The 54,670-nt window shown below is 64.4% G+C and carries 52 protein-coding genes (2 of these 52 cut by a window edge); 22 read left to right on the top strand and 30 right to left on the bottom strand.

Annotated features, from left to right (window positions below; translation table 11 throughout):
• Positions 1-465 carry the 3' portion of a hypothetical protein gene (locus HMPREF2743_RS03875; RefSeq protein ID WP_070818203.1) on the top strand. 366 nt of this gene lie to the left of the window's left edge, so the window shows 465 of its 831 coding nt (coding positions 367-831); its start codon lies off the left edge, out of view; its stop codon occupies positions 463-465.
• Between the two features lie 85 nt (positions 466-550).
• Here HMPREF2743_RS03875 and HMPREF2743_RS03870 read toward each other — a convergent pair whose 3' ends face one another.
• Positions 551-925 carry a DUF5319 domain-containing protein gene (locus HMPREF2743_RS03870; RefSeq protein ID WP_010189463.1) on the bottom strand — a complete coding sequence of 125 codons (375 nt, stop codon included), beginning with the start codon at positions 923-925 and terminating at the stop codon, positions 551-553.
• A 149-nt stretch (positions 926-1,074) separates the two neighbouring features.
• On the opposite strand from HMPREF2743_RS03870, the gene guaB reads away from it, so the two are divergent.
• Entirely contained in the window at positions 1,075-2,589 is a 1,515-nt protein-coding gene (gene guaB / locus HMPREF2743_RS03865; RefSeq protein WP_070818202.1) for an IMP dehydrogenase, read from the top strand.
• Between the two features lie 9 nt (positions 2,590-2,598).
• The gene (locus tag HMPREF2743_RS03860) at positions 2,599-3,795 is read left to right on the top strand and encodes a GuaB3 family IMP dehydrogenase-related protein (protein WP_070818201.1); all 1,197 of its coding nucleotides are present in this window, start codon (positions 2,599-2,601) and stop codon (positions 3,793-3,795) included.
• A 47-nt stretch (positions 3,796-3,842) separates the two neighbouring features.
• Here the strand turns inward: HMPREF2743_RS03860 and HMPREF2743_RS03855 are convergent, their stop codons facing one another.
• The gene (locus HMPREF2743_RS03855; RefSeq protein ID WP_246824459.1) at positions 3,843-4,784 is read right to left on the bottom strand and encodes an EamA family transporter; all 942 of its coding nucleotides are present in this window, start codon (positions 4,782-4,784) and stop codon (positions 3,843-3,845) included.
• Between the two features lie 112 nt (positions 4,785-4,896).
• Here HMPREF2743_RS03855 and HMPREF2743_RS03850 point away from each other — a divergent pair, with 112 nt between their 5' ends.
• Positions 4,897-5,799 carry a LysR family transcriptional regulator gene (locus HMPREF2743_RS03850; protein ID WP_070818200.1) on the top strand — a complete coding sequence of 301 codons (903 nt, stop codon included), beginning with the start codon at positions 4,897-4,899 and terminating at the stop codon, positions 5,797-5,799.
• A gap of 24 nt (positions 5,800-5,823) precedes the next feature.
• A complete protein-coding gene (gene guaA, locus HMPREF2743_RS03845; protein WP_070745572.1) occupies positions 5,824-7,392 on the top strand; it encodes a glutamine-hydrolyzing GMP synthase in 1,569 nt (522 codons plus the stop codon).
• Between the two features lie 516 nt (positions 7,393-7,908).
• On the opposite strand, the gene HMPREF2743_RS03840 is transcribed toward guaA, so the two are convergent.
• Genes HMPREF2743_RS03840 through HMPREF2743_RS03830 form a run of 3 tightly spaced genes read right to left on the bottom strand, consistent with a single transcriptional unit; the run spans position 7,909 to position 11,339 of the window.
• Positions 7,909-9,120, bottom strand: a complete 1,212-nt coding sequence (locus HMPREF2743_RS03840; protein ID WP_070818199.1) for an HNH endonuclease signature motif containing protein — start codon at positions 9,118-9,120, stop codon at positions 7,909-7,911.
• A 33-nt stretch (positions 9,121-9,153) separates the two neighbouring features.
• Positions 9,154-10,272 carry a threonine aldolase family protein gene (locus HMPREF2743_RS03835; protein WP_070818198.1) on the bottom strand — a complete coding sequence of 373 codons (1,119 nt, stop codon included), beginning with the start codon at positions 10,270-10,272 and terminating at the stop codon, positions 9,154-9,156.
• A gap of 11 nt (positions 10,273-10,283) precedes the next feature.
• Positions 10,284-11,339, bottom strand: coding sequence for a PspC domain-containing protein (locus HMPREF2743_RS03830; RefSeq protein WP_070818197.1), 1,056 nt, complete (start codon positions 11,337-11,339; stop codon positions 10,284-10,286).
• Positions 11,340-11,452: 113 nt separating this feature from the next.
• On the opposite strand from HMPREF2743_RS03830, the gene HMPREF2743_RS03825 reads away from it, so the two are divergent.
• Both HMPREF2743_RS03825 and HMPREF2743_RS03820 read left to right on the top strand, forming a co-directional pair.
• Entirely contained in the window at positions 11,453-12,601 is a 1,149-nt protein-coding gene (locus tag HMPREF2743_RS03825; protein ID WP_187357532.1) for an ATP-binding protein, read from the top strand.
• 2 nt (positions 12,602-12,603) lie between these two features.
• A complete protein-coding gene (locus HMPREF2743_RS03820) occupies positions 12,604-13,257 on the top strand; it encodes a response regulator (RefSeq protein WP_070527938.1) in 654 nt (217 codons plus the stop codon).
• A 96-nt stretch (positions 13,258-13,353) separates the two neighbouring features.
• On the opposite strand, the gene HMPREF2743_RS03815 is transcribed toward HMPREF2743_RS03820, so the two are convergent.
• Positions 13,354-13,764, bottom strand: coding sequence for a hypothetical protein (locus HMPREF2743_RS03815; RefSeq protein ID WP_070818196.1), 411 nt, complete (start codon positions 13,762-13,764; stop codon positions 13,354-13,356).
• A gap of 59 nt (positions 13,765-13,823) precedes the next feature.
• Here HMPREF2743_RS03815 and HMPREF2743_RS03810 point away from each other — a divergent pair, with 59 nt between their 5' ends.
• Together HMPREF2743_RS03810 and HMPREF2743_RS03805 are read left to right on the top strand one after the other, a co-directional pair.
• Positions 13,824-14,507: a hypothetical protein gene (locus HMPREF2743_RS03810; RefSeq protein WP_070818195.1), complete on the top strand. Its 684-nt coding sequence runs from the start codon at positions 13,824-13,826 to the stop codon at positions 14,505-14,507.
• Entirely contained in the window at positions 14,504-16,048 is a 1,545-nt protein-coding gene (locus HMPREF2743_RS03805; protein ID WP_070818194.1) for a DNA polymerase Y family protein, read from the top strand. The genes HMPREF2743_RS03810 and HMPREF2743_RS03805 overlap by 4 nt, the downstream gene beginning before the upstream one ends.
• A gap of 5 nt (positions 16,049-16,053) precedes the next feature.
• Here HMPREF2743_RS03805 and HMPREF2743_RS03800 read toward each other — a convergent pair whose 3' ends face one another.
• The gene (locus HMPREF2743_RS03800; RefSeq protein WP_070745561.1) at positions 16,054-16,707 is read right to left on the bottom strand and encodes an AMIN-like domain-containing (lipo)protein; all 654 of its coding nucleotides are present in this window, start codon (positions 16,705-16,707) and stop codon (positions 16,054-16,056) included.
• Between the two features lie 98 nt (positions 16,708-16,805).
• Between HMPREF2743_RS03800 and HMPREF2743_RS03795 the strand changes: the two genes are divergently transcribed.
• Positions 16,806-17,675, top strand: a complete 870-nt coding sequence (locus HMPREF2743_RS03795) for a sucrase ferredoxin (RefSeq protein WP_070745559.1) — start codon at positions 16,806-16,808, stop codon at positions 17,673-17,675.
• A gap of 18 nt (positions 17,676-17,693) precedes the next feature.
• On the opposite strand, the gene HMPREF2743_RS03790 is transcribed toward HMPREF2743_RS03795, so the two are convergent.
• The 4 genes from HMPREF2743_RS03790 to HMPREF2743_RS03775 form a co-directional block, all read right to left on the bottom strand.
• A complete protein-coding gene (locus HMPREF2743_RS03790; RefSeq protein ID WP_070521487.1) occupies positions 17,694-18,374 on the bottom strand; it encodes a methionine ABC transporter permease in 681 nt (226 codons plus the stop codon).
• A complete protein-coding gene (locus HMPREF2743_RS03785) occupies positions 18,371-19,414 on the bottom strand; it encodes a methionine ABC transporter ATP-binding protein (RefSeq protein ID WP_070818193.1) in 1,044 nt (347 codons plus the stop codon). The genes HMPREF2743_RS03790 and HMPREF2743_RS03785 overlap by 4 nt, the downstream gene beginning before the upstream one ends.
• 107 nt (positions 19,415-19,521) lie before the next feature.
• Positions 19,522-20,427, bottom strand: a complete 906-nt coding sequence (locus HMPREF2743_RS03780; RefSeq protein ID WP_070818192.1) for a MetQ/NlpA family ABC transporter substrate-binding protein — start codon at positions 20,425-20,427, stop codon at positions 19,522-19,524.
• A 39-nt stretch (positions 20,428-20,466) separates the two neighbouring features.
• Complete coding sequence (locus HMPREF2743_RS03775; RefSeq protein ID WP_010189433.1) at positions 20,467-21,366, bottom strand: MetQ/NlpA family ABC transporter substrate-binding protein; 900 nt, start codon at positions 21,364-21,366, stop codon at positions 20,467-20,469.
• A 164-nt stretch (positions 21,367-21,530) separates the two neighbouring features.
• Here HMPREF2743_RS03775 and HMPREF2743_RS03770 point away from each other — a divergent pair, with 164 nt between their 5' ends.
• Positions 21,531-24,668 (top strand): error-prone DNA polymerase, encoded by a 3,138-nt coding sequence (locus HMPREF2743_RS03770; protein WP_070818191.1) that lies wholly within the window; start codon positions 21,531-21,533, stop codon positions 24,666-24,668.
• On the opposite strand, the gene HMPREF2743_RS03765 is transcribed toward HMPREF2743_RS03770, so the two are convergent.
• From HMPREF2743_RS03765 to HMPREF2743_RS03750, 4 genes are all read right to left on the bottom strand, one after another.
• Positions 24,665-24,892: a helix-turn-helix domain-containing protein gene (locus HMPREF2743_RS03765; RefSeq protein ID WP_046648395.1), complete on the bottom strand. Its 228-nt coding sequence runs from the start codon at positions 24,890-24,892 to the stop codon at positions 24,665-24,667. The genes HMPREF2743_RS03770 and HMPREF2743_RS03765 overlap by 4 nt on opposite strands.
• Positions 24,879-25,427 carry a DUF2975 domain-containing protein gene (locus tag HMPREF2743_RS03760; protein WP_083316540.1) on the bottom strand — a complete coding sequence of 183 codons (549 nt, stop codon included), beginning with the start codon at positions 25,425-25,427 and terminating at the stop codon, positions 24,879-24,881. The genes HMPREF2743_RS03765 and HMPREF2743_RS03760 overlap by 14 nt, the downstream gene beginning before the upstream one ends.
• Before the next feature lie 91 nt (positions 25,428-25,518).
• Complete coding sequence (locus HMPREF2743_RS03755; protein WP_070527973.1) at positions 25,519-25,992, bottom strand: hypothetical protein; 474 nt, start codon at positions 25,990-25,992, stop codon at positions 25,519-25,521.
• Positions 25,993-25,999: 7 nt separating this feature from the next.
• Positions 26,000-26,260, bottom strand: coding sequence for a helix-turn-helix transcriptional regulator (locus HMPREF2743_RS03750; protein WP_070818190.1), 261 nt, complete (start codon positions 26,258-26,260; stop codon positions 26,000-26,002).
• A 58-nt stretch (positions 26,261-26,318) separates the two neighbouring features.
• On the opposite strand from HMPREF2743_RS03750, the gene HMPREF2743_RS03745 reads away from it, so the two are divergent.
• Together HMPREF2743_RS03745 and HMPREF2743_RS03740 are read left to right on the top strand one after the other, a co-directional pair.
• Entirely contained in the window at positions 26,319-26,768 is a 450-nt protein-coding gene (locus tag HMPREF2743_RS03745; RefSeq protein WP_070818189.1) for a PH domain-containing protein, read from the top strand.
• A complete protein-coding gene (locus tag HMPREF2743_RS03740; RefSeq protein ID WP_070818188.1) occupies positions 26,765-28,174 on the top strand; it encodes a PH domain-containing protein in 1,410 nt (469 codons plus the stop codon). Before HMPREF2743_RS03745 ends, HMPREF2743_RS03740 begins: the two co-directional genes overlap by 4 nt.
• Here HMPREF2743_RS03740 and HMPREF2743_RS03735 read toward each other — a convergent pair.
• The 5 genes from HMPREF2743_RS03735 to HMPREF2743_RS03715 all read right to left on the bottom strand — a co-directional run bounded on the left by HMPREF2743_RS03735 (position 28,152) and on the right by HMPREF2743_RS03715 (position 33,122).
• Positions 28,152-28,415: a FeoC-like transcriptional regulator gene (locus HMPREF2743_RS03735; protein ID WP_070818187.1), complete on the bottom strand. Its 264-nt coding sequence runs from the start codon at positions 28,413-28,415 to the stop codon at positions 28,152-28,154. The genes HMPREF2743_RS03740 and HMPREF2743_RS03735 overlap by 23 nt on opposite strands.
• Positions 28,415-30,349, bottom strand: coding sequence for a ferrous iron transport protein B (feoB, locus tag HMPREF2743_RS03730; RefSeq protein ID WP_070818186.1), 1,935 nt, complete (start codon positions 30,347-30,349; stop codon positions 28,415-28,417). Before feoB ends, HMPREF2743_RS03735 begins: the two co-directional genes overlap by 1 nt.
• A gap of 3 nt (positions 30,350-30,352) precedes the next feature.
• The gene (locus HMPREF2743_RS03725; RefSeq protein WP_070521454.1) at positions 30,353-30,601 is read right to left on the bottom strand and encodes a FeoA family protein; all 249 of its coding nucleotides are present in this window, start codon (positions 30,599-30,601) and stop codon (positions 30,353-30,355) included.
• A 140-nt stretch (positions 30,602-30,741) separates the two neighbouring features.
• Positions 30,742-32,604 carry a pyruvate kinase gene (locus HMPREF2743_RS03720; protein WP_070818185.1) on the bottom strand — a complete coding sequence of 621 codons (1,863 nt, stop codon included), beginning with the start codon at positions 32,602-32,604 and terminating at the stop codon, positions 30,742-30,744.
• 47 nt (positions 32,605-32,651) lie between these two features.
• The gene (locus HMPREF2743_RS03715; RefSeq protein WP_010189418.1) at positions 32,652-33,122 is read right to left on the bottom strand and encodes a tRNA (cytidine(34)-2'-O)-methyltransferase; all 471 of its coding nucleotides are present in this window, start codon (positions 33,120-33,122) and stop codon (positions 32,652-32,654) included.
• Positions 33,123-33,146: 24 nt separating this feature from the next.
• Between HMPREF2743_RS03715 and HMPREF2743_RS03710 the strand changes: the two genes are divergently transcribed.
• Both HMPREF2743_RS03710 and HMPREF2743_RS03705 read left to right on the top strand, forming a co-directional pair.
• Positions 33,147-34,001 carry a bifunctional methylenetetrahydrofolate dehydrogenase/methenyltetrahydrofolate cyclohydrolase gene (locus tag HMPREF2743_RS03710; protein WP_070745545.1) on the top strand — a complete coding sequence of 285 codons (855 nt, stop codon included), beginning with the start codon at positions 33,147-33,149 and terminating at the stop codon, positions 33,999-34,001.
• Between the two features lie 132 nt (positions 34,002-34,133).
• Positions 34,134-34,448 carry a DUF3017 domain-containing protein gene (locus HMPREF2743_RS03705; protein ID WP_083316542.1) on the top strand — a complete coding sequence of 105 codons (315 nt, stop codon included), beginning with the start codon at positions 34,134-34,136 and terminating at the stop codon, positions 34,446-34,448.
• A 33-nt stretch (positions 34,449-34,481) separates the two neighbouring features.
• Here HMPREF2743_RS03705 and HMPREF2743_RS03700 read toward each other — a convergent pair whose 3' ends face one another.
• From HMPREF2743_RS03700 to HMPREF2743_RS03685, 4 genes are all read right to left on the bottom strand, one after another.
• A complete protein-coding gene (locus tag HMPREF2743_RS03700) occupies positions 34,482-35,681 on the bottom strand; it encodes a homoserine O-acetyltransferase MetX (RefSeq protein WP_246818771.1) in 1,200 nt (399 codons plus the stop codon).
• A complete protein-coding gene (locus tag HMPREF2743_RS03695; RefSeq protein ID WP_070818184.1) occupies positions 35,629-36,948 on the bottom strand; it encodes an O-acetylhomoserine/O-acetylserine sulfhydrylase in 1,320 nt (439 codons plus the stop codon). The genes HMPREF2743_RS03700 and HMPREF2743_RS03695 overlap by 53 nt, the downstream gene beginning before the upstream one ends.
• Before the next feature lie 150 nt (positions 36,949-37,098).
• Complete coding sequence (locus HMPREF2743_RS03690; RefSeq protein WP_070528186.1) at positions 37,099-37,701, bottom strand: MBL fold metallo-hydrolase; 603 nt, start codon at positions 37,699-37,701, stop codon at positions 37,099-37,101.
• A 10-nt stretch (positions 37,702-37,711) separates the two neighbouring features.
• On the bottom strand, positions 37,712-39,292 hold the full coding sequence (locus tag HMPREF2743_RS03685; RefSeq protein WP_070528001.1) for a cytochrome c biogenesis protein CcdA: 1,581 nt from the start codon (positions 39,290-39,292) through the stop codon (positions 37,712-37,714).
• Between the two features lie 170 nt (positions 39,293-39,462).
• On the opposite strand from HMPREF2743_RS03685, the gene HMPREF2743_RS12690 reads away from it, so the two are divergent.
• The 3 genes from HMPREF2743_RS12690 to HMPREF2743_RS03675 are packed head-to-tail and all read left to right on the top strand — an operon-like array spanning position 39,463 to position 40,844.
• Entirely contained in the window at positions 39,463-39,600 is a 138-nt protein-coding gene (locus tag HMPREF2743_RS12690; RefSeq protein ID WP_168162410.1) for a hypothetical protein, read from the top strand.
• A 7-nt stretch (positions 39,601-39,607) separates the two neighbouring features.
• Positions 39,608-40,219, top strand: a complete 612-nt coding sequence (locus HMPREF2743_RS03680) for a sigma-70 family RNA polymerase sigma factor (protein ID WP_083321597.1) — start codon at positions 39,608-39,610, stop codon at positions 40,217-40,219.
• Positions 40,212-40,844, top strand: a complete 633-nt coding sequence (locus tag HMPREF2743_RS03675; protein WP_070528004.1) for an anti-sigma factor — start codon at positions 40,212-40,214, stop codon at positions 40,842-40,844. The genes HMPREF2743_RS03680 and HMPREF2743_RS03675 overlap by 8 nt, the downstream gene beginning before the upstream one ends.
• Positions 40,845-40,847: 3 nt before the next feature.
• Here the strand turns inward: HMPREF2743_RS03675 and HMPREF2743_RS03670 are convergent, their stop codons facing one another.
• Positions 40,848-42,149, bottom strand: coding sequence for a MocR-like pyridoxine biosynthesis transcription factor PdxR (locus HMPREF2743_RS03670; protein WP_070818183.1), 1,302 nt, complete (start codon positions 42,147-42,149; stop codon positions 40,848-40,850).
• 81 nt (positions 42,150-42,230) lie between these two features.
• Here HMPREF2743_RS03670 and pdxS point away from each other — a divergent pair, with 81 nt between their 5' ends.
• The 3 genes from pdxS to ppc all read left to right on the top strand — a co-directional run bounded on the left by pdxS (position 42,231) and on the right by ppc (position 46,828).
• Entirely contained in the window at positions 42,231-43,133 is a 903-nt protein-coding gene (pdxS, locus tag HMPREF2743_RS03665; protein WP_070521426.1) for a pyridoxal 5'-phosphate synthase lyase subunit PdxS, read from the top strand.
• 44 nt (positions 43,134-43,177) lie between these two features.
• Positions 43,178-43,972, top strand: a complete 795-nt coding sequence (gene pdxT / locus HMPREF2743_RS03660) for a pyridoxal 5'-phosphate synthase glutaminase subunit PdxT (protein ID WP_371441225.1) — start codon at positions 43,178-43,180, stop codon at positions 43,970-43,972.
• A gap of 108 nt (positions 43,973-44,080) precedes the next feature.
• Positions 44,081-46,828 carry a phosphoenolpyruvate carboxylase gene (gene ppc, locus HMPREF2743_RS03655; protein WP_070818181.1) on the top strand — a complete coding sequence of 916 codons (2,748 nt, stop codon included), beginning with the start codon at positions 44,081-44,083 and terminating at the stop codon, positions 46,826-46,828.
• On the opposite strand, the gene HMPREF2743_RS12685 is transcribed toward ppc, so the two are convergent.
• The 5 genes from HMPREF2743_RS12685 to HMPREF2743_RS03635 all read right to left on the bottom strand — a co-directional run bounded on the left by HMPREF2743_RS12685 (position 46,825) and on the right by HMPREF2743_RS03635 (position 54,237).
• Positions 46,825-46,992 (bottom strand): hypothetical protein, encoded by a 168-nt coding sequence (locus HMPREF2743_RS12685; protein WP_168166448.1) that lies wholly within the window; start codon positions 46,990-46,992, stop codon positions 46,825-46,827. The genes ppc and HMPREF2743_RS12685 overlap by 4 nt on opposite strands.
• A gap of 17 nt (positions 46,993-47,009) precedes the next feature.
• Complete coding sequence (locus tag HMPREF2743_RS03650) at positions 47,010-48,038, bottom strand: HNH endonuclease signature motif containing protein (protein WP_070818180.1); 1,029 nt, start codon at positions 48,036-48,038, stop codon at positions 47,010-47,012.
• 164 nt (positions 48,039-48,202) lie between these two features.
• A complete protein-coding gene (locus tag HMPREF2743_RS03645) occupies positions 48,203-50,245 on the bottom strand; it encodes a M3 family metallopeptidase (protein ID WP_070818179.1) in 2,043 nt (680 codons plus the stop codon).
• A gap of 52 nt (positions 50,246-50,297) precedes the next feature.
• Positions 50,298-51,665 carry a PepSY-associated TM helix domain-containing protein gene (locus HMPREF2743_RS03640; protein WP_070818178.1) on the bottom strand — a complete coding sequence of 456 codons (1,368 nt, stop codon included), beginning with the start codon at positions 51,663-51,665 and terminating at the stop codon, positions 50,298-50,300.
• A 388-nt stretch (positions 51,666-52,053) separates the two neighbouring features.
• Positions 52,054-54,237, bottom strand: coding sequence for an NADP-dependent isocitrate dehydrogenase (locus HMPREF2743_RS03635; RefSeq protein WP_070745530.1), 2,184 nt, complete (start codon positions 54,235-54,237; stop codon positions 52,054-52,056).
• A gap of 162 nt (positions 54,238-54,399) precedes the next feature.
• Between HMPREF2743_RS03635 and HMPREF2743_RS03630 the strand changes: the two genes are divergently transcribed.
• Positions 54,400-54,670, top strand: the 5' portion of a protein-coding gene (locus HMPREF2743_RS03630; protein WP_070745528.1) for an MFS transporter. It continues 980 nt past the right edge of the window; only the first 271 of its 1,251 coding nucleotides appear in the window; its start codon is at positions 54,400-54,402; the stop codon falls past the right edge of the window.

Raw genomic sequence — 54,670 nt, 5'->3', positions numbered from 1 at the left:
TTCGGCGCGGATGATTACGATGTGTCTGTGGTCGAGCTTGCCGGAACACTCGATGAAATGGAGAGGCGTTCCGCCGAGGGCGACATGGACGGCACCCGTCAGCTGCTTGAAGAAGCCCGGAAGATGGTGGATCAGGCCAAGCGGGAACGCGAGGCGGAGTCCCCGAGTGCGGCGAAGCAGCAGCCCCGCACTACGGTGACGCAGACGCAGACGGTGGAGAAGCCCGCCCCTGTAGAGGAGCAGAAGCCGCCGGAGCCGGAGACCGTCACGCAGACCGAGACTGCGGTCTCTACCGTCGTGGTGACCCGCACGGTATCGGCAGGCAATCCACTGGAGCCGCCGACGCAGGGCCAGCCGGAGCCGAGTCAGCCGGGTGGTGGAGAGCAGGCAACGCCGCCGCAGAATGACAACTCGGATGGCGCTGGGGATAGCGGCCAGCTCCCGCCGCCGCAGTTCCAGCAATAAAACCACGAAGAACCTCTTCCCTCCCACAGCAGGAGGAAAGAGGTTCTTTTTGTTTAACGCGCGGTAGTTTTACCGCGCAACCGCGCTAGTAGCGCGAATCCATACCGTCGAGGTAACCCACTGCATAATCCCACGGAACATAGCGCATCGGATCCGGCTCGGCGCCCGGCTCGTGCACGGGGGCGAGCTGGCCCGCCAGCGTGGCCTGCATGTTAGAGGCCATAATGTCCCACTCGTAGAAGTGGTTTTCCTCGCAGTCCTCGCAGAAAAAGAAGATGCCGTCGATGCCGCGCGGGCTCAAAACACGCGCAAACTCTTGGACCATGGCCAGATCATGAATGACGGCGAGACGGTCCTCCTCAGACAGCGGCTCGACGTGCTCATCCTCCTCGAGGAAGGAAGCTGGGTCGTTCGGGTCGTCCGCGAAAGGATCGCGGGGCATGTTGGCGAAAAAGTTCACGTCTGCGAGCCTATTGACTCCGTGCGCGCAAGGCAATTCCCTAAAGAGACTTTTTTCTATACCCACGGCTACCACTACGGGGCGTCCACGCACTACAGTGAGGGCTACCGCATACAATTATCTGGTCAGTTTAGGAGAGCCCCACCCTCATGAGCCACGTCCACACCGGCGGAGACAACCCCGACAAGATTGCACTCTACGGCCTAACTTTTGATGATGTTCTGCTGCTGCCGGCAGAATCCAACGTCGTTCCCTCCGAGGTGGATACCTCGGCGCAGTTTACCCGCAACATTCGCCTCGGCGTGCCCCTGGCTTCCGCCGCGATGGACACCGTGACCGAGGCCCGCATGGCCATCGGCATGGCACGTCAGGGCGGCATCGGCGTCCTGCACCGCAACCTTTCCGCAGAGGAGCAGGCCCAGCAGGTAGAAATCGTCAAGCGCTCCGAGTCCGGCATGGTCACCGACCCAGTCACGGCCACCCCGGACATGACCATCGATGAAGTCGACACGTTGTGCGCGCGGTACCGGATTTCGGGCCTGCCGGTCGTCGACAAGCAGGGCACCCTCGTGGGTATCTGCACCAACCGTGACATGCGCTTTGAGCCGGATTTCTCCCGCAAGGTCTCCGAGATTATGACGCCGATGCCGCTCGTCGTGGCCAAGGAGGGCGTCAGCAAGGAGGAGGCGCTGGAGCTGCTGTCCGCCAACAAGGTGGAGAAGCTGCCCATCGTCGACGATGCAAACAAACTCGTTGGCCTCATCACCGTCAAGGACTTTGTTAAGACCGAGCAATTCCCCAACGCCTCCAAGGATGCTTCTGGGCGCCTGCTCGTGGCGGCGGGCATCGGCACTGGTGAGGAGTCCTACCAGCGTGCGGGCCAGCTTGTCGACGCCGGCGTGGACGTCCTCGTCGTCGACTCCGCCCACGCCCACAACAACCGTGTGCTGGAGATGGTCTCCCGCGTACAGAAGGACTTCGGTGACCGCGTTGACGTCATCGGCGGCAACTTGGCCACCCGTGCGGCTGCCCGCGACATGATCGAGGCCGGCGCCGACGCCATCAAGGTCGGCATCGGGCCGGGTTCCATTTGCACCACGCGCGTCGTGGCGGGCGTGGGTGCCCCGCAGATCACCGCCATCATGGAGGCCGCTGCGGTGGCCGGCCCGGCGGGCGTTCCGGTTATTGGTGACGGCGGTATGCAGTACTCCGGTGACGTCGCCAAGGCCTTGGCGGCCGGCGCCGATACCGTCATGCTGGGTTCCATGCTGGCCGGCACCACGGAGGCGCCGGGCGATATCGTCGTGGTCCAAGGCAAGCAGTACAAGCGCTACCGCGGCATGGGCTCCATGGGCGCCATGCAGGGCCGTGGCCTGTCAGGGGAGAAGCGTTCCTATTCCAAGGACCGCTACTTCCAGGCTGACGTCAAGAGTGAGGACAAGCTGGTGCCGGAAGGCGTCGAGGGGCGCGTGCCGTTCCGCGGCGACATCGATGCCATCGTCCACCAGATTGTGGGCGGCCTGCGTGCCTCGATGGGCTACACCGGCTCCGCTAACTTGGCCGAGCTCAAGACCAAGCAGTTTGTCCAGATCACCGCTGCGGGCCTCAAGGAGTCTCACCCGCACCACCTTCAGCAGATCGTCGAAGCTCCGAACTACCGCTAAGGACTAATCATGCGCGATTACGTAGAAATCGGCGTCGGCCGCGAGGCCCGCCGCACCTATGACCTGAACCAGATTTTCCTGGTGCCGACTCGCCGCACCCGTTCCTCCAAGGACGTGGACACCTCGTGGCACATCGATGCGTACACCTTTGAGGTCCCGTTCGTCTCCGCTCCGACTGATGCGCTGGCTACGCCTGAGTTTGTCATTGAGATGGGCAAGCAGGGCGGCCTCGGCGTTATCAACGCGGAAGGCCTGTGGGGCCGCCACGAGGACTTGGAGGGTGCGATTGCCCGTGTGACGGAGAACTTCGGTGACTTGTCGACGCTGCAGGATCTGCACGCAGCACCCCTGAACGAGGAACTGCTGGCCGAGCGCATCGCGCAGGTCCGCGATTCCGGCGTGACCGTGGCCGTGCGCGTCTCCCCGCAGCGTGCCCGCGAGCTGGCGCCCGTGGTTATTAAGGCCGGCGCGGAGTTGCTGTTCATCCACGGCACCCTGATTTCCGCCGAGCACGTGCAGACTGGCGGCGAGCCGCTCAACTTGAAGGAGTTCATCGGCTCGCTGGATACCCCGGTGATTGCCGGCGGCGTGGCGGATTACACCACGGCGCTGCACCTCATGCGCGCGGGCGCGGCTGGCATCATCGTTGGCTCCGGCGTGAACACCAACCCGGAGACCGTGGGCATTGATATCCCCATGGCGACGACCATTGCGGATGTTGCAGCCGCACGCCGCGATTACCTGGATGAGACTGGCGGCCGCTACGTGCACGTGCTTGCCGACGGCGACATCTTCACGTCTGCAGACATCGCCAAGGCCATTGCCTGTGGCGCCGATGGTGTTGTTCTGGGCCCGGTCCTGGCCCGCGCGGCAGAAGCCGGCGGCAAGGGCTGGTACTGGCCGTCCACGGCCGGCCACCCGCGTTTCCCGCGCGGCATCATCGAGCCGGTTGGCGTGGCCGATGCCCTCTTGGGCACCGGCACTTTTGGCGCCGATGCTTCTGGTGCTGATGCGTCTGGCAACGCAACTTCTGGCGCCGCCGAGGATGCCTCAGCGGGTGCGCCTTCCTTGGAGGTCGTGCTCCATGGCCCGTCCAATGAGCCGCTGGGTGAGCTCAACCTGGTCGGTGGGCTCAAGCGTGCCATGGCCAAGTGCGGCTACACGGACCTGAAGTCCTTCCAGAAGGTAGGCCTGGCCGTCCGCTAACTCGCCCGTTGTAACGCTGCTCCGCTCAACGAAGCCCGGGGCGGAGCTTATGTCATTGCTCCAGTGGCCGTGGCGCTGGCCTCGGTGGCCGTAGCGTCCGAGTCGCTGGCGCGTGGTTTCGGGCGCCACGGCAGCCGGGGCTTCTTCAGACGGCGTGGGCGCAGTGCCACCTTGCGGAAAACCACGCGCCCTCGCGCCGGCGCCATGGTTTGTAGTACTGAGGCCACCACCACCAGCCCGATAGCCGCCAGTTTGAGCTGGGACACGTTCTGGGAGAGCAGGATCCAGCCAAAGAGTGCGGCGAAGACGGGTTCCAGGGCGATCAAGATGGAAAAGACGTTGGGGGCGAGCCTGCGCAGCGCAAGGAATTCCAACGAGTAGGGAATGAGCGAGGCCAGCACGCCCGTGCCCAGGGCAAACAGCAATAGGGTGGGGTCGCTGGCCAACGCCACCGCTCCGCGCCCACCCACTGGCAGGAGCACGAGGCCGCCGATGAGGAAAGCCATAGCCAAGCCGTCTGCACCGCTAAAGAGCGCCCCGGCCTTCTTGCTGGCCAAGATATAAGCAGCCCACATCGCGCCGGCGCATAACAAGAAGAACACACCTCGCAGGTCGAGGGGGTCTCCGTTGAAGGAATCCAGGCCCATCAGGCCCATGCCGGTTAGGGCGAGGGCGACGCAGGTGGCGTCGCGAAGCGAGCGGGAGAGACACGCCGCCAGCAGCAGCGGGCCGAGGAACTCGATGGTCACGGCAGGCCCCAGCGCAACCAGCTCGATGCCGGAATAGAAGAAACCATTCATCAGGCCCAGAGTGAGGCCGAACATGGTGGCAGAGATCCATTTTTCGCGGCTCCATGTGTGCACGCGCGGTCGCGCAATGGCGAGCAGAATCACGGCGGCGAAAAGCAGACGCAGCGAGGCGGTGCCCCACGGGCCGCCAATGGGGAAAGCTGAATGGCGAGGCTCGCGCCGAGCTGGAGTGAAATGCACGAGCCGATGACGCACAAAACTGCAAACGGATTGGTCATGCAGTCCATTGTGGGGTGGGAAGAACTGTTAGTCTATCTACAGTTTTTAACACGTACCTGTTAGAGATTCTGTCATGTTGGACCTGCACCGCCTCGGCACCGTCACTGCGGTGGCGGAATCGTTGCGCTATACGCACTCGGCAATCTCCCAGCAGCTGGCGCAGTGCGAGAAGGACGTCGGCGTGGCGCTCTATGAGAAGGTCGGCCGGCGAGTGCGGTTGACGGAGCAGGGAGAAATCCTTGCTTCCTACGCGGCGGAGCGAATGCTCGCCTTGGCGGATGAGGCCGAGTCACAGGTCATCGAGCCAACCAACGCGGTGCGCGGCACGATTAAGGTCACGACGTTTCAAACCATCATGTCCTCGCTGGTCCCGCGGGCGCTCACGGAGCTGGCCAGGGAGTACCCAGACCTGCGCGTGCAGATCATCCAGCGCGAAGCCGAAGGCGCGATGGAGCTGCTGGCGCGCCGGGAGGTGGACCTCATCCTGGGTGAAGAGTATGAGTCGGACATGCCCGCCACGGATGAGCACACCCACAGGGAGCTGCTTCTCGACGACCCCCTACGCCTCATCACCCCACTCACCGGCCCCTGGAGCGAGCTGCGCTTGGAGGATTTTGCAGCACATGACGAGGAAATCCCCTTTGCCATGGACCCGGAGGAGTTTTTATTGGGGCGCTTCGTCCACCGGCTGTGCCGCCGGCATGGTTTTAACCCCAGCGTGCTCTATGAAACCCCGGACCCCTTCCTGCACGCGCATCTGGTGCGCACGGGCCACGCGGTGGCGGTGATCTCGGATCTTTTCCTTGAGGAAATCGAAGGCGTGCGCGTGGTTGCCTTGCCCGGTAATCCCACCCGCACGCTCTACACCGCGGTGCGCGCCGGGCGCGAGGGACACCCCGCTTTGCGGGCGTTCCGGGAGGCGCTAGGCAAGGCGGCTGCCACCGCTAAAGATTTTGGGCCACTCCCTGCGGTCTAGGGTGTGGGTTCTTGCGTTAAACTGATGACCGTGACTAACCCAAATACAACCCCGCGTCCTGTCCTCGTGGTGGACTTTGGCGCCCAGTACGCGCAGCTCATCGCCCGGCGCGTGCGTGAGGCCAACATCTACTCCGAGGTTGTCCCCAATTCTGCCTCCGTGGAGGACATCAAGGCCAAGAACCCGGCCGCGCTGATCCTCTCCGGTGGCCCGTCTTCCGTATACGCGGACGGCGCCCCTGTTCTGAAGCCGGAGCTGCTCGAGCTCGGCATTCCGGTCTTTGGTATCTGCTACGGCTTCCAGTCCATGACCCAAGCCCTGGGTGGCACCGTGGCCTCCACGGGTGCCCGCGAGTACGGCCGCACGGACATGACCGTGTCCGGCGGCGTGCTGCACAAGGGTCTGGAGGACACCCACAAGGTGTGGATGTCTCACGGCGATTCGGTCACGGAAGCCCCGGAGGGCTTTGAGGTGACGGCGTCGTCGGAAGGCGCTCCCGTGGCAGCCTTCGAGTGCCTGTCCAAGCAGATGGCCGGCGTGCAGTACCACCCGGAGGTTCTCCACTCGCCGCACGGCCAGGCGGTGCTCACGCGCTTCCTGACTGAGGTAGCAGGCCTGGAGCAGAACTGGACCGCAGAGAACATCGCGGAGCAGCTCATCAACGATGTGCGCGAGCAGATCGGCGAGGAAGGTCGCGCTATCTGTGGCCTGTCCGGTGGCGTGGATTCCGCCGTGGCCGCAGCCCTCGTGCAGCGCGCTATCGGTGACCGTTTGACCTGTGTCTTCGTTGACCACGGTCTGCTGCGCGCGGGTGAGCGTGAGCAGGTGGAGAAGGACTTCGTGGCGTCGACTGGCGCCAAGCTCATCACCGCTGACGAGCGCGAGGCTTTCCTTTCCAAGCTGGCCGGCGTGACCGAGCCGGAGGCCAAGCGTAAGGCCATCGGTGCGGAGTTCATCCGCTCCTTCGAGCGTGCCGTCGACCAGGCGCTGGACGGCCAGGACGCCGCCTTCTTGGTGCAGGGCACGCTGTACCCGGACGTGGTGGAGTCCGGTGGAGGTGACGGTACCGCGAACATTAAGTCCCACCACAACGTGGGCGGCCTGCCGGACGACGTCGAGTTTGAGCTCGTCGAGCCGCTGCGCCTGCTCTTCAAGGATGAGGTGCGCGCGGTTGGCCGCGAGCTGGGCCTGCCGGAGGAAATCGTGGCGCGCCAGCCTTTCCCGGGCCCGGGCCTGGGCATCCGCATTATTGGCGAGGTCACCGAGGAGCGCCTCGAGACGCTGCGCCAGGCGGACCTCATCGCGCGTACCGAGCTGACCAACGCTGGCCTGGATGGCGAGATTTGGCAGTGCCCGGTGGTGCTGCTTGCCGACGTCCGCTCCGTCGGCGTCCAGGGCGACGGCCGCACCTATGGCCATCCGATTGTCCTGCGCCCGGTGTCCTCCGAGGACGCCATGACCGCGGACTGGACCCGCCTGCCGTACGACGTGCTGGAGAAGATCTCCACCCGCATCACCAACGAGGTTAAGGAAGTCAACCGCGTGGTGCTCGACGTGACGTCGAAGCCGCCGGGAACCATCGAGTGGGAGTAAGCACCGAAAGGCACTGGGACGCGCACTGCATCAGTGCTGTGGAGTATCTCAGTGAGATAGCGCAGTGCTAGAGAGCGTGCAGCGAAGCAAACTCCCCGACGCTGCGTAGCGCGGCCGAGCCTTGAAATAACAGGGCGCGGCCGCGCTCCTGCGTTTTCGGCCTCGTTGCACCAAGCTTGCGTGGCTGATCGCTTTGACGTCGTCACCGTCTTTGCGGCCGCGAGCTCCGCCCGAGCTGTGCTATTTGGAGCCTTGATGCTGTTCAGCTCAGCGAATTGGTGGCGAGTTCCCGCATGCCTTTATAACGCGCGCGCGAGTAGCCGCACGCCGAGCGAAAAATCTCAGCGAGCGGCTGGTTAGAGTGGCTTGTTGAAGGGGCTAGTCGCGTGCGGCTGCTGCCTACGTCTCCGTTGCTCTATTGAACCGGTGACCAGCAACTGGCGCCTTGGCTGAACCGGTGCCCCGACGACCGAAAGGTCTCGGTCGATGTTTCTGCCCTGGATGCAGGGCGAAGATTCACGGGCTAGTTGAATTTGGTGGCAGGGCCGGAGGTTTGCCGTCATGACGCGTCGGCGCACCGGGGTCGGGGCCGGAACGTGAGTCGGGAGGGCCGGATGTCGGCGGTTCCGTGGATGGCCGAGCAGCTGTACGCGTCCCAGAACTCAGGGCGGACCCCGGGGCCGCAGGAGTTGCAGGGGCCGGAGCGGAGCGCGGCGGGTGGGCCGGGCTTTCGATGGGAATCGGCGGGCCGGCCCACGGCGGCAGGTAGTGCACGCGGCCATTGATGCGGTCGAGATGTCCTCGGCCGGTGGGCTTTTCCGGATCATCGTCATTGACCGCGTTGTGATACGCACACAGCGGCACCATATTGGCCATGTTCGTCGGCCCGCCATCTTGGAAGCGGGTGAGGTGGTGGATCTGGGAGTCGTCGGCAGGCGCGTTGCACCCGGGCCAGGCGCACGTCGGGTGCTCTGCAGACAGCGCGAGGCGCTGCTTGGTGTTAGCGAAACGGCTCGCCATGTACAGATTCACGGGGCCGTGGTGGGGGTGGACGAGGGTGATGAGGCCGACGTCGGCAAGCTTTTCGCGTACGAACTCCGCACCCGTCATCGTCGCCCCATTGGTCAGCTGCAGTTCGATCTCCTCACCATCACCGTCGACGATGCGGTCGAGCTCATCCAAGCGCACGATGACGTTGGACTGCAGCTTTTGGCCCGAGCCGCCCCCGCCGCGGAACACGGTATGCGCCGCGGTGAGCAAGTCCTTGTCGGTGGTCTTCAGTACGGCCAGCAGCTTCGAGATGTTGAGCGAGGAATCCGTAATACTCAGCGTGTGGTTGCGGCCTGCGCGCCGCGTCACCCGCACGCCCGGGGCGGGGTCCTTGGGCGGGTGCCACTCTTTGAGCTTGGCCTTCGCCACCATGGGGATTTTCTCCCGCGGGGTAGCGGCCAACAGCTGGCGCAGCTCCCACGCCTTGCAGGCCTTGAGCTTGGAACAATAGCGCTCAATCTCGAGGAGCGTGAACACATCGTGGCCCGTGCGGCGGGCCTTGCGCTGCCGGGAGCGGAACATCGTGTCCCCGAAATACACCGCGTGCAGTCCTAGGAGCTTCTCCGCGAAATCCGGCCGCGCACCCATCTCAACCAGCTGCGCGCGCGTGACACCGGCGCATTGCTCGACCACGTCGAGCCCGCGCGCTAGTGCTTGAATGTAACCCCCCAGTTGCATAGCTCACAGCCTAAACCAGGTTGGGGAACCTCGCTACTTGAGCGCCGAAATTGCAGCGCAGAGCTTATCGACGTCCCCTTCTTCCGTCGACCACGCCGTACAAAAACGCACCACGCGTAGGCCTTCGTGTTCTTCGAAGAACTGGCACACGAAGTCCTGCGAGAGCTTTTCTTCTTGCTCGCGTGTCAGCAGAGCGAATTGCTGGTTGGTGGGGGAGTCGAAGAGCATGTCGATGCCTGCGGCGCGGAATGCCTCGGCTATGCGCTGTGCTTGAGCATTGGCGCGGGCGCAGATCTGCTCGTAGAGGGTCGTTGCAGCTGTGCCGGTGACCTCAATGTCTGGGGTAGTTGCGCTAGCGTTTGCGTAGGAAGCGTTGGTTCCGGGGAGCGTATCGGCGGATCCACGAGGGGCGCTGAAGAGGGCAGCGAATTGCGCGCCGAGCAACCAACCCTTGGCCAGCAGGCCGCCGTTTTGCTTCATCGCATTGCGAAAGCGCGGCGCACCCGCGGGGAAGACGATGGCTTCGCCGAAGAGGGCGCCGCATTTGGTGCCGCCGATGGTGAAGACGTCGACAAGCGCGGCCAGGTCCGGCAGCGTGATATCCGAGGCGGACAGGCCGTAGCCGAGGCGGGCGCCGTCGACAAACAGACCCAACTCGTACTCGTCGCAGACCTCGCGCAGGGCCACGAGTTCGGCGCGGGAGTAGGCGGTGCCGAACTCGGTGGGCTGCGTGATGTAGACCAGTGCGGGCTCCGGCATGTGCTCCTCCACCCCGGAGGCGCGGTACTCGTCCATGCACGCGCGAACCTGCGCGGCGGTGATCTTTCCCAGCTGGTTTGGCAGCGTGATGACCTTGTGCCCGGTGTGCTCGATAGCTCCCGTCTCATGGGTGGCGATGTGCCCGCTATCCGCCGCGATAACACCCTCCCAGGGGCGCAGTTGGTGCGCGATGATGGTGGCGTTGGCTTGCGTGCCACCGACCATGAAATGCACCTCGGCGTTCGGCGCTTGGCAGGCAGTGCGGATGCGCTCAGCAGCCGTGGCACAGAGCTCGTCGGCGCCATAACCGGCATAAGCCCCACTCGCCTCCGCAATGGCTTCGAGGACGCGGGGGTGGGCTGAGCGGTGGTAGTCGTTGCCGAAGTGAATCATGGTGGGTAAGTCTAGCCGGTGACGGTGACCTCGCCGATGCCTGCGTCGATGTGAATGTTCAGCAGCGCGTCAGGGTCTCGGCGCTCGGTGCAGTTACTCTCACCCAGGCCGTCATCACAGGTCAGCGCGACGGGGATGTCCTTCGGGAGGATGACCTCGACGGCGCCGATGCCTGCGTCGACGGTGACGTCGTGCTCGTCTTTCAGGTCGTGGAGTTGGCTGAAGTCTACCGTCGATTCGCCGATGTCCAGGTCGTAGTATTCCTCGAGCTCATCTTCATGAGTGGGCGCGATGTCTTGCTCACCGGCGTTGAAGCGGAAGCTGAAACCGGATTCGTCGTCGGCCTCGGAGACGAAGGTGACTCCAAGGAAGGCGATCGTCAGGGCGGCCCCCACAGCACCGAGCGCAATTGCGCCCTCGACCCACTGCGAACCGCGCTTCTTTGTCGGTTCTTCCCGCGGGCCCGGCTCCGGCAGGTCCCAGGCATCGGGCACCACACCGAGCGGATCCCAGGACGGCGGGGGCGTGCGCCCTGGCGGGAAGGGGTGGCCGTCTGCCGGGGTATAAGGGTTGAGGTTGACAGGTTCCTCGCGCACCGGCTGCTCGGCAGCTAGTAGCCCGCTGGGTGGTAGCGGCTCGCGTTGGTGAAGGGCGTACCACGCCAGCGCTAACAGGCCGAAGGTCAGTGCAGCGGGCGGAAGGCCGGCGAGGAATTGTCCGCTCAAGAACAGCGGGCCGGAGCCAAACGTCAGAAGGACGCCGATAATCAGCACCCAGCCGAGCTCTTGTTCCTCCTTGACGCCATCCTTGCCCAAGGCCGCATCGAGCGGGCAGTAGGGTGAGCCGAAGCGCGGCATGAGCGCCCACGCGGCGAGGTAGGCGGCGATGCCACCGCCGAAAGCCAACGCGGCGACCACGAAGGCCACGCGCACAATCGTGGGATCAAGCTGGTAGCGCACCGCGATGCCTTCGCAGACACCAGCGATGTGCGCGTCACCGCCCTGTTTCTTGGGAAGGCGGACGGGGCGGGTCGTCCACATCTGGTTGAGTGTGCTGTTCTTCGTCATGCTTTTATGGTGCCGCGTGGGGCCTCGCGGCGGTATCGGTAATCGCCCTGATTTTTCGACCTCAGGGTTGTCCCCGATGTGCCCGAGGGGTGGTGCGTGGGACTATGTCTAGTATGACTTCGCCCTATGTGCCTGCAGAAAACGCGGCGCCTTATCCCGTGATGTCGCGCCCCCAATCTGGCCGCGTGGTCGCCGGCGTGGCGGCGGGGCTGGCGCAGAATCTTGGGGTTTCGGCGCTCTCCGTGCGCATCGCTTTGACCGCGTTGACTCTGCTGGGTGGGGTGGGGGCGATGGCCTATGCGGGGCTGTGGATCTTCACGCCCGCGCTTGACGACGCCCCCTCCACCCGCCGCAGCCCCCTTTCCCTCGTGCTGGTGTTCCTGGCGCTGGCGGGTAGTGCGGTGGGGGTGTTGGGGGTTTCGGGGGCGTCGCTAAGCGTGGCGGTGCCGTTGGCAGTGGTGGCCATCGGCGCGGTGCTGGCGTGGTTGGCGTATGACCGCGGGCTGAACACGCCGGTGGGCCTGGTTGCTGTGGCGGCCGGTGCCGTCTTGGTCATCGGTGGCGTTGTGGTGGCGGCGGTGACGTGGGAGAGCGGATCGGGTTCGGCGATCCTGGCCACGGCGCTGACGCTGGTGGGCTTCGGTGCGCTGGTGGTGCCGCTGGTGTTGAAGCTCTGGCGTTCGCTATCGCAGGAGCAGGCGGCCAAGGCGGTTTCAGAGGAGCGCGCCGAGATTGCCGCCCGCCTGCACGATTCGGTGCTGCAGACGCTGGCGCTGATTCAGAAGCGGGCGGGGGATTCGCGTGAGGTGACGCGTTTGGCGCGCGCCCAAGAACGCGAGCTGCGCGCCTGGCTTTTCGACGCCCCCTCCGCCGCCCCCACTACCTGTTTTGGTGCTCTCGAAGCGGCGTGCGGGGAAGTGGAAGATCTCTTTGACATACGGGTGTCCGCGGTGACGGTGGGTGAGGACACAGAGCTGACGGAGTCCGCGAAGCTGCTTATCCAGGCCGCGCGTGAGGCGATGGTCAATGCCGGCAAGCACGCAGGCGTGGACGTGGTGGATGTCTACGCGGAGTTGTTGGCGGGCGAGCTGAGTATCTTTGTGCGTGATCGCGGGGTGGGTTTCGACGTGGAGAATATTCCTGCTGATAGGCATGGGATTCGTGACAGTATTCGCGCGCGCGTAGAGGGATCTGGTGGGCGCGTGCGGATTTCCTCGACCCCGGGGGAGGGCACCGAGGTGGAGCTCGCGGTAGCGTTATGAGCATGGTGAAGGTCTTTTTGGTTGATGATCACTCCGTCTTCCGTGCGGGCGTGCGCGCGGAGCTGGCGGCGTCCTCGGAGATTGAGATTGTGGGCGACGCCGGCACCGTTGCGGAGGCGCTGGAGGGCATTGCGCGTACCTCGCCGGACGTGGTGCTTCTCGACGTCCACATGCCCGATGGCGGCGGCCTCGCCGTTATTAACGCGACGGCTAATCAGCCGGCGCGGCCGGTGTTTTTGGCGCTGAGCGTGTCGGATGCGGCGGAGGACGTGATTGCGCTGATTCGGGCGGGCGCGCGCGGGTATGTGACGAAGAATATTTCCGGCCCGGATTTGGCGCGCGCGATCCTGCAGGTCAACAGCGGGGATGCGTATTTCTCGCCGCGCCTGGCGGGCTTTGTCCTTGATGCTTTTGCCTCCGGCTCGCCCGCGCCGGAGCCGGAGGAGGGACAGGACCCGGCGGTGGATGCGCTCACGAGGCGCGAGCTGGAGGTCTTGCGGTTGCTCGCGCGCGGCTATACGTACCGCGAGATTGGCAAGCAGCTGTTCATTTCGGTGAAGACGGTAGAAACACACGCCTCCAATATTTTGCGCAAGACCCAGCAGTCCAACCGCCATCAGCTCACGCGCTGGGCCACCTCGCGCGACCTGGCTTAGGTGGCCCGCACACACCAGGCTTGGGGAAAGGTCTAGGCGGACCGACCCAGACAGCTCGGCCCGCACGCCCCGGGCGTTGGGGGAGACGGGCTGAGCCTAGACAGGGGGTGCGTAGGCGAGCTTGCGGGAGCCGTCGACGTGGGGAAAGAGCAGGAAGGCCGCGCCCGCAACGAGCACCCACACCAGAGCGCTGCCCCAGGCAGGTAGTGCGAGGAGCGGGGAGAACATGACCATCAACCACAGCACAATGAGGGGAATAAGCTGCGCCGCATTGGGCAGCATGGTGACGTTGTGGTGCTGGGCATAATCGCGCAGGTCCGCGCGGTAGGGGTGCAGGAACACGAGCGCGCAGGCCGCGAGGAGGAAGAGCAGGCTGAGCCCTAGCGCGAGGCCGAAGTGGATGCGGCTGGCACCCACCGCCACGGCGGCACCAGCCAGCAGCGAGGCGCCGAGGCGTACCCACGGCGGAGTGGGGATCGGGGTGGTGTGCGCGTGGAGGGGATTCATGGCGCCTAACGCTACCAGCGCAATTGCGCGCGTCCGGAGAGAGGTTCATAATAGGAACCATGAATCAAACAGGTGTTCGCGTAGTGGGTGGATCGCAGGCCGAGCAAATTGCGGTCCTGCGCGCCCAGATTCAACGCCTGGAAACCCCGGATGTTGCTGCGCAGGTGCAGCCGGAGGTGGAGCTTCTCGGCGTCCCCGAAGGGCTATCTGAGCTGCTCCCGGGCGGTGGACTTCCCCGCAAGCGGGCAACCGCCTGTGCGGAATGTGCCGCGCTCGTCGTGGAGCTGGTCTCCCATGTTAGCGCGGCGGGTGGACACGTCGGGGTAGTGGGCTGGCCGGATCTCTCACTCGCACAAGTGACCGAGAGTGGTGATATCTCCCGGGTTATCACGGTGCCCGATCCAGGTGTAGAACCCTGGGCGGTGACCGGCGTGCTGTGCGAGGGGCTGGACCTCGTCGTGCACAAAGGCACAGGCGAGCTGAGCCCCACCCGGGCGCGCCCCGTGCTGGCGAAAGTGCGGGCAGGGCAGGCAGCCCTGCTCACCGTGGGAACCCGGCTGTCGGGCACAGCTGTGGAGATAGGCGCGGAAGTTGTCGCTGTGCATGGCTTGGGCCGGGGCAGCGGACGGATTCGGGGAGTTGATATAGGGGTGCGGGTGGCGTCGGCAAGCATGCGCCCGCGTCGTGGAGTGCTCACGTGTGGGCAGCGGCCGGACACTCGCCCGCGCCTGGAGGTCGTGTGAGGGTCGCGGCGCTGTGGTTCCCGGATTGGCCTATCCAGGCGCTGCAGGACGCCGACAGGGCAGCGTGCGCTATCGCCGCCCAGCACCGCGTGGCGGTGTGCAACGCGGCGGCGCGCCGGGCGGGGGTGCGTCGCGGGATGCGGGTGCGCCAAGCCCAAGCCCTCCTGCCGGAGTTGCGCGTGGAGGAGGCCAACCCGGATCGGGACGGGGTGGTCTTCGCGGAGATCGCCGCGGGGCTGGATGCGGTGGCCTCCTCGGTGGAGGTGCTGCGTCCGGGCCTGGTCATCGTGGATGCGGGCGCGGCCGGGCGTTTCCACGGCAGTGAGGCAAAGGCGGTGGAGATGCTTGTCGACGCCACCGCCAGATCCCACCTCGACGCCACCGTCGGCGTCGCCGATGAGATTGCTACCGCGCTGATTGCCGCGCGGCACCGCAACCTGGGCGCGGTAGTTCCGGCGGGGCAATCGCGCGAATTTCTGGCTCAGCAGCCGGTGGGAGTATTGGCTGCGGAGGTGGCGCTGGGGTGTGCGGCGGACGTGGTGCACGCCTTGGAGCAGTTGGGCGTGCGCACTTTAGGGGAGCTAGCGAGCCTGCCGCTGCGCCAAGTTACCACCCGTTTCGGCGAGGTCGGGCGGCGGTGCCACGCGGTGGCCGCGGCCGCACCGGATAGGCGCGTGACGCCGGAGCTTGCACGCCCTGATTTGGGTGTGGAACAGGGTTTTGAGGAGCCTCTGGAACGCGTGGATGCTGCGGCTTTTGCCGCGCGCCAGCTCGCGGCGCGGCTACACGGCGCTCTCGAGGAGGCCGGCGTGGTGTGCCTGCGGCTGCGCGTTGCCGCGGAGTTCGAGGGCGGCGAGCGCCTGGAGCGGATTTGGCGTACCCAGGAAGCGCTCAGCGAGGCCGCCACGGCGGACCGCGTGCGCTGGCAGCTCGATGGCTGGCTGAGTGCTGCGCGGGCGGGGAGTGCGCCGGGTGAGGGAGGGGGCATCGTCAAGCTGGCGTTGGAGCCAGTGGAGGTTGCCCCGCCGGGGGATGGGCTCCTGTGGGGTGCGGGCGAATCCGCCGAGCAGGCCAAGCGCGTCATCGCGCGCGTGCAATCCCAGCTGGGGGTGGACCGCGTGCTGCAGCCCCGCCCGGCGGCCGGGCGCGGGGTGGCCGAGCGCATCGAGTACGTCCCCTATGGCGAGCAGCGTGATCCGCAGCCGGAAGGCACGTGGCCGGGGCGCATCCCAGCGCCGCTCCCGGCGAGCCTGGCGCACCCGGCCGCGCGGATTCGGCTTATCGACTCCTCCTCGAAGGACATCATCGTCACCGCCGAGGCCCTCCTCTCCGGGGAGCCAGCGGGCCTGGGGTGGGGGCGCCACCGCTACCGGGTGACCGGTTGGGCCGGCCCGTGGCCCGTGGACTCTGAGTGGTGGGAAGCAGGTGCGGCGCAGCGCTGCGCGCGTCTGCAAGTCGTCGGGGAAAACGACAAAGGCCAGCGCGCCTGGCTCCTCGTGTGGGCAGGCGGGCGCTGGTCAGTGGAGGCAACCTATGCCTGAACTGCTTAGTTCAGGATGTCGATAACCAGGCGCGTCGGCGCCCTGAGCACCTGAACCGAATACGGGTGGCGCTCATTAAGCCCGATAACGAACTGCGAGCGAGCCTCGAAGGTACCGCTGCTGACCACCTGGGTCACCAGCCCGCCGGCACCCTTTACAGTGCCGATGTTTGGGTCTTCCATGTCGAGTTGGAAGGGATAAGCGGTGCCGTCGATGCTGACGTCGAGCGCGGTGGAACCTTCATAGGCAATCGGGTTGCCGGAGCCCTGCTGGGCGGGGGCATCGGTGTAATCGATGAACCAGCCCGGTGAACCGTTCCCTACGAATTCGAAGACTACGCGGTCAAAGCCCTCGTGTTTACCCACGCGGACATCGGTCACCACCAGCTCCGAGGGGGCCGGTGGGCGGAGGGTTTTCATCTCCATGTTGGCGTCGCCCAGCGGGGTCAGCCCAGCCGGTGCGGCGGGGGCGGGGGCAGTGGGAGTAACGGTAGCCGTGGAGGTGGAGGCGCCGGACAGGGTGGCGTCGAGAGTCTTCGTGGGGCCGTCGGAGCTGTCGTCCGGGGAGGAAGACGGAGCGCATCCCTGAAGCGCGAGCGCACCCGAGACAACGAGTGCGGCCACTGGGGTGGCTGTGCGCAAGAGGTTATGTTTCGGCATGACTTCGAGCGTAGTGGCACCACAGGGAATTATATGCATCGAGCTAAGCATCGTAACCACATTGTTGTGAAAGAAGTGATGCCAGTTAAGATGGCGCCATGACCTTCTGCTCCGACGTCCAGGTCGAGCCCCTGGCTGGTACCGCTAAACAAGAATCTGTGTACGTCCTTTTTGAGTGGCCCACGGCGTGGTCGCGCGACGTGCTCGATGGCCGTACCTTCGGCCCGGGCCTCACCGAGAAGCTCAAGGCCAAGCTCAAAGGCGTGGCGGGCCTGCAGCTCATTCGCCGCCCCGGGCGCGCCGGGCACGAGCGGGGGACGGGGCACTTCCGCTGTTTCGTCGTGTGGGCACGCGAGGGCTTAGTGCAGGATTACGTCCTGAACGGCCCGGAGGACATCCTCGATCTGGATCTGGAGCACCCCACCGGCACGTGCCTGCCGCTGGTGCTCGTGTGCACCCACGCCAAGCGCGATGCCTGCTGCGCAATCAAGGGCCGCCCGCTTGCTGCCTCCCTGGCATGCGAATTTGAGGAGACCGTGTGGGAAACCTCCCACACCAAGGGACACCGCTTCGCGCCGTCGGTGCTGCTGATGCCGTGGGGCTATTCCTTTGGCCGCCTCAACGTGGAGGCCGGCCGCGAGCTCGTGGGCAAGGCCCTACACGGCGAGTATTTCTACCCCGCCAACCGCGGTTCCGGCCTCACCACGCCCCGGGGTCAGGTGGCGGAGCTTGCGGTGGCACGCCAGCTTCTCGACGCCTCCGAGATCCTCCACTACGGCGACCTCACCGTCGACGCAGCGGAAAACACGGCCGCAAAGAATAACGTCGTTGTGCGCCACCGCGACGGCCGCGTATGGGACGTGGAACTGGAAGAAAAAGAGGCCTCCGGCATCGTCTCCTCCTGTGGAGACGAACCGAAGACCTCGTCCTATTTTGCCGCGCGTCGCGTCGAAAAGCGCAGCGTATAGAGCACGGGGTCGGCGCGGTTAGCGGCGCATAATCTTGGCCGAGAGCCAGTTACCGAAGAACTGCGCTGCCTGCACCAGCACAATGATGATGAGGGTAGCCACCACGGTGACCTCCCACTCGAAGGCGCGGTAGCCGTAGACGATGGCGAAGTCGCCCAGACCGCCGCCGCCGACGTAGCCGGCCATCGCGGACATATCGACGATGCCGATGAACAGGAAGGTGTAGCCCAGCACCAGCGGGCCCAGCGCTTCCGGGATGATGACCGTGGTGATGATCTTCCACGGCGAAGCACCCATCGCGCGGGCCGCCTCAATCACGCCCGGATCCAGCGCCACGAGGTTCTGCTCCACGATGCGCGCCACCGCGAAGGTAGCCGCAATGACCATGACGAACGTGGCCGGTTCACGGCCGATGGAGCTGCCCAGCACCGCCACCGTCAGTGGCTGGACAAAGGCCAGCAGGATGATGAACGGGATCGGGCGAATGAAGTTCACCAGAATGTTGATGACGAAGTGAATGGGCTTGTTCTGCAGGATGCCGCCCGGGCGCGTGGTGTAGAGCAGGATGCCCAGCACGAGGCCGATGATGCCGGCGAGCACCAGGGTGGTGGCGACCATGATGAGGGTGTCCTTGATGGCGTCGACAAGCGTGCTGCCCAGTCGGTCCCAATTGGCCTGCGCGAGGTAGGTGACGTTCATCGTTGGATCTCCTCAATGTCGGTGGTGCGTTGCATGTGGGCGTAGAAGTCTTCGATGGCGGCGTCTGGGCCGTTGAGGCGCACGGTGATCTTGCCGAAGGAATGCTTCTGCAAGGTGGTGATGCCGCCGTGGACCACGGCGATAGACACGCCCTCGTCCGCGAGCTTGCCGGCGGCGCCAAAGAAGCCCGATTTTTCCGTCAGGTTGATGGTGAACAAACGTCCTTCGTGGGCCAGTAGGTCATCGGCCTCCACGACGTCCGGGGTGTTGCGCAGCGAGGTGGCCACGAACTTCTCCGCCACCTTGGTCTGCGGATTGGAAAAGACCTCGTAGACGCTGCCGGCCTCGATGACGCGGCCGCTTTCCATGACGGCCACCTTGTCGGCGATGGAGCGAACGACGTCCATCTCGTGGGTGATGACCACGATGGTGATGCCGAGGTCGCGGTTGACTTTGCGCAGCAGGTCAAGAACCTCGTGGGTGGTGGTGGGGTCGAGCGCCGAGGTGGCCTCATCCGCCAGCAGCAGGGAGGGGTTATTAGCCAGGGCGCGGGCGATGCCGACGCGCTGCTTCTGGCCGCCGGAGAGCTGCTCCGGGTAGTTGTCGCCCTTGTCCGCCAGACCGACGAACTCCAATAGCTCCTGGACGCGCTGCTTACGCTCTTGCTTCTCGACGCCCTGCAGCTTCAGCGGGTATTCAATATTGCCCGCCGCGGTGCGCGAGGACATGAGATTGAACTGTTGGAAGATCATGCCGATGTTGCGGCGGATGCCGCGCAGCTTGGACTCGGGCAGGGGGACGACATCGGTGCCGTCGAGAAGCAGCTGCCCTGAGGTCGGCTTATCCAGGCCGTTGATCATGCGCACCAGCGTGGACTTGCCCGCGCCGGAGAAGCCGATGATGCCGATGATCTCGCCGGGCTCGACGGTCAAAGAGACATCATCAAGCGCTGTCGTGGTGGTTTTCTTGTTTTTAAAGACTTTGGTGATGTTGCGGAATTCAATCCGGGTGCCCCGGTGGGCGCCTTGTTGTTCAGTCACGTGGTTTTCCTTTGTACGTGTCCGTGTGGTGAATAAGCAGGGAGTAACGGGCAAAATCCCCCGGGTCACGCAAACGAGCGTGAGCGCGGGGGAGGAGGGAGATTCGCTTAACTGGAGGAGGCTTCCTCTTCCAGCCGCTCCAGAATCTCCTGAAGCTCTGCCTGTGGTTTATCCACAAAGATGGTGGTGCCACCCGTGGTGTCTTGTACCGCGGCCTTCACCTCATCGGAGAGGTAGAGCTCAGCCAGCTTCTTGACCTTCTCATTGTCTTTGTCTTTTTCCTGCACAGCCCACACGTTGACGTAGGGGTCGAACAGGATCTTCGGGTCGGCGTTGGGGTTCTCCGGGTCGTCGTAAAGCACGGCGTCGGCCGGGTTGATACCCGCGCGCTTGAAGAAGGAGTTGGTGATGATGGCGGGCTTGCCTTCGCCGAAGGCGGACGGGGTCTGGGAAGCATCGACCGGGGTGATGCTTACCTTGGATGCGGCCTCGTCGATGTCGGCGGGGTCCGGGGTGAGCTTGCCCTCTTCCTTGAGCTTCAGCAAACCGTTGGCTGCCAGCAGGTTGATGGCGCGGCCCTGGTTGGTGGCGTCGTTGGGGATGGCGATGTCCTGGCCCTCGATGCCGTCGATGCTGTCGTGGCCCTTCCAGAACAGCGGCATGGGGTAAACCTGCGTGGAGGCCACCGGAACGAGGTTCGTGCCGTTGCCCACGTTGTACTCAGCGAGGAACTTCAGGTGCTGGAACTTGTTGGTATCCGTGCTGCCCTCAGCCAGGGACTGGTTGGGGGTGGCATAGTCGGTGAAGCTCTTCATCTCGATCTCGATGCCTTCCTTGGCAGCGAGCTCTTTGAGTACGCCCCACTCCGGAAGCTCGGCGTCGGTGGTGCCGACGATGATGGGATCCTCGGCGGTGCCGGCGGCGAAATCGGAGCTTGCAGACGAGCAGGCGACCAAGCTGGTAGCAGCAACCAAGCTAGCGGCGGCGGCTGCTACGAGGCGGCGGATGCGCATGATTCGTCCTTTACTAGTTAGTCAGTGGTGGGATTGTGCTTAGACCTGCTCTTCGAGGCGCTCCAGGATCTCCTGGAGCTCCTCCTGGGAGCGGTCGACGGCCACGGCGGTGTCGCCGGAGGACTTCAGAACGGCGTCGGTGACCTTCTGGTCCTTCCACAGCTCGGCCAGTTCGTGGAGGGTCTCGTTATCGGCGTCGTCGGCACGCACGGCCCAGACGTTGATGTAGGGCTCGGCCTCGGTGGAGTCCGGGTCATCCTGAGCGACGGCAGACTGCGGGTCAATGCCAGCGCGCTCGAGGAAGGAGTTGTTGATGACGGCCGGCTTGCCCTCGCCGTACGCGGCCGGGGTCTGGGCGGCGTCCACCGGGGTGACCTTGACCTTGGACTTCTTTTCATCGATGTCCAGCGGGGTGGGGGTCAGCGGGCTGCCTTCCTTGAGGGTGACCAGGCCTTCCTGAACCAGCAGGCCGATGGCGCGGCCCTGGTTGGTGGAGTCATTCGGGATGGCGACTTCCTGGCCTTCGATGTCAGCGAGGTCCTTGTGGTCCTTCCAGTAGATGGCCAGCGGGTAGATTTCGGTGGCGGCCAGCGGGACGAGGTCGGTGCCGTTGCCCTTGTTGTACTCAGCCAGGAACTTCAGGTGCTGGAACTTGTTCGTCGTTAGCTTGCCCTGGTCCAGAGCCTGGTTCGGAGTGTTGTAATCGGAGAAATTCTCCAGCTTGACGTCGAAGCCAGCTTCCTTGGCCAGGTCCTGGAAGACGGCCCACTCTTCCATGTTGGCATCGGTGGTGCCGATGGTGATGGTGGAGTCCTTGGTGATGGCTTCGCCGGAGTTCTCGGACTCGGCGGAGTCCGAGGAGTCGGAGGAGCAAGCAACCAGGCCGGTTGCGGCGATGACGGCTGCCGAGGTGGCAGCAAGTACGCGACGGATGCTCATGGTGGGTTCCTAGTGTCCCTTCTTGGTTTGTGCGGCAAGTCGTGTCACCGCAGGAGTGTTCACTGCAGGAAAAACTAGCAACGATTGAACCGCTTTGTCTATCCGAGTATTTGTTCAACGAAAACCTTGACTGGAATACATGTTCGAATATAGTGTGTGAGGCTATGAGATTCAATGGGGGCGAGGCTCTGCCGTGGTCCCGGGTGGAGAGGATTCTCTCGGGCCGTCCAGGGCCCGTTCCGGTGTCGGTGGATCACCTGCCGCAGGCCACGGACGCGCCGAAGGTGGGGCATTCTGCCGTGCCTTTCGCCGAGCTGCACGCGGTGAGCTCCTATAGTTTCCTGCGCGGTGCCTCCGAGCCGGAAGAGCTCGTGGCGCGCGCCGTCGAGCTGGGACTGTGGGGGATTGCGCTGGTAGATCGGGATGGATTCTATGGCCTTATGAAGTTTGCGGAGGCCGCCGCCAAGGTGGGGCTGCCCGCCGTCTTCGGCGCGGAGCTCAGTCTTGACCCGGCCCCGCTGACGGTCTTGGCGCGCACCCCGGAGGGCTACCGGCGGCTATCCCGGCTCATCTCCCGCGCACACATGGAGGCGGGAGAGAAGGGGGTCGTGTCCTATCCTTCCCTGGCGGAGATTGGTGCGCAGTTGCAGGATGAGTGTCTCTTCCTGGTGGGCTGGGAGTGGGTGGAGCATTTCGATCTTCTGGTCGATGGAATAAAAATAGACAGCATGGTTCTGGAGTATGCATGTACCCAGCTTCCGGAGGACGCGGACCACCACCTGCTGTTGGATTCCTTGCCAGTTCCGCGCGCCATCGCCACCGCCCGCCCAGCTGCCGCGGCACGGGAACACGCGCGGTTGGCTGGAGCCAAACAGGCCTTGTCCAGACGCCTCGCGCTTGCCGACGCCTCCCCCAACTCCCACCCCATGGGCTCGTCCTGGCTGCGCTCCGGGGAACAGATGGCGCGCTTGCTGCCTGAGCGTCCCGAGCTCATTGCGGAAACCGTCCGCGTTCTCGAGGAGTGCAGCTTCACGTGGGAGGCGCTGGCCCCGAACCTGCCTGATTTTGACGTGCCGGAAGGCCATACCGAGATGTCCTGGCTGGAGCACCTCACCTTCGAGCGCGCGGCAGCGCGCTATGCCACGCGCCCCGAGGAGATTCGGCGCAGGGCGTGGGGGCAGATGCGGTACGAGCTGGGCGTCGTCAAGCAGCTGGGCTTTCCCGGCTACTTCCTCATCGTGTGCGATCTCGTGGACTTTTGTAAACGGGAGAACATCCTGTGCCAGGGGCGCGGGTCGGCGGCGAATTCGGCGGTGTGTTTCGCGCTGGGGATTACGAATGCGGAGCCGATTTCCGCGGGCCTGCTCTTTGAGCGCTTCCTCTCCCCGGACCGCGATGGCCCGCCGGATATTGACATCGATATTGAATCCGGGCGGCGTGAGGAAGTCATTCAGTACGTCTATGCCAAGCACGGTCGCGAGCGCGCCGCGCAGGTGGCCAACGTGATTACGTACCGCCGCAAAGGGGCGTTGCGGGATGCTGCCCGCGCGTTGGGCTATCCGCAGGGTTCGGCCGATGCCTGGTCGAAGGGCATTGCGCCCGCGCCTTCGGATGTTGAATCCTTAGCCGAGCAGTTTCTGGGCCAGCCGCGCCACCTGGGTATTCACTCCGGCGGCATGGTGCTCTGTGATCGACCGATTGCGGATGTCGTGCCCGTGGAATGGGCGCGCATGGAGAACCGTTCAGTGCTGCAGTGGGATAAGGATGATTGTGCCGCGGCCGGGCTGGTGAAGTTCGACCTGCTGGGCCTGGGCATGCTCGAAGCCCTGCACCACATGATGGATTTGGTGGAGGAGAGCACCGGCAGGGTGGTCAACCTGTGGGAGTTGGACCTGGCTGACGTGGAAGTCTATGACATGCTCTGCCGCGCGGATGCGGTGGGCGTGTTTCAGGTGGAATCGCGCGCGCAGCTGAGCACTCTGCCGAGGCTCAAGCCGCGGGTCTTCTTCGACCTTGTGGTGGAGGTCGCCCTCATCCGCCCGGGTCCCATCCAGGGCGGGTCGGTGCACCCCTACCTGCGCCGCCGCGATGGCAAGGAGCCGGTGGCCTATGACCATCCGGTGCTGGAGAAATCCCTGGGCAAGACGCTGGGGATTCCGCTCTTTCAGGAGCAACTGATGCAGATTGCGGTCGATGCCGCCGGTTTCAGTGGCGCGGAGGCCGATGACCTGCGGCGCGCGATGGGCTCGAAGCGCTCGCCAGCCAAGATGGCAGCGCTCAAGCAGCGCTTCTATGAGGGCTTGGAGGAAACCAACGGGATTGTCGGGGAGGTGGCGGATAAGTTGTGGGCCAAGATCGTGGCTTTCGCCGCGTATGGCTTCCCGGAGTCCCACTCGCAGTCTTTTGCCTCCTTGGTGTACTTTTCGGCGTGGTTTAAGCGCTATTACCCGGCGCAGTTTTGCGTTGGCTTGTTGCGCGCGCAGCCGATGGGCTTCTATTCGCCGCAGTCGCTTATTCAGGATGCGCGCCGCCATGGGGTGGAGGTGCTGCCGGTCAGCGTCAACGAATCGGGCCGCGAGGCGCGCGTGGTGGTGGGCGCGGACGGCCAGGCTCGCATCCGCTTAGGCCTCAACCTCATCAAAGGCCTAGGTGATAAGGCCGCCGACCGAATTGAAGCGGCCGCGCCGTTTGTCGACGTCCCCGATCTCTCCCGCCGCGCCGATCTCACCGTCGATCACGTGGAGACCCTCGCCGTGGCGGGGGCCTTGGATGTCTTTGGGATGGATCGCCGCCAAGCGCTGTGGCAGGCGGGTGTGGCCGCAACGGAGCGGGCGGGAATGCTGCCGGGGCTGTCTGCTATCGAGGCGCCGTCCTTGCCGGGGATGAGCGCTTTTGAGCTCATGGCGGCGGACGTGGCGAGCACCGGCGTGACCCACAATCAGCAGCCAATGGAGCAGGTTCGTGGGGAATTGCAGGCCCGCGGAATCCTATCGGCGGCGGACCTGCCGGGCGTGGAGGATGGCACTCGCGTGCGCATAGCCGGGGTGGTCACGCACCGCCAGCGCCCGCACACAGCGGGCGGCGTGGTCTTCTTCGGTCTGGAGGATGAGACCGGGTTGATGAACGTGATGGTCTCACCCGGCCTGTGGGCCCGGGATAAGGTCACCGCGCGAACAGCGCCCGCGCTCATCGTGCGCGGCATTGTGCAGAATGCCTCCGGGGCGGTCACCGTTGCCGCGGACCAGCTTGAGCCACTGGCCTTCGGTGAGGCTCTTTCGTGGGGCTCGCGGGATTTCCGCTAGTGCTCGACGCTGAAGAGATCGCCGGGCTGGCACTCCAGGGCCGCGCAGAGTGCGGCGAGGGTGCTAAAGCGCACGGCCTTGGCGCGATTATTCTTCAGCACTGAGAGGTTCACCGGGGTGATGCCGACTTGCTTGGCCAGGTCGGTGCCGGTGATCTGGCGCTGGGCCATCACCTCGTCGAGGTGGCAGGTCACGATAGGTTCAGTGTTGTTAGACAAGGCCATCCACATCCTCTTCGAGTGCGCTGCCACGCTTGATGGCTACGGAAAAGAGAATCAGCACGCAGACTGCGATATAAGGGATGGCCAGTTCCGCTAGGGGCGTGCCCGTCTGGTTGGCCCACCAATCAATTCCTAAGTCGTTGGCGGCCCAGTTATTGCCCATGCCCTCGATGCCGAAGCGGGCGATGGCCCACACGAAGATGCACACGGCGAGTCCGTTGAGCGAGCGCGTGGAGCGGGGGTCGAAGAGCTTGCCCTGCTGCATCGTGCGGGCAAGGGAGAAGATGAAGCCCGCGGCGGCGAAGATCGCCACGATCTTGAGGATGAGCGCGGTCATGAGCATCCAGTAGGCGCCGCCGTCCAGGTTGTGGGCGCCGAGGCCTTCCGGCACGGCCGCGCTGAGCGCGGTGTGAAACGTGCCGTCGAAGACATCCCTGGCGTAGTTGGGCAGGATGAGCGCGATGGTAAGAGCGGCGATGAAAATGGCGGCGCCGATGTCGCTGCGCTCCTTTTTGGCCTTCTTTGCGGGGTCTGTCATGGTTGTCCCTTCCGCCGATATCTTATCGACTATCGATGTTGTCGTAATTCGATAATATCGATTAGCGATAAGTATGGCAAGGGGTGCGGGGTTATTCCTTTGAGATGAGCTCGTCGCGATTCATTTTGCCGGCCAGGGAGCGCGCCACGGAGAAAGGAACCCACACCATGAGCAGCAGGATGATTTTGAGGTAGAGCTGGGAGACGAATGCGCCGTCCATGATGGGCATGGCTCGGGCACCCCAGGCAATGAGACCGGTCACCGGCAGCAGGATGACGAGTGCCGTGAGGGAGAATTTGAGACCGTCGTCGCGGGCCTCAAGGTGTTGCTGCATCTGGTACTCATCAAGTTCCGTTCCGGGTAGGTCTGCCGCGTTGATAGTGGTACGCAGGCGAGCGGTCATCAACGCGCAGAGCAGCGTGCCGAGGGCGGCAACCATGAGTGAGGTAAAGGCGCTCCAGAACTGCAGGGGGATGGAAGCGATGATGAGGGTGGTGAACAGGTCGGTCAGGGTGATGTAGCGCTTGCGGGTCTTAACGGAATCGGGAATGGTGGCGGCGGACATGGGTGGGTTAGTCCTTTCGGTAGATTTCGGAGGACATGGGGGTGAATTCGGTCCGGGAGAACACGGCTTCCACGGGCAGGTCGAAGACTTCGCAGATATTGAAGGCGAGGTCCAGGCTGGGGGAGTGGTCGCCGCGCTCGAGGGTGCCAATGGTTTGGGGGTTGACCCCGATGGCGGCGGCAAGCTGTGCGCGCGTCATGTCCCGTTCAGCGCGGAGCACGCGGACCCGGTTAAATAGTGGGCGGGTTGGCTTTTTCTTTGGGGACATGCACCACAGTGTTGTATAAACCCAACGACTTGTCAAGGGTTCGTGTTAAGGTGGCGGCATGAACCCCGTATCCCCGTCACTCACTAAAGCCCGCTACATCTCACGTTTGAGCTGGGACATTATCCTCGCCGCCCTAGCGGCCGCGGCGGCATATTTCTGGTGGGATTGGCTGTATTGGGTTGCCGGAGCGCTCGTTGCATGGGCGCTCTACGAGCTGTGGCTCATCCCCGCGCAGGTGAAAAACCTAGGCTGGCAGGAAACCGCAGACGAACTCCTGGTCACCCGCGGCAAAATCTGGCACACCTTCACCGTCGTGCCCTATGGCCGCATCCAATTCGTTGACGTCACAGCCGGCCCAATCGAGCGGGCGATGGGGCTGAAGAAGGTGAAGCTGCATACGGCGTCGCCCAGCAGCGACGCCACCATCCCCGGCCTGCCCGCCGCCGACGCCGACGCCCTGCGCGAGCGCCTCGCCGTCAAGGCCCGCGAGAGGATGAGTGGGCTGTGAAGGACCGCGCGCTTATCGACGCCGACGGCTACACCCGCGTCCACCGCCTCACCCCGCTGCTGCGTTTTTGGTCGCTGATTCTGGCCTTGGTGGCCGTTCTTGCGGTGAACGTCAACGCCTCCATGGTGTCGGACGTTCTGTCCTACGTGCAGGGCGGACACTTGGGCGAGGTCGGCCGCGGCACCTTGCTGGGCATCGGTGCCTTCGTGCTGGTGTGCGCAATGATTTGGCTGGTCTCCGGAATCTGGTGGCGCAAGCTGGGCTATAAGCTCACCGAGGATGAAATCGCGCTGCGCCACGGCGTCATCTCTACGTCCTTTCGTTCCGCGCGCTACGAGCGCATCCAGGCGGTGGACGTGGTGGAATCCATCATCGCGCGCCTGCTGGGCTTGGCAGCGGTGCGCGTGGAAACGGCCGGTGGCACGTCCTCAGTGATCAAGATTGAATACCTGCCCAAAGCGAAGGCGGAAGAACTACGCGCGGAGTTGCTGCGGCGCACGAATAAAGGTCCTACCAGTGAGCCAGCACCAGAAGCGGAGGAAGCCACCGCCCTGATCCCGGAAATTCCCATCCTGCGCACGATTGCTGCCGAAGCGCTGCGTCTGCCCACGCTCCTCGCGGCCCTTGTCATTGGCGGACTGCTCTTTATCCCCGGAATGTGGACCGCGCTGTTGCCCATCATCGTGGGTTACGTGGGAAGTGTGTGGGGTTTGGTGGATTCTTCCTGGAAATTCACCGCGCTTCACGACGCCCCCACCAACGCCCTCAACGTCTCCTACGGTCTTGCCGACCGGCGCCGCCAAACCATCCGCATCAGTCGCATCCACGGCGTGCGGGTGAGCCAGCCTTTCCTGTGGCGGCGCTTTGGCTGGTACGAAGTAAACGTGTCGGTGGCCGGCTACGGCGCTAAGGGCAGTGGCAAGCAGTCTGGTTCTACGCGCATCCTGCCGGTGGGCACTCGCGAGCAGGTGCTGGAGCTTTTAGAGCTCATCTCAGATCTAGACCGCGCGCAGATTGAGGATTTCGCACGCCCTGAAGGGCACACCCAGCCCACCTATACGTCTCCGCGCCGGGCCACTTGGGTGAGCCCCATCGACCGCAAGCAGCAGTCGGTGACGTTGGTGGATTCGCCTCAGCCCGTCACCATCGTGCATCGAGGCCGCATCAACCGCCGCGTCATGGTGATTGGCACCCCGCACATCCAGGAGCTCACACTGAAAGTCGGGCCGCTGGGGCACCTCGCGGGTGTGCGCACCGTGCGCTTCGACCTTGTGGCCGGCCCCGTGAAGATGGCTGGCCAAGACCTCACGCCTGCCGACGCCTCCGAGCTCCTCACCCGCCTGCGCTCCCGCCGCCTCCCCGCTCTTGAGTCTGCGCCTGCTCCTAGCGGCGGCGACGAAGCTTAAGCAGCACCGGCCCGCGGGTGCTGCTGGGGCCGGCACACGCCGAGGCTGCCGAACAGGACCTGCATCCGCCCGCGGGGCAGGAGCCGAGCGGCTCCATATTGAGCACCCCGCTGGCGGTGAGATGATCCAGAATCACATCGACCGTGCCGGGCTCTAGCCCGGTCTGCGCCGCGATGGCTACGCGCGAGCGCACTCCGGACTCGATGGCTTGCTGTACGGCGTGAATGGGCGAGGCGGACACTAGATAAACACCCTCAGTATCTGGAAGGCGCTCACTGCCAGCACCCACGCGGTGGCCAGCTGAATGCCGAAGCCAAAGAGCGTCCAGCGCCAGCCAATCTCGCGACGCTGCGCGGCAATCGTGGCCACGCACGGAGTGTAGGCCAGCAGGAAGAGCATGTAGGCCCACACCGCGGCGAGGGGATGGCCACCGGAGGCGCGGTCGAAATCTTGACGCACGTGGTCACTGAGCGCGCTGTGGGATTGCTCCTCTGCGGAAGCGTCGGTGACGTCGTCGACGGCGTAGGTCTGCGCCCATGTCGAAATCAGCGCCTCCTTGGCCACGAAACCCGTGACCAGCGGACCGGCCAGGGACCAGGAATTGAAACCAGCCGGAGCAAAGGCCGGGGCAATGGTGCGCGAGACCGCGCCGTAGGCGGAATCCTCCGGTGCTGGTGGCTCGCCCAAGGTAGTCTCGTGCACCGCGGCCCCAACCGGGATGGCCATGAGCAGCCACACCACGACCACCGTGCTCACGATGATGCCGCCGGCGGTCTGCAGGAAGCCTTTCAATCGCGTCCACATCACGCTCAGTGCCAGGCGCACGGTGGGCAGCTGGTACGTCGGCAAGTCAATAACCAGCGCTTCCTCAGGCACCGCGCGCCACAGCGTCTTTCGCAGCGCCAAACCCACCAGCACGAGCAGCGCGATGGAGATGACGTACATAATGAACACCACGCTGCCGGCATGCTCCGGGAAGAACGTAGCCGAGAGCATGACGAAGACAACCAAGCGCGCCGAGCACGAGGTAAACGGGATGAGCAGCGCCGTCATAATGCGATGCCGCGGGCTTCCCAGCACGCGCGTGGCCGAGATCGCCGGCACGTTGCAGCCAAAGCCCACCACAATCGGGATAAAGGCCTTGCCCGGCAGGCCGATGGCCCGCATAAGACGATCTGTGACCACCGCAGCACGCGCCATATAGCCGGAATCCTCCAACACCGCCAAACACAAAAACATCAGCGCCATGAGCGGGGCGAAGGTGAGGACCATGCCGACGCCGCCGATGAGGCCGTCGACAAGCAAGCCCGTAACGAGGGGATGACCTAAGCCGATGGCTTCAAGCCCCGCCCGCGCCCAATCGCTCAAGGGGCCGGAGATCAGGGCCTCCAAGCCATCCTGCAGGGGAGCGGCCACCGTCGTGGTGATCTGGAAGACTAGCCACATCACGGCCAGGAACAGCAGCGGCCCCACCACCGGGTGGAGGGCCATCGCGTCGAGGCGGTGGGAGAGTGGCGTGGCATGCTCGACCTCGCTCACCGAGGCCTTCGCCGCCGCATCCAGTTCCGCGAAGCGGCCCTCCAGGCCGGTGTCCTCGCGCAGCTGCACGGGCTCAGCCGCCAGAGAATCTACAACAACCTCTCGCAGCTTCTCGACGCCCTCCCTCCTGCGCCCATCGACCACGACCACGGGGATGGAGGTAGCTTCTGCGAGTGCGGCGGGATCGACCGACTGGCCCTGGTTGAGCGCCACGTCGGTCTTGGTCAGCGCGATGATGAGGCGGTAAGGCTGCTCCGCCAACTGGAGGGCCACGTTGAGGCCGCGCGCGACGGCGCTGGCATCGACGACCACGACGACGGCGTCGGGGCGCTCATCATCGGGGCAATCGATGAGCATGGCGCGGGTGAGCGCCTCATCGGGGCTGAGCGGATCGAGCGAGTAGGTGCCGGGGAAGTCGATGAGATCGGCGGTGGATTCACCCAGCTTCCACGCACCGCGGCTGACCTCAACCGTAGTTCCCGGCCAATTGCCGGTCTGCGCCTTCGCGCCGGTCAGAGCGTTAAAGAGCGTGGACTTTCCGGAATTCGGGGAGCCGACGAGCGCGATGATGGGTGCTCCGGCAGGGGCAACCGCGCCGCCCGGATCGCCGTGGCAGCTGGGTTTCGTGGTGGCCATGGTTTAGACCTCGATGGCTTGCAACGTCGCCTTATCGATGGCGTAGCGGCAGCTGCCCACCGACACAACGCGCGCGCCACCGGCCACACGCGGGCCCATGGTCAGCGTCGCACCGGGGCGGATTCCCAGCTCGCCGAGGCGCACCGCCAATGCGGCATCGCAGGTGCAGGAAATGCACTCGTTTCCCAAGGTGATGGTGCATCCCATGGGGATGGCGTCGGCGGTTTGCCGTGGGCACCCAGACAACTTCACGGTGAGCTCTCTTTCTCTAAAGCATTACCGTTATAGGTTAACCTAAGTAAATATAGGTCTATCTAGTTTTCGCCGCTTTCGGTTAGGTGATCCTCACCACGCGGCGCTCGGGGCGCCGCGTGTCCTACGTGCTGCCTGAATTAGTTGGTCCAGCTGCTCACCTGGCGCAGCTTTTGGCGGTTCTTCAGCCGCGACTGGCCCAGCTTGCGGGACATGCGGTCCAGAATCTGAATCGCCTCCGTGATGTGCGGGCCTTTGTTGAGCATGACGCACTCCGCGCGCAGCGCATAGCCCGCGTCCGTGATTTCCGCGCGGGAGGGAAGCCCCGTCTTGGCCAGGGTCTCCAGCACCTGCGTGGCCATGATGACCGGGATGTGGGCCGCCTCCGCGACCTTCATGATGCGCCCCGGCACCTGGACCATCTCCTCGAATCCCAACTCCACGGCCAAGTCGCCGCGCGCAATCATGATGCCAAACTTGGCATGCCGCATGCCTTCCAGCAGCACGCTTCCCAGCTGCTCATAGGCGGGAACCGTCTCAATCTTGAGTACGATGCCCAAGTCGCGCACGCGCTGCGCCATCTCCTCCGATTCCTGCTCGGCGGCAATCGTCTCGAGAGTGTCGTAGAGGAAAGCCACATCAGCCGGCGTGCGGATGAAAGAGACCGCCGCGATATCGCAGTGCGTGGCCACAAAACGCAGTGCCTCGATGTCTTCCTCGGTGAGGCTGGGCAGCGGGACGTCGGTATCCGGAAGATTGATTCCCTTATAGGCGGCCAGGTTGGTGCCGGTAGGCCCGGCATGCTCCACGGTGACGACGGCCTCGCGCGCCGCACCATTATCCCGCACCTCGCGGACGCGGCCGGCGATGGCGCCATCATCGAAAATCACCCGGTGTCCCACCTCGAGCGCACCGACCACCTCCGGCAGCGTGCAGCCGATGGTGGTCACCTCACCCTCGACAATCCGCGCCGGCTCCTGCGAAGTGCTGAGAACCACCTCCTCGCCGCGGTGCAGGCGAATCTTCTGCTCGAGAGCCGGCGCCCCATGCACCCGAGTGATCTCCCCGCCGTGGTTGACCACCGTCCCCTCGGCGAGGTAGCAGTTGCGCTCACCGTGTAGCACAGCCACGCCTGCGTCCACGCTTTCCACGGTGAACACACGGGAGCGTCCGCGTGCCTCCGTGAAGCGCACTTCGCTGCCGGGCTGCAGGCCAGCGACCCACTCACCATCCACCTCCAGCGCTACCGCCGGGCGCGCCGTGCTTGGCGACGCCTCCCTCGCCACCCCGTGGGCGCGGGTGGTGGAGGGGGCGTCGTGAAGCACGAGCGTTGCCGGACTCAGCAGCTCGCCTGCAGCGGTGCGCTCGCCGCGCACGCGGATGACCTGCGGGCCCGGCTCGATGGTGCCGGTGCGGACCTTGGGGCCAGCAATATCGCAGGAAATCAGAATCTCGCGCCCCACCTCCTCAGCGGCGCGGTGGACGTGCTCCACCATTTTCGCCCAGGCAGCCTGGTCATCGTGGGCGCAGTTGATGCGGGCCAATTCCATGCCCGCGCGGGCGAAGCCGAGGACCAGCTCATAATCCTCCGCGGCCTCGGTGGGAAGGGTCACCATGATGCGCGCGTGGGTGTCCTCCTGGGTGGGGCCGAGGAGGGCTTCGGTGTTGGCGTCGAGGATATCGTCCGCGTCCGCATACGCCGTGGCGATGGGCTGCACGGGGTAGGTCGGTGCCTGGCCATCGAAGGCGTCGAGCACGTTGCGCGCGGCGTGGAGGCGCTCGAGCACCGCGGGCTCCGGGTGGCTGAGGCTCGTGGCGCCTAAGGCCGTGAGGCCTTCCTGGATTTCGACGGCGTCCTGGGAGCGCAATTCCATATAGCGCACGAGGTTGACCGCGCCGGGGCGGTGGACGGGAGCCACGCGCGCGATCTGTGCGGCGTGGGCGGCAGACGAAGCTTCGACGCGGGTAGTGAGGGAATCAAGCAATGGGCGCAGGCTGGGCACGGTGTCTCCTTCGGTGTGAAAGTCCACCCATATTGTGCCGCGACTTGTTAGACCGCGCCACGGAAGCCGAGCTGCCGCCAAGCCTCGTACACGGCCGTCGACGCCGCGTTAGATAGATTCATCGAGCGTCGCGCCGGCATCATGGGGATGCGCACGCGCTCCGTTACCCGCGGGTGGAAGGCGTGCTCCTCCGGCAGGCCGGTGGGCTCGGTGCCGAAGAGAAGGACGTCCCCCTCCTGGTATTCCACGTCCGTGAACCACTTTTCTGTGTGGGTGGTAAAGGCGAAAACGCGCGCGTCGGGGAGGGCCTCCATGCAGGCGTCGAAGTCTTTGTGGATCTTGAGATCCGCCAGGTCGTGGTAATCCAGGCCCGCGCGCTTGAGGTGCTTGTCCTCGAAGTTGAAGCCGAGGGGCTCGATGAGGTGCAGGCTCGCGCCCGTGACGGCGGCGGTGCGGATGGCGTTGCCGGTGTTGGTAGGGATCACGGGGTTGTCGAAGACGATGTGCAAGCTGCTCATAGGCATCAGTCTAGGATGGTGGGCATGAGCGCTACCAAACTAGATGGCAACTTGTACCGCGACGAGATTTTTGAGGACCTGGCCCAGCGCGTGGCCGCCCTCAAGGAGAAGGGGATTACCCCAGGCCTGGCCACGGTCCTGGTGGGCGATGATCCGGGTTCGCATTCCTACGTGAAGATGAAGCACCGCGATTGCGAGAAGCTCGGAATCAATTCGATTCGCAAGGACCTGCCTGGCGACGTTACCCAGGAAGAACTCGAGCGCGTCATCGAAGAGCTCAACAATGACGATGCTTGCACCGGCTACATCGTGCAGCTGCCGCTGCCGAAGCACCTGGATGAAAACCGCGTGCTTGAGCTCATCGACCCGGCCAAGGACGCCGATGGCCTGCACCCGATCAACCTGGGCAAGCTGGTGCTCAACGAGGACGCCCCGCTGCCGTGCACGCCGAACGGTTGCATCCACCTGCTGCGCCGCTTCGGAGTGGAGCTTGATGGTGCCAAGGTCGTGGTCATCGGCCGCGGCGTGACCGTAGGCCGCCCGATTGGTCTGATGCTGACACGCCGCAGCGAGAATTCCACGGTGACGCTGTGCCACACCGGCACCAAGGACTTGGCCGCGGAAACCCGTGAGGCAGACGTCATCATCGCGGCCGCCGGCAAGGCGCACATGCTCACCGCCGACATGGTCAAGGAAGGCGCCGCGGTTCTCGACGTCGGCGTGTCCCGCGTCGACGGCAAACTCGCCGGCGACGTAGCCGAGGATGTCTGGGAGAAAGCCGGCTACGTCTCCCCGAACCCGGGTGGCGTGGGCCCGCTGACACGCGCGTTCCTGGTCAGCAATATCGTGGAGCGCGCCGAAAAGCTCGCCGCGCACTAACGGCGCAACACGAACACTCAAATAATGAGCATGTCCCCACAGTCAGAAGGAAGCCCGCAGTACCGAGCGCAACGAATGCCCCGGCGCCCGGCTCAGGGCCGAGCCCGTGCGCAGGCTAAGGTCGCGCCGCCGGTGTCTTTGGCCAATCCCCACGATGCGCATCTGAAACCTTCGGCGCTGCCGCCGGCCCTCCAGTGGCTGGCCATCGGGCTGTTCGTGGTGGCGGTCGTGGTGTCAGGCTTCTATGCCGTGTTTGAGCACTGGCGCCGCGCCACGCTGTTGTTGGGCGGGGCGCTGGTGTGGCTGACGGTGGTCCGCCTGACCTGCGACTCCTCGCGAGTCGGCGTGCTCGCTGTCCGCTCCCGACGCTTCGATGCCTGGTTTACAGGCATCTTGGGCGCGGCGATGGCGTTCCTGGCCTTTTCCATCGACGCGCTGGGGTCGTGATGCGTGTGGCTCCTGAGAAGAGATAAACGGCTTTTAGATGTAGTATTCGTCGCCCACGTACGCAGGGCCCACGTCGAGGCCATTTGGCGCCGAGAGCAGCAGGAAGTTGCGCAGGATGCGATTCATCTGCCGGGTCTCCGTCAGGAAGGCATCGTGGCCCACGGGTGAGACAATCTTGGCCATCGCCAGCAGCTGGTTAACGTTGCGGGAGATGTGTTCCTGCTGGTGATAGGGGTAGAGGATATCCGTGTCGACGCCCACGACCATCGTCGGCACCTGGGAGGCAGCCAGTGCTTTGATGAGCCCGCCGCGCCCGCGGCCGACGTCATGCCGGTTCAACGCCTCCGTGAGCACCACGTAGGAACCCGCATCGAAGCGCTCGGTGAGTTTCGCCCCCTGGTAATCCAAGTAGGAGTTCACCGCGAAACGCTGGTTGAGCTCTCGGTGCGGCCCCAGCGGGTTTTCGCCCTGTTGTGGCTGGGCGCCGAAGCGTTCATCGATTTCCTGCTCACCGCGATAGGTCAAATGTGCAATGCGGCGCGCGGCCGCCAGACCATCCCGCGGAGTCTTGTCCGTGAGGTAGTAATTTCCGCCGTGCCAGAAGGGATCGCGCTCGATGGCGGAAATCTGCGCGGATTGGATGCCAATCTGCCAGCCCGAAGCCCGGGCCGACACCGCAATCACGCACACCGCGGACACGCTTTCCGGGTGCAGCAAGCTCCACTCCAGAGTCCGCGCCCCGCCCATCGAGCCACCGAGCACCGCGTGCACACGCGAAATGCCCAGCTCCTTCAAGCAATCGTGCTCGGCCTCCACCAAATCTCGAATCGACAGCGCCGGAAAGCGCCCGCCCCACGGCTTTCCATCCGGGTGCAGGGACTTCGGCCCCGTCGAGCCGTTGCAGCCACCCAGCGCATTGGTCGCGATAACGCACCAGCGCGTGGTGTCCAGGGCCTTGCCGGGGCCGACCAGGTCGGACCACCAGTCCGCCACATTGGAATCCCCGGTCAGCGCGTGCTCAACCACCAAAACATTGTTGACGCCGTCCGGGTCGCCGGCGAAAGCGCCCCAGCGTTGGTAGGCCACGTGGGCGTCGGCAAGCACGGCGCCTGCTTCCGTGGTGAAGTCACCGATGGGGACGACGGCGAGCTCGCCTTCGGGTGCGAGTTCCGGAATCGGGCTAAGCAATGGCTGCGAACCCACGCTCGAGGTCGGCGATGATGTCGTTGACATCCTCGATGCCCACCGACAGGCGCACCGTGGCCTGCGTAATGCCCGCGGCCTTGAGCGCGGCCTCGTCGGACTGGGAGTGCGTGGTGGTCGCCGGGTGCACCACCAGGGAGCGGGTATCGCCGATGTTGGCCAGGTTAGAGTGCAGCTGCAGGGCGTCGATAAACGCCCAGGCCTCCTCGCGGCCGCCGTCGATGTCGAAGGAGAGCACGGAGCCGGTGTAGTCATAACCCAGCTTCTCCTTCGTGGCCTTGTACGGCGAGGACTCCAGGCCGGCGTAGTTGACCTTCGTGACCTTGGCGTGGGACTCCAGGTACTCGGCCACGGCCTGGGCGTTGGCATTGTGCTTCTCGACGCGCAACTGCAACGTCTCGATGCCATTCAGCGTCAGCCAGGCGTTGAAGGGGGAGATGGCGGCACCCGTATCGCGCAGCAGGCCCGCGCGCGCCTTGACGGCGAAGGCCGGGGCGCCCAGGTCGGCGTACTTGAGGCCGTGGTAAGCCTCGTCTGGGGTGACGAAGTAGGGGAAAACGGGCTCGCCGTCGCGGGTGACGGTCCAGTCGAAGGAGCCGCTGTCGATGATGGCGCCACCGATGGCGGAGCCGTTGCCGCTGTAGAACTTGGTGGTGGAGACAACGACGATGTCTGCGCCTAGCTCCAGCGGACGGGCGAGCGCGCCGGTGGCGATGGTGTTGTCCACGATGAGCGGGACCTGGTTCTTGTGTGCTACCTCCGCGATGGCGGGGATATCGAGCACATCGGCGACTGGGTTGCCGAAGGTCTCGCCGTAGAAAGCCTTAGTGTTCGGCTGGACGGCGTCCTGCCAGGATGCCGGGTCATCGGGGTTCTCCACGAGGGTGACGTCGATGCCCAGGCGCTTCAAGGTAACGGTAAAGAGGGTGGAGGTGCCGCCGTAGAGGCGCGGGGAGGTCACGATATGGTCGCCGGCGGAGGCGAGGTTCAAAATGGCCGCGGTCTCGGCGGCCTGGCCGGAGGCGAAAGCCACGGCGGCGACGCCACCTTCGAGGGAGGCGAGGCGCTCCTCCAGCGCGTCCTGCGTGGGGTTGGTCAGGCGGGTATAAATCGGGCCGGCATCCGAGAGGTTGAAGCGGTTGGCGGCGTGCTCGGCGTCGTTGAAGACGTAGGAGGTGGTTTGGTAAATCGGCACGTTGCGTGCGTTGGTGGAGCCGTCCAGGTTCTGGCCGGCGTGGAGGGCGCGGGTGGCAAAGGACCACTCGTTTGCTGCGGAATTATCGTATTTGGTGCTCATGTCATGAAAGGCTAGACCAAGCGGTTCAGTGCAGTTAGTGGTTTTCTGGAAACCGCAGGCACGCCCGAGAATAAAAATAGACCGAGCGGTTGGTTTGGTGGCCTGTGCGTGCCGTAGATCTCCCTGCAGTGCGAAGGCTCCAGGCTGCTGTTAGGCGTCGATGCTTTCTCCGACCTGCAGGCGCTGGTAGCCGGTCACGCCGGCGCGTTGGAGCATGCCGTCGGTGATTTGCTTGCCGGCGTCGGAAAGCACGGCGTCATGGATGGGCACCGTCACGCGCGCGCCGATGCGCATGGCATAATCCGCGGCATCCGCCCCGCGCACCCACGGGCCGGCGATGGGGAGTAGGAGGACATCTACCGTGCGTCCCTCAGGGAGGCACCACTGGTCGCCCGGGTGGAGCACGCCATTAAAGATATAACCGAGGTTCTCCGGGCGCGGAATGGTGGGATGGATTTCCTCGTGGAGGCCACCCAGAACCTGAATCTCAAGGCCCAGAACCGCAAACGTCTCTCCTGCATGCACGACGGTGCCGGAGCCGATGGCGTCGACGGCCTCGCGCGTTCCCCACACGGGCAGGCCGCTCGCGCGCACGGAGTCGACGTCGAGGTGGTCACCGTGCGCGTGTGTGAGTAGCACCGCTTCGGCGCTGTCCAGGCAACTGAGGTCTGAAAGGGGGCCGGGATCGATGACGATGCGCCCCTGGGGAGCCTCGACGGCTACGGCGGATTGTCCATGCAGCGAAATCTTCATGATTCCCACGCTAGCCAAAAGTAAAGGAATACAGCGAGAGTCCTTCGCTTACCTCCAGCTCGATGGTTTCGGTGTGGTTGTCGGGGTCGCGGATGAGATCCACCGTGCCGTCGTGGGTGATGTCGAAGGCGTCAACCGAACCATCCGTGCGGTGTACGCGAACCGTTCCGCGCCCTGATGTCACGAGCTGCACCCAGGCGGCACGGTAGTTCAGGCGCAGGCGCGCGTTAGGTCCGGCGGTGATGGGCTGGTCAGCCAAAGTCCACGTACCGCCCAGCGAATACTGGCCTAATGGAGGCTCGCTCGTGGTGAACTGGTGCGTGCCGTTGCGGTAATCGAGGTTGGTGAAATACTGTGCGCGTGCGGTACCGAGGTAGGTCTCCGGCGAGCGCGGCGCGCTGTTCAGATCGGCGGCCTCAATTGGCTCAGGCAGCTCGATGGAGGGGTCGCGCTCGAGGAGAAGCTCGCGGATGAGGCGCTCGGTCTCGGCGTACTCTCCCTCGCCGTGGTGGGATTGGCGTAACATGCCGTGCTTGTCGACGAGATAGTGCGCCGGCCAGTACCGATTCCCAAAGTTCTTCCAGGTGGCAAAGTTATTGTCCTGTGCCACTGGATACTCGATTCCCTGCTCGCGGGCCGCCCGACGCACATTGTTGGCCTCGTGCTCGAAGGCGTACTCCGGTGCGTGGATGCCGATGATGTCGAAGCCGTAGTCCTTGTAGTGCGCATAGAGCTTGGTCAGGTGCGTGTTGTTGCGCTGGCAGTTGATGCAGGCGTAGGCCCAAAAATCGATGAGCGTGACCTTGCCGGAGGTGCGCGGGTCGACGGGCGCATCCGTGTTGAACCATCCGGTCAGCCCCGCAAACTCGGGTACTGGGGTTCCTTCCGCTGTGCGGGCGGCTTGTTCAACGGGCGTGGCGTCGGCGTTGATACTGGGGAGTTTTTGCTGCAGCCAGGCGGGCGCGCCGAGGGATATCGCACCAGCCATAGCGATCACCACAATTCCCGCGGTGATGCGCACCCCGCGCTGGTGGGAGCGGAAAGCATCGACGCGTTTGCCCACCTCGTTGCCGCCTAAGGCGAAAGCCAGCAGCGGGATCGCCACGCCGAGGGCGAAGGAGAGACAGAGAGCGAGGATGTGGGCGTCGACAGTTCCGGTGGCACCCGCCACTGAGATTGCGGCCAGTACCGGGCCCGCGCAGGGAACGAAGACAACACCCATGGCTAGGCCAACGACGAAACCGCCCTTGTCGCGGGCCCTGGTTTGCAAGCCGCCAGCTTTCGGGAGCTTCTGGAAAGGCCACTCGAGGGCTTCCTGCAGGCGAGGGAACAACATTCCCAGGCCCACGAGAACGAGCAGCGCGATTCCCACCTTCCACAGGATGTCGGCGGGCAGTCCTAGGGAATTGAGCAGCGTTGTCGCAAACAGCGTGACGAGGCTGAAACTGGTGACGAGTCCGCCTACGACCTGCCATGGCCGCCACCGTGAGCCGCCGCTAACGGCGAGGATCAGCGGCAAGACCGGCAAGATGCAGGGCGAGATGCCCGTGATAAGGCCACCGGTAAACCCGATGAATAGCGTTGATAGCATGCTGTGTTCCTTCGTTTGGTGTGCGGTGTGGGTATGCAACTAGTTCGGAACACGAGTGAAAAGCGGATTGGTTTTAAATCCGTCCAATCCGCATCGCGGGGCGGCTCCGAATAGTCAGATACAGGGCCCGGAAAAGCCGAGCCCCGATTGCTTGAAGAAGGAGCACCGAAATGAAGAAACTTGTAACTGTCGCCGCTGCACTTGTCGTTGCCGCCAGCGGGTTGGTTGCCTGCAACGACAAGAAGGAGGAGGTGGACATGATGCCCAGCTCTGAGATGATGGCGCCGAGCGAAGAAATGACTAAGTAAAAGTGCCATGTTCGCCCCGTTGCTGGAGGTAAGCTCTACACCCGTGTCTGCGATGTCACCTGATGAACATGCGCGGCTGAACCACCTGCTCGTTCAGACCGCTGCGGCAGACAAGCATGCCTTCAGCGCGCTATACGACGCCCTCGCACCCACCGTGTACAGCGTGTGCCTGAGCGTTCTGCGCAATCCCGCCTTAGCAGAGGAAGTTGCTCAAGACGTCTTCGTTGAGGTCTGGACCTCCGCCGCGAAATTTGATCCGCAGCGGGGAAATGCGCGGTCGTGGGTGGGTAGGTTGGCGCATGGGAGGGCCGTCGATAAGCTGCGCAGCCACGTTGCCGCAGTGCACCGTGATGACCGCGACGCGCTGCTGACCCAGGCCACCTACTCGGAGCCCCTCGAAGAGGAAGCTCTGGGGAACGTGGAAGCACACCTCCTGCGCCGGGCTATCGACGAGATCGGGGAGCCGCATTCCACCGCGGTGGCGCTCGCTTTTCTCAATGTCTTGACGCATGCTGAGCTGGCAGAATCAACGGGAGTACCTCTGGGTACGGCGAAGACGCGCGTGCGCGACGGCGTTAAGAAGCTAAAAGCGATTCTCGGAAGGAGGGATGATGAGTAATACGCATGAGTTTTCTGATGAGACTTTCGACGACTTCCTCGATTCCCTCCCCGAGGTCGAACCGCCAGCGCGAATGAAAGATGCCATCTTTGCTGAAATTGATGGTGGCGAAGCTGCCGAGGTCATCGAGCTGCCACGCCGCCGGTGGCGAGCCTTCGTGGCGGTGCCAGCGGCCGCGGCAGTGCTCGTGGTAGGCATGGTTGCCGCGCCGCAGCTCTTGCAGTTGGGCCAGCCCGATGCAGCGGATAGCGCGCGAGTCGAAGCTGAATCGCCGGGCGAGAAATCCATGCATGACATCATGGGCGCAGAGGACCTCATACAGGGCAATGCCGATGCCTCGGGAGCGCAACTGGATATCGTTTCCTCCGCCTCGATGGCGAAATCCGGCGCGATGGTCGATGGCCAGCCGCAACTCGCCGACGGCATGGGCGCCCAAGTGTGGGCAGTTAGTGCCGATGGTGAGATGGCTTCAGCGGGGGTCATCGGCCAGGACCCACACGAGGGGGTGTGGATGCCCTTCGACGGCGCCGCGGTCAAAGTCATGGTCACCGAGGAACCCGCAGGCGGCAGCATGCAACCGACGGGCCGCACCCTTGCTACCGTGACCTTGGCAAGCGCCGGTTAGGGCTCAGTCCGCTAAAGCCTGTTTGATCAGCTCCAGCGCGGCGGCGAGTTCGACGTCGCTCAAATGCCCAAAGCCCAAGACCACGCCTTCCTCGGCGGGCGCGCCGCCCCAATAATCGCGCAGCGGGGTCAGCGTGAGGCCCAGATCGGCCGCGCGCTGGACGACGCCCTCCTCACACAACAACACCGCGTGGAGCCCGCCGTGGATGGGCAGGAGAGTGGCGGGGGTGTTTTCCAGCGCGGCTTGGACGAGGTCGCGGCGGCGCTTGTAGGCGCGGCGCATCCGCCCGGTATGCCGCCGCAGCGCCCCGCTGGCTAGGTAGTTCGCTAGCGCCGCCTGGGGAATAGCGCCGACGGGCTGGCCGAAGACCTCCCGCACGCGGTCCACGCCCGCGCGCAGGTTCGGCGGCACAACCAGATAGCCGCAGGCAATCGACGGCGAAATCACCGAAGAAAACGTGCCCAGCAACACCGTGTGTTCTGGGGCGAGCGCGGTGAGCGCGGGCAAGGGCTGGCCGACGTAGCGCAGCTCGGAATCGAAATCATCCTCGATGATGAGCACGTCGTTGCCGCGCGCCCACTCGACGAGCTCCGCGCGCCGGGCAGCCGGCAGCGAACCGCCATAGGGGTGCTGGTGGGAGGGGGTGACGATGAGAACGTCGAGGTCAGCGGTGGGGACGGTGACGCCGTGGGCGTCGGTGGGGACGTCGACAAGCGTGTGCCCCAAGGCCTGGGGGATGCGGCGCAGGCTGGGGTAGCCGGGGGATTCCACGCCCACGCGCAAATGGCCGCCTAGCGCGCGCAGCAGCACCGACAGCCCGTCGCGGGCGCCAGCGGTGATGACGACGTAGGCCGGATCGACCGTCAGCCCGCGCATGTGGCGCAGGTGCGCGGCCACCTCGCGGGGGAGATCGCCGGAAGGATCCACCGCGGCCTTGCGCCACGCCGCCCTCCATTCGGGGGTGATGATTCCGGCCGTATCGGGCAAACCGGGGGTCAACTCCACGCGCGGTGGGGCAGGGGTGGGCCGTGGAGCAGGATGAGGCTGCGGGGCGCGCCCGTGGGGCAGGTGCGGGTTGATGACGGTGCCCGATCCAACCGCCGCGGTGAGGTAGCCCTCGGCGGTCAGTTGCTCGTAGGCGGTAACCACGCTGCCTCGGGAAATGCCCAAATCGCGGGCGAGTGATCGCGTCGACGGAACCTGCTCGCCGGGCAGTAGAATGCCCGCCGCGACTTGGGTGCGGAGGGCTTCGGCGATCTGCACCGGCAGCGCGCGCGTATCAGATGGGTCGAGGCGGAAAGACACGGCCCCATCATAAGTGGTCTAATTCAACACTCTAAAAATGGCTCTTGTCTTGGACCAATTTTCTGCGCCACTATGTGAGCCATGACTGAACAGAAGAATGAACAGGGACGCGCCACGACGCGCGTCAAGCGTGGACTGGCTGACATGCTCAAGGGCGGCGTCATCATGGACGTCGTTACCCCGGAGCAGGCACGAATTGCTGAAGACGCGGGCGCGTCCGCCGTCATGGCGCTGGAGCGCGTGCCGGCCGATATCCGCGCCCAGGGCGGCGTGGCCCGCATGTCCGATCCGGATCTCATCGAGGGCATCGTCAACGCCGTGTCCATCCCGGTGATGGCGAAGGCCCGCATTGGTCACTTCGTGGAGGCGCAGATTCTCGGCGAGCTGGGTGTTGACTTCATCGACGAGTCTGAGGTGCTCAGCCCGGCCGATTACGTCAACCACATCAACAAGTGGGATTTCGACGTTCCTTTCGTGTGCGGCGCGACGAACCTAGGCGAGGCCCTGCGCCGCATCACCGAAGGTGCTGCCATGATCCGTTCTAAGGGTGAGGCCGGCACCGGCGACGTCTCCGAGGCTGTCAAGCACCTTCGCACCATCAAGGGTGAAATCGCGCGCCTCCAGAACCTCGACCGCGACGAGCTCTACGTCGCCGCCAAGGAGCTGCAGGCGCCGTATGACCTCGTTGCTGAGGTGGCGGAGACCGGCAAGCTGCCGGTCGTGCTGTTCGTCGCCGGCGGCGTCGCCACGCCTGCCGACGCCGCCCTCGTCCGCCAAATGGGCGCCGAAGGCGTCTTCGTCGGCTCCGGCATCTTCAAGTCCGGCGAGCCTGCGAAGCGCGCGGAGGCCATCGTGAAGGCAGCGACCCTCTACGACCAGCCGGCCGAGCTGGCCAAGATCAGCCGCGGCCTGGGCGAGGCCATGGTGGGCATCAACGTCAACGACATCCCCGCCCCGCACCGCCTGGCCGAGCGCGGCTGGTAGGACCTGTGCGAGCACTGAGCATAGAACGCGCAAAGGGAACGATGGTGGCAGCGGACACGGCGCGGCCACTCGTCGGAGTGCTCGCGCTGCAGGGCGGAGTGGAAGAGCATATCGCTGTGCTGGAGAGCCTCGGCGCCGAAACGCGCCGGGTGCGTCTGCCTAAGGACCTCGACGGGCTGGACGGAATCATTCTGCCCGGCGGCGAGTCGAGCGCCATCGATAAGCTGGCGCGCTCCTTCGGCGTTGCGGAGCCGCTGCGCCGCGCCGTCGAGGGTGGGCTGCCGGTCCTCGCCACCTGCGCGGGGCTCATTTACAGCGCCCGCGAGCTGGAAAACCCCGCGCCGGGCCAGCAGACGCTGGGGCTTATCGACGTCACCGTGCGCCGCAACGCCTTCGGCAACCAACGCTTCTCCGAGGAGCGCATCGTTCCCGTCGCGATGCAAGGCCAGTGGCCCGATGTAGAGACCTCAGAAGTTGGGCCACGGCGCACCGAGTCCCGGGACACCGAGACTAATGGCGAAGGGCCCGGAAGTATCACGCTAGACATTGAGGCGAGCTTCATCCGCGCGCCCATCGTTACCCGCGTGGGCGAGGGCGTCGAGGTCATCGCCACCGTGCCCGCCCCTGCGCCCGACACTGTGACTGGTGGCGCGGCTGGCGAAGATAGCGCGGCGTGCAAAGATGGCGCCGAACATGACGGGGAGCTAACTCATCCCTCCGCAGGCCACGAGGTAATTGTGGGCGTGCGCCAAGGTTATGTGACGGCGTTGAGCTTCCACCCGGAAGAAAACGGCGACTCGCGCCTCCACGCCGCGTGGCTCGCTAACTTTGTCCATTAACACATTCTGCACGTGAGCTCTTTTCCCAAATAACTATCGCTCTATAGTGCTCTGGGCTACATTGAGATGTGCTAGCTGAACACATCACGCCCAGAAAGGCACTTCGTCGTGAGCACACCCGCCCCTGAACAAGTCCGCGAAGATATCCGCTTCCTCGGCCGGGTGCTCGGCCGGGTCATCGCGCAGCAGGAAGGCGAGGGCGTCTTCGAGCTCGTCGAATCGACCCGCCGCATGGCCTTTGACATCGCACACGGCGATGCCAAGCCGGAGGACCTCGTCGCCATTTTCCGCGATCTCGACATCACCAAGGTCAACCTCGTGGCCCGTGCGTTCAGCTATTTCGCGCTCATCGCCAACCTGGTAGAGGATCTGGATGACGAGTCCGTTGAGGCGCCCGTCTCCCTGCGGAAAACATTCGCCAAGCTCAAAGAAGAAGGCGTCACGCCAACCGACGCCTCCTCCGTCATCCGCGGCGCGCACGTCGCCCCCGTTCTCACCGCGCACCCCACCGAAACCCGCCGCCGCACTGTTTTCGATACTCAGACCCGCATTAAAGACCTCCTCAAGGAAGCGCACCGCGGCGGCGACATGGCGGCAATCGAGAAGGAAATGTATTTGCGCATGACGCTGCTGTGGCAGACCGCGCTGATTCGCATCGCCCGCCCCACCCTCGAAGACGAGATTGACGTCGGCCTGCGCTACTACAAGCTGTCGCTGCTCGACCAGGTCCCTGCACTCAACCGTGCCATCCGCCACGCCATGCGCGAGACTTTTGGCCAGCAGCTTCCTGATTCCCCCGTTGTCCGCCCCGGCTCCTGGATTGGCGGCGACCATGACGGCAACCCGTACGTCGACGAGCGCACCCTGACCTATGCCACCCGCAAGGCCGCGGCAACGGTGCTCCAGTATTACGCCGACGAACTCGGTGAGCTGGAGCGCGAGCTCTCCCTGTCGGATCGCTATTCCTCCAGTTCCAAAGAACTGGGCGCGCTTGCCGACGCCTCCCAGAACGACGAAAAATCCCGCGTCGACGAACCCTACCGCCGGGCCATCTTCGGCATCCGGAAGAAGGTGCTGGCGAGGTTGGAGGGGGAGGCGTCACCAAGCGCCTATGCGTCGCCGGAAGAGCTCAAGCGGGACCTGGACGTGATCGACCGCTCGCTGCGCCAGTTCAATGACGACATCATCGCCGATGACCGCTTGGCTCGATTGCGCTCGGCGGTGACGACGTTTGGATTCCACCTTTCGACGCTGGATATGCGCCAGAACTCGGAGTCCTTTGAGAACGTCCTCACCGAGATTTTCGCCGCGGCCAGCATCACCCCGGACTACCGCGCGCTGGGGGAGGAGGAGAAGGTCGCGCTGCTCGTGCGCGAGCTGCAGACCAATCGCCCGCTGCTCTTCCCCGGCTCCGAGCGGGAGTTCAGCGAAGATACCGCGAAGGAGCTGGGGATTTTCCGTGCGGCGGCATGCGCTGTGCGGGACTTTGGGCCGGAGTCGGTGTCGCACTGCATTATTTCTATGACTGGAACCGTCTCCGACATTCTGGAGCCGATGGTGCTGCTCAAGGAGGTGGGCCTGAGCCAGGTGGACGTGGTGCCGCTGTTTGAGACCATCGAGGATCTGAAGGCCGGCGCCGGCATCTTGGAGAAGCTATGGCAGGTGCCCGTGTACCGTGAACATCTGCGCTCGCGCGGGGATATCCAGGAGGTCATGCTGGGGTATTCGGATTCCAACAAGGATGGCGGTTACCTGCAGGCAAACTGGGCGCTGTACGACGCCGAATTGGCCCTGGTTGAGCTCTGCGCGCGCCACGGCGTGGAGCTGCGTTTGGCTCATGGCCGTGGTGGAGCGGTGGGCCGCGGCGGTGGTCCGACGTATGACGCGATTTTGGCGCAGCCGAAGGGCGCGGTGTCGGGTTCGGTGCGCATCACCGAGCAGGGTGAGGTGATTTCTGCGAAGTATGGAGCTCCGGAGACCGCGCGCCGCCACTTGGAGGCTTTCGTTTCCGGCGCGTTGGAGGCGTCGCTGCTGGATACCGAGCCGATTGCGGATCCGGAGCGCGCCTACGAGATCATGCGCGAGCTGGCGGCCTTGAGCGGTACGGCGTACCGCCAGCTTGTCGACGACCCCGGGTTCATCACCTACTTCACCCAGTCCACCCCGCTGCACGAGATTGGCGAGCTTAACTTGGGCTCGCGCCCGACTTCTCGCAAGCAGACCACCGCGATTACGGATTTGCGGGCGATTCCCTGGGTGCTTTCGTGGTCGCAGTCCCGCACCAACATTCCGGGCTGGTTCGGCGTGGGCAGCGCGGTGACGGCGTGGGTGCAGCAATCCTCCGGAGGAGCGACAGCCTCCGGAGGTGCAGTAAGTGCGGTAAATACCACAACGGATGTAGCAGCCTCCGAGAATGCTGGAGCAGATACCGGAGCTGGCGAAGAAGAGAAGCGCTGGGAGGAGCTGCGCGATCTGTACCACACGTGGCCCTTCTTCCGCTCCGTGTTTGCCAACATGGCGCAGGTCATGGCCAAGGCGGAGATGCAGCTAGCGCGCCTGTACGCCAACTTGGTCGACGACAAGGACACCGCGGACCGCATCTTTGGCCTGATATCCGAGGAATTTGAGCGCACCCGCGAGGTCTACCTCAAGGTCACCGGTAACGCGGATCTGGTGAGCGAGAATCAGCGCCAAGCACGTTCACTCAAGCGGCGCTATCCTTATCTGCTTCCGCTCAACGCCGTCCAGTTAGAGCTGCTGCGTCGCTACCGCCGCGGCGACGACCAGTTCCTGGTATCCAAGACCATCCAAGTCACGATGAACGGGTTAGCCACCGCGCTGCGCAACGCCGGCTAACCCAGCACAGCCGGCACACCAGCACGCCGAATGCCCCGCGAGGAAGTGATTTCCTGCGGGGTTCGACCAAACATTGCTGGAAGAATGCCCTGGCGTTGGTAGCGGCGTTCTTGCACTGCTACCTGCACTGGCGGGACGAGGCACACCGGTGCCTTAACGGGCATTAGGGTGAGTTGAAGAGTCAGTTGAAGGCGCTGGTGAAGACTGGCGCGGCGTCGTATGGCGGAATCCATGCGACCCGCCCACCGATACGATCCATGTGGCCGCGTGAGGGCGGGGCATCGGGGTCGTCGTCGTTGACTCCGTTGTGGTACGGGCATAGCGGCACCAGGTTGAGGATATTGGTGGGCCCGCCGCGGGCCCAGGCCTTGATGTGGTGGATCTGGCATTTCTCAAAGGGCACCTTGCAGCCCTCCCATGCGCAGCAGGGATTCTCCGCGGCCAAGGCGAGACGCTGCTTGGCAGTGGCGAAGCGCTGGAAGCGGAAGACATCGAGCGGGCCATGCTCGCGGCTGACCGCCACGATGACCCCCTTGTCCAGCAAAGCGCGCTCCACCAGCTGCGAGCCGGTCATCGTCGCGCCATTGGTTGTCCGGACGATGAACTCTTCGTCGTCCTTGTCGGTATTGCCCTTGAGCAGCTCGGCGTAGTCATCGAGCTGCAGGACCGCCATGGTGGCAACTTCAGTCTTGACGCCACCGCCGTCCAGATTCTCGAAGAAACTCTCGCCGGGGCGTTCCTGGTCGATGCCTTCGAAGACGCCGGTAAGCTGCAACGAGTCCGCGGTGACCGTGAGGGTGGCCAGACCGTTGCCATGCTGGGTGAGCTTGGCGCGCTCGGCATATGTGCGGGGTTTGCGCATCATCCGCAGCCTCTTGCGCGCTACTTTTTCCACTAGCTCCGCTCTGGTCTGGCACAGCTCTACCCGCAAGTCCCACGCTTTGTTGTGGTTCCGGACTTTGGCCACGAAGTGCTCGATGAGCTGCAAGGTCACCAGCCCGTGCCCGCGCCGGCGCGCGGCTTCCACCGCCGTGCGCTGCTTCTTCGTCGAAGAGGTGTGCCCGAAGTAGGTGTGGTGGAGGGAGAGGAACACGGTGGCGTCGGCAGGCGCGGCACCGAGGGCGACTAGGTCAGATTCAGACAGGCCCGCGCACTCGGCCACCAGGTCAATGGCGCGGCCGAGGGCGGCGAAGTACGTCTGCAATCTCATACCCTGCAGCCTAAAAGCACCCCATCCCACCGCCAAGAACCCAACCAGCTTCCCACCGAAATCTGTGGATAACTAGTCGGCACTCGGTTTGAGAGCCCGGCCTTAGATGCCGAGCTCGTGGTGTTTGCTTGTCAGTATTCTGCGCGGGTCAGGCTTCGTGGGTACTAGGCGCCGGCGAGGCCGCGGCGCTTGAGCAGCGGCGCGACGTCCTTGTCGCGGCCGCGGAACTCGCGGTAGGCCTCCGCGAAGTCGCGGGATGCGCCCTTCGACAGGATGACATCGCGGAACTTCTGGCCAGCCGCGCGCAGGTCGGTCTGCTCCTTGAACCACTCGAAGCCATCGGCGTCGAGCGCCTCAGCCCACAGGTAGGAGTAGTAGCCCGCGGAGTAGCCACCGGCGAAGATGTGGTTGAAGTAGGTCGAGCGATAGCGCGGCGCGATGAGCTCGTTGTCCAGCCCGGCCGCGCGTAGGGCCTCGGCCTCGAACTCGGCGACGGCCTCCGGGGTGGCCTCTAGCTTGGCGGCCTCGGCAGCACTCAGGGAATGCCACGCGAGGTCGATGATCGACGCCCCCAGATACTCCGAGGTAGCGAAACCCTGGCCGAACTCGGAGGCGGCGGAAATGGCGTCGAGAAGCTCGTCCGGGATCGGCTCGCCGGTCTCCACGTGGCGGGCGTACTCCTTGACCAAGTTCTTATCGAGCGCCCAGTTCTCGTTGATTTGCGAGGGGAACTCCACCCAGTCGCGCGGCACGTTGGTGCCGGCGAAGGTGGGGTAGCGGACGTCGGAAAGCAGGCCGTGCAGGGCGTGGCCGAATTCGTGGAAGACGGTGCGGACCTCGTCCATGCTCAGCAGCGGTTGGGAGCCGTCGGCGGGCTTGGTGATGCCCATGACGTTGACGATGACCGGCTTGCGCTCCAGCAGTCGGGACTGCCCCACGAACTCGCTCATCCATGCGCCGCCGCGCTTGGTGGGGCGCCCGAAGTAGTCGGTAAGAAGAAGGCCGATCCCGTGCGAGTCCTTATTCACGTGATTGACGTCTCCGTCCCGCACCTCCCAGACGCGGACCCCCTCCGCGTAGCCCTCGAGGTCATCGCGCGGGATGACGGTGATGCCGTACAGGCGCTCGGCGGCGGCGAAGACGCCCTTCTCCAGGACCTGGTCCAGCGGGAAGTACTTGCGCAGTTCCTCCTCGTCGAGGGAGAAGTCGCGGGCGCGGACCTTGGATTCCCAGTAGGGCCAGTCCGCGGCGCTAAAACCCTGGCCGTTGAGTGTTGCTTCCTCCGCGAGGAGTTTCTGCTCGCCTTCGGCGTTGGCAGCAGCGGCGGGGGCGAGGTCGAAAAGCATGGTGCGGGCGGCGTCGGCAGTCGCGGCGGTTTCTTCGGCGATGACGTAGTCGGCATGCGTGGCAAATCCCAACAGCTCGGCGCGCTCGGCGCGCAGCTGCACGGCCTCGATGAGCCCCGGGATGTTGTTCTCGGAGCCCCTGCTTGCCGACGCCCCATACAACCTCCCCCTCGCATCCTCCCGCGCCAGACGGCTCAGCTCGGACTGCACGGTCGGCAGCTCCAGCGGGATGACAAAACCTTCGCGGCCGAGTGCCTCGGCATCGGCCTTGGCGGAGGCGATGCGCTCGGCGGGCAGGCCCTCGAGTTCTTCCTCGGTGAAGGAGACTGCGCGCTCGCGGGTAGACGCCATGAGGTTGCGGCCGAATTCTTCAGAGAGCGCGGAGAGGCGCTGGTTGATCTGGGACAGGCGGGCCTTGCCGGCCGCGTCGAGGTCGGCGCCCTTGCGGGCAAAGGTACGCAGGAGGTGGTCGTGGAGGCGCTGGCCTTCGGCGTCGTCGGCAGGCGGCGTGGCCTCCTTGATGCGCGCGTAGAGCACCTCGTTCTGGTACATCGCGTCATAGTGCGCCGACAGGCGCGGGTAGATGTCGGCGGCGATCTCCTCCATCTCCTCGGTGACGTCGGTGCCGGAGAGGTTACCAAAGACCGCCATGACGCGGTCGAGGTCCTGGCCGGAGCGCTCGAGCGCCTCTACGGTGTTTTCCCACGTGGGCGCGGCGGGGTTGTCGGTGATGGAGGTGATCTCGGCGTCGTGAAGCGCGAGTGATTCGTCGAAGGCGGGGCGGTAGTGTTCGACCTTGATCTCCGCAAACGGCGGGAGCTGGTAGGGCAGCGTGGAGGGGGTCAGTAGTGGGTTAGTCATAAGAAACTACCGTACCTAATAAGCTCCGCCCTATGTGATGGCTTTCACTAAACTATCCGACTGGAACCGGTGTGCGCTCCTTGCGCGGGGTGGTGGCACGGTTCACCAGGATGACATCGAGAATCAGGAACGCCGCCAAGGTGATTCCTAAGAGCGGCAGGAAGACGCCGACGGTGGCCGCGAATAGCGCGCCCAGTCCTGTGGTGGCCCAAGAGAAATGAGTGGTGGGGAGGAAGCGCGGGCGGCGTTTCCACCACATGTAGTAGCCCAGCACCACCAGCGCGGCGGTGGCGAGGCCCAGTGCGAGCAGCGCAATCTGCAGTGGAAGGCCGAACATGATGCCCATGTGCAGGTAGATGCCCCAGCTGCTGAGCTTGCTAAACAGCGGCAGGCTGGAGAAAGGCTGGCGGTCGATGATCTCTCCGGTGGCGCCATCTACCGAAATTGCATCGGAGGTGGTGCGCCATTCCACCCAGCGTTCGCTGACCTGCCAGGCGGAGTTGGCGTCCTCCGGCGGGTACACGCGCAGCGGTCCGGTCAGCCCCTCGGCGCGGCCGGTGGCGAGGACGCGCTCGGCCTCGGCAGCTACGCTCGAGCTTGACGACGCCCTTCCAACCCCATGACCTTCATGTCCTTCATGGCCAGTGTGTTCATGTGTTTCGGTGGTGGTGCCGGGGAGGGCAGTCTCGATGGGGGTGGCCTTCCAGTTCATGCGCTCGACGAGGGAATCGACGTTGTCGCCGGCCAGTCCCGACCACGTGATACCGGTGGCAGAGAGGCCAAGCAGGCCGATGAAGATCCAGGCGCCAATAGTGGAATGCAGGCGGGTGGCCTTCCAGCGGGCAGAGCGCTTGGGCTGGCGTTGGGTGGCGTTCGCGGTTGCTTTGTTCTTCGGGCGGCGGCGAATCCACCACATATAGAGACCTCCACGGGCCATGACCCACAACCAGGAAGCGGCCAGCTCCGAGTAGAGCTCACCGATCTTGCCCAAGTGAAAGCTTTCGTGCAGGGAGGAAATCCAACGGCGCAGCGGCATCTCACCCAGGCCGGAATAGGTGGGGTAGTCGCCGATGACCTCAGCGGTGGCGGGGTTGATGAAGACGGTGCGCTGCAGGCTCTCGTCGATGCTTTCATCGGAGACCAGCACGCGCGTGGAATCCGTCGGTGTCGTGGCCGGCCAGACCTGCGTGACCGGCATGTCGGGGTGCTCCTGCTGCGCGGCTTGGATTTGTTCCTCCAAGCTCACGGGGTGCTCGACTGCCGGAACGGTCATGACGTCGCGGTACACTACCTTCTCCAGGGAGGGTGCCATGGCATAGAGGCAGCCAGTCAATGCCGCAACGAGGATGAAGGGGCCGGCGAACATGCCGCCATAAAAGTGGATGCGTTGAATGAAGGATCGCAGAGCCGTCCGACTCATAAGTAGTGCTCTTTCGGGGTCTATCGATTAAGGCCCTGCTGAACGTTCGCGGGGCGTTCAGGAGGGGCGATGGACAGGTGCTGATATCAACTGCACTAGTAGTCGGAGGCGAGGGTTTCTCGGTTCCCGAGTATTGAAAAACTTTTTAACTAACTGGGGTCCTCGGCGTTCAAAGGATGAAAACCCCGCGAGATAAGGCGCGAGAAGCAAGAAACAGTCAAGAAAAAGTCTTCGCAGCTCAACGGGTAAAAATGGCGTCGTAGAGTGCTGTTTTAGGCCTGTTTGTGGTTAATGAAGCAAGAAAAGGCTCGACCCACTCATCGTGGATCGAGCCTTTGTGGTGGCTAGCCCTGGCTTAAGACGTCGGGGCTAGAGGAGAAGCGGGGAGTTACTTCTTCAGGCCATCGATGATCTCATTGAAGGCAGCAACCGGGCGCATGGTCTCGTTGAGCTTCTCCTCGTTCGGGGCATAGTAGCCGCCGAGGTCGACGGGGGAGCCCTGGACGTCGAGAAGCGCCTGCTCAATCTCGCCAGCCTTGGCCTCGAGGGCCTCAGCAACCGGCTTGAAGGCCTCGGCCAGCTCGGCGTCGTCAGTCTGCGCAGCCAGCTCCTTGGCCCAGTTGAGAGTCAGGAAGAAGTGGGAGCCGCGGTTGTCGTTCTCGCCCACCTTGCGGGACGGGGACTTGCCCTCATCCAGCAGGGTCTCGGTAGCCTTGTCCAGCGCAGCGGCCAGCACGCCAGCCTTGGCGTTGCCGTTGGTGTTGTGCTCGTGGCGGAAGGACTCAGCCAGAGCCAGGAACTCACCGAGGGAGTCCCAGCGCAGGTGGTTCTCCTCCTGAACCTGCTGGACGTGCTTCGGGGCGGAGCCGCCGGCACCGGTCTCGAACAGGCCGCCGCCAGCCATGAGCGGAACCACAGACAGCATCTTGGCGGAAGTGCCCAGCTCGAGGATGGGGAAGAGGTCGGTGTTGTAGTCACGCAGGACGTTACCGGTCACGGAGATGGTGTCCTCGCCCTTGCGGATGCGCTCGACGGAGATCTTGGTCGCGGTGACCGGGTCCTCGATGGAGATGTCGAGGCCCTCGGTGTCGTGATCCTGCAGGTACTTCTTGACCAGCTCGATGAGGTTGGCGTCGTGGCCGCGCTCCGGGTCGAGCCAGAAGATGGCCTTCATGCCGGACAGACGGGCACGGTTGACAGCCAGCTTGACCCAGTCCTGGATCGGGGCGTCCTTGGTCTGGCAGGCGCGCCAGATATCGCCAGCTTCCACGTCGTGGGAGATGAGAGCCTCACCCTTGGAGTTGCGAACCTCAACGGTGCCCGCAGCCGGGATCTTGAAGGTCTTGTTGTGGGAGCCGTACTCCTCAGCCTTCTGTGCCATGAGGCCGACGTTCGGGACGGTACCCATGGTGGTCGGGTCGTAGGCGCCGTTGGCCTTGCAGTCCTCGATCACGGCCTGGTAGACGCCGGCGTAGGAGGAATCCGGGATGACGGCGAGGGTGTCCTGCTCCTCGTCGTTCTTGTTCCACATGTGGCCGGAGGTGCGGATCATGGCCGGCATGGAGGCGTCGATAATGACGTCAGACGGAACGTGCAGGTTGGTAATGCCCTTGTGGGAGTTGACCATGGCGAGGTCTGGGCCCGCGGCAAGCGCGGCGTCGAAAGCAGCCTTGATCTCAGCGCCGTTCTCCAGCTTGTCCAGGCCCTCGTAGATAGCGCCCAGGCCGTTCTCGCCGTTGAGGCCAGCGGCCTCGAGCTCCTCGCCGTACTTTTCAAAGACGTCAGCGAAGAAAGCGCGCACCACGTGGCCGAAGATGATGGGGTCAGAGACCTTCATCATGGTGGCCTTGAGGTGAGCGGAGAAGAGCACGCCCTCCTCCTTGGCGCGGGCAACCTGCGCCTTGAGGAACTCATCGAGTGCCTTGGCGGACATGAAGGTGCCGTCGATGACCTCACCCTTGAGGACCGGCAGCTTCTCCAGCAGGGTCTGCTCGCCTTCGGCGGTTTTCAGGACGATGGAGAGGGTGTCCTCCTCCGGCATGATGACGGACTTCTCGTTGTGGCGGAAGTCGTTAGCGTCCATGGTCGCCACGTTGGTCTTGGAATCAGCGGACCAAGCACCCATCTTGTGCGGGTTCTTCTTAGCAAAGTTCTTGACTGCAATCGGGGCGCGGCGGTCGGAGTTGCCCTCACGCAGAACCGGATTCACGGCGGAGCCCTTGACGGCGTCGTACTTCTCCTGAGCCTCTTCGTACTCCGGGAGATCAAAGCCGGCAGCCTGCAGCTCAGCAATAGCCTTCTTCAGCTGCACCAGGGAAGCGGAGATGTTCGGCAGCTTAATGATGTTGGCTTCCGGGGTCTTGGCCAGCTGGCCAAGCTCAGCCAGGGCGTCGGAAACCTTCTTGTCACCAAGGCGCTCCGGGAACTGGGCCAGGATGCGGCCGGCCAGGGAAATGTCGCGGGTTTCTACCTCGATGCCCGCGGTGGAAGCGAAAGCCTCCACGACCGGCTTGAAGGAGTAGGTCGCCAGCAGCGGCGCCTCGTCGGTACGGGTCCAGATAATCTTTGCCATGGTTCTCCTAAAGAAGTTGAAAACTGTTCAACCTCACAGGATACCTGTCTTATTTTCTCGCGGTGCCGGTCCCCCTGTGACTCGCGCCACCAGCGGGGCAGGGCTGTGTGGTTGATACGGCCTTCTCGTCTGCGCGCGGGAAAGGGACTAAGGTACGCGCACGTGAATCTCCCGCACTCTGCTCCCCGCATCCAACGCCGTCCCGTCCCACGCCAGACGGAAATCTCCACGACACGCCGCACCATTGTCATGATTGCCATGGCGATGGGTGCCTTCGCCATCGGCACCACGGAGTTCACCTCCATGGGCCTGCTGCCGCTCATCGCGGATGATTTCGGGATTACGGAAGACACGGCGTCGGTAGTCATCTCCGTCTACGCGCTCGGCGTCGTCGTGGGCGCGCCGGTCATCGCAGCACTCACGGGCAAGCTCC

The sequence above is a fragment of the Corynebacterium sp. HMSC036D02 genome (assembly GCF_001836165.1).
GTDB lineage: Bacteria > Actinomycetota > Actinomycetes > Mycobacteriales > Mycobacteriaceae > Corynebacterium.
Note: the sequence above shows the minus strand (reverse complement) of the source record. Positions and strands in the feature narration are given on the sequence as shown.

What these genes read in the sequence shown, in the direction of transcription:
- guaB (WP_070818202.1), top strand. Translation starts at nt 1,075, where the DNA reads ATGAGCCACGTCCACACCGGCGGAGACAACCCCGACAAGATTGCACTC.
- HMPREF2743_RS03860 (WP_070818201.1), top strand. Translation starts at nt 2,599, where the DNA reads ATGCGCGATTACGTAGAAATCGGCGTCGGCCGCGAGGCCCGCCGCACC.
- HMPREF2743_RS03850 (WP_070818200.1), top strand. Translation starts at nt 4,897, where the DNA reads ATGTTGGACCTGCACCGCCTCGGCACCGTCACTGCGGTGGCGGAATCG.
- guaA (WP_070745572.1), top strand. Translation starts at nt 5,824, where the DNA reads ATGACCGTGACTAACCCAAATACAACCCCGCGTCCTGTCCTCGTGGTG.
- HMPREF2743_RS03840 (WP_070818199.1), bottom strand. Translation starts at nt 9,120, where the DNA reads ATGCAACTGGGGGGTTACATTCAAGCACTAGCGCGCGGGCTCGACGTG.
- HMPREF2743_RS03835 (WP_070818198.1), bottom strand. Translation starts at nt 10,272, where the DNA reads ATGATTCACTTCGGCAACGACTACCACCGCTCAGCCCACCCCCGCGTC.
- HMPREF2743_RS03830 (WP_070818197.1), bottom strand. Translation starts at nt 11,339, where the DNA reads ATGACGAAGAACAGCACACTCAACCAGATGTGGACGACCCGCCCCGTC.
- HMPREF2743_RS03825 (WP_187357532.1), top strand. Translation starts at nt 11,453, where the DNA reads ATGACTTCGCCCTATGTGCCTGCAGAAAACGCGGCGCCTTATCCCGTG.
- HMPREF2743_RS03820 (WP_070527938.1), top strand. Translation starts at nt 12,604, where the DNA reads ATGGTGAAGGTCTTTTTGGTTGATGATCACTCCGTCTTCCGTGCGGGC.
- HMPREF2743_RS03815 (WP_070818196.1), bottom strand. Translation starts at nt 13,764, where the DNA reads ATGAATCCCCTCCACGCGCACACCACCCCGATCCCCACTCCGCCGTGG.
- HMPREF2743_RS03810 (WP_070818195.1), top strand. Translation starts at nt 13,824, where the DNA reads ATGAATCAAACAGGTGTTCGCGTAGTGGGTGGATCGCAGGCCGAGCAA.
- HMPREF2743_RS03800 (WP_070745561.1), bottom strand. Translation starts at nt 16,707, where the DNA reads ATGCCGAAACATAACCTCTTGCGCACAGCCACCCCAGTGGCCGCACTC.
- HMPREF2743_RS03795 (WP_070745559.1), top strand. Translation starts at nt 16,806, where the DNA reads ATGACCTTCTGCTCCGACGTCCAGGTCGAGCCCCTGGCTGGTACCGCT.
- HMPREF2743_RS03790 (WP_070521487.1), bottom strand. Translation starts at nt 18,374, where the DNA reads ATGAACGTCACCTACCTCGCGCAGGCCAATTGGGACCGACTGGGCAGC.
- HMPREF2743_RS03780 (WP_070818192.1), bottom strand. Translation starts at nt 20,427, where the DNA reads ATGCGCATCCGCCGCCTCGTAGCAGCCGCCGCCGCTAGCTTGGTTGCT.
- HMPREF2743_RS03775 (WP_010189433.1), bottom strand. Translation starts at nt 21,366, where the DNA reads ATGAGCATCCGTCGCGTACTTGCTGCCACCTCGGCAGCCGTCATCGCC.
- HMPREF2743_RS03770 (WP_070818191.1), top strand. Translation starts at nt 21,531, where the DNA reads ATGAGATTCAATGGGGGCGAGGCTCTGCCGTGGTCCCGGGTGGAGAGG.
- HMPREF2743_RS03765 (WP_046648395.1), bottom strand. Translation starts at nt 24,892, where the DNA reads ATGGCCTTGTCTAACAACACTGAACCTATCGTGACCTGCCACCTCGAC.
- HMPREF2743_RS03760 (WP_083316540.1), bottom strand. Translation starts at nt 25,427, where the DNA reads ATGACAGACCCCGCAAAGAAGGCCAAAAAGGAGCGCAGCGACATCGGC.
- HMPREF2743_RS03755 (WP_070527973.1), bottom strand. Translation starts at nt 25,992, where the DNA reads ATGTCCGCCGCCACCATTCCCGATTCCGTTAAGACCCGCAAGCGCTAC.
- HMPREF2743_RS03750 (WP_070818190.1), bottom strand. Translation starts at nt 26,260, where the DNA reads ATGTCCCCAAAGAAAAAGCCAACCCGCCCACTATTTAACCGGGTCCGC.
- HMPREF2743_RS03745 (WP_070818189.1), top strand. Translation starts at nt 26,319, where the DNA reads ATGAACCCCGTATCCCCGTCACTCACTAAAGCCCGCTACATCTCACGT.
- feoB (WP_070818186.1), bottom strand. Translation starts at nt 30,349, where the DNA reads ATGGCCACCACGAAACCCAGCTGCCACGGCGATCCGGGCGGCGCGGTT.
- HMPREF2743_RS03715 (WP_010189418.1), bottom strand. Translation starts at nt 33,122, where the DNA reads ATGAGCAGCTTGCACATCGTCTTCGACAACCCCGTGATCCCTACCAAC.
- HMPREF2743_RS03710 (WP_070745545.1), top strand. Translation starts at nt 33,147, where the DNA reads ATGAGCGCTACCAAACTAGATGGCAACTTGTACCGCGACGAGATTTTT.
- HMPREF2743_RS03700 (WP_246818771.1), bottom strand. Translation starts at nt 35,681, where the DNA reads ATGTCAACGACATCATCGCCGACCTCGAGCGTGGGTTCGCAGCCATTG.
- HMPREF2743_RS03695 (WP_070818184.1), bottom strand. Translation starts at nt 36,948, where the DNA reads ATGAGCACCAAATACGATAATTCCGCAGCAAACGAGTGGTCCTTTGCC.
- HMPREF2743_RS03690 (WP_070528186.1), bottom strand. Translation starts at nt 37,701, where the DNA reads ATGAAGATTTCGCTGCATGGACAATCCGCCGTAGCCGTCGAGGCTCCC.
- HMPREF2743_RS03685 (WP_070528001.1), bottom strand. Translation starts at nt 39,292, where the DNA reads ATGCTATCAACGCTATTCATCGGGTTTACCGGTGGCCTTATCACGGGC.
- HMPREF2743_RS12690 (WP_168162410.1), top strand. Translation starts at nt 39,463, where the DNA reads ATGAAGAAACTTGTAACTGTCGCCGCTGCACTTGTCGTTGCCGCCAGC.
- HMPREF2743_RS03680 (WP_083321597.1), top strand. Translation starts at nt 39,608, where the DNA reads ATGTTCGCCCCGTTGCTGGAGGTAAGCTCTACACCCGTGTCTGCGATG.
- HMPREF2743_RS03675 (WP_070528004.1), top strand. Translation starts at nt 40,212, where the DNA reads ATGAGTAATACGCATGAGTTTTCTGATGAGACTTTCGACGACTTCCTC.
- pdxS (WP_070521426.1), top strand. Translation starts at nt 42,231, where the DNA reads ATGACTGAACAGAAGAATGAACAGGGACGCGCCACGACGCGCGTCAAG.
- HMPREF2743_RS12685 (WP_168166448.1), bottom strand. Translation starts at nt 46,992, where the DNA reads ATGCCCGTTAAGGCACCGGTGTGCCTCGTCCCGCCAGTGCAGGTAGCA.
- HMPREF2743_RS03650 (WP_070818180.1), bottom strand. Translation starts at nt 48,038, where the DNA reads ATGAGATTGCAGACGTACTTCGCCGCCCTCGGCCGCGCCATTGACCTG.
- HMPREF2743_RS03645 (WP_070818179.1), bottom strand. Translation starts at nt 50,245, where the DNA reads ATGACTAACCCACTACTGACCCCCTCCACGCTGCCCTACCAGCTCCCG.
- HMPREF2743_RS03640 (WP_070818178.1), bottom strand. Translation starts at nt 51,665, where the DNA reads ATGAGTCGGACGGCTCTGCGATCCTTCATTCAACGCATCCACTTTTAT.
- HMPREF2743_RS03635 (WP_070745530.1), bottom strand. Translation starts at nt 54,237, where the DNA reads ATGGCAAAGATTATCTGGACCCGTACCGACGAGGCGCCGCTGCTGGCG.